This window comes from Glutamicibacter sp. Je.9.36 (assembly GCF_051129975.1).
GTDB lineage: Bacteria > Actinomycetota > Actinomycetes > Actinomycetales > Micrococcaceae > Glutamicibacter.
Map to the genome: position 1 here is coordinate 1 of NZ_JBCPSN010000008.1, position 56,565 is coordinate 56,565.

The following is a 56,565-nucleotide window of genomic DNA, read 5'->3' on the forward strand; positions in this document are numbered from 1 at the left end:
TGGGAGTTTTCGGTCTTCGCTGCAACAGCAGCAACAAGTTCGCTACGGTTCATAGCCAATGTATGGTCCTCCTGGACTAGTGATCCAAAGCCCTCTTCCGGGCCCCGAACGCCGCACGGTCGCACGGACTTATCAAGAGTTGAACTTACCAGCTGAAAGCGACAAAAAGTGCATCATCTTGCGGATTCTGCTGAATTTTCGCCAAATCAAGGGTGTGAAAGTTCACCCGGGACCTACAGCGCGAACGGATCGAGGCCTTCGTTTGCCTCCACGAAAAGTTCCCAGGCTTTGCTTTGCAGCTCCTTGCCGCGGGTCGCTTTCGCCGGGCTGGCCAGTGCCGTTGGACCCTTCGTGAGGTATTTCGGCCCCAAGTAGCTGCCTCGGGGCGCGTCTTCGAGTTCCGGCGCCAAAGCCGCTTCGACCAAGGCCACCGCACCTTCATGTTTGCCCTGCGCGAAACTGGACTGCAATTGGCCGATCAGCCGCTTGGCAAAGTCCGGTTCGTTGATGTTGGGCACCTGCGGAGTCAGCCCGGAGAGCGAATACCCCGGGTGGATGGCCAGCGCGCGAGCCGGCAGTTCCAGCTGGCGCAGCCGGTGGTCCAGGGCCAGGGTGAAGGCCTGCACTGCCGCCTTGGACTGCGCATAGGCACGGTATGGATGGTAGTCGCGGGTCAAGGCCAGGTTTTGCGGATCGGTAGCCAGCATCCGGGTGGACATCGATCCCAGCCCGATGAACCGCAGCGGCTGGGCGAAGCGTTCGGCCAGCTCGCCGACTAGTCGCGCATGCCCGATGAAATTGGTGCTCATGGTCAGCTCATGGCCCAGCAGGCCCTCGACGCGGCTCTGCGGCGCCCGGATGACCCCGGCATTGGCGATCAGCGCATCCAATGGCCGATTGCGCAGTTCAGCTGCCAGTCCCATGGCGGATTCCATGCGCGAAGAGTCGAACTGCATGAATTCCACGCTGGCCGCCGGTACGCGCAACCGGATCTGCTCCATGGCATGCTCCGCACGGCTCTGGTTGCGGCAGGCCAGGATGACTTGCGCACCGGCTCGCGCCAAGCCGAGGCTCGCGAAGAAGCCAAGGCCGCTATTCGCGCCGGTCACCACAACGGTCTTGCCTTGGCCCAGCGGCGCCCACCGCTGCCGGTTCGCGTAGATGTCAGTTGCGGGTCTCGGATAGCGCGTCGCTGGCTTCATGGAATACACGCTACTACAGGGATAATGCCCGATTGCGGGTGGGACATGGCCGCTTATGGCGATCTCCAGCCACCTCGCAGCCGCTTGCGGGGCACTGGATCCTTGGCGAAGCGCCCGAACCCGAAGGGAATGATTTTATCTTCCCAGCTCCCCCAAGAAAAGCTTCGGAAAGTCTCCAGTGCCGTTGCCGGGCTCAGGCACGCGGTGGGATCATTGGAAGATGGAGCACAGCGAGGATGCCGCACTGAATGCGGCCCGGTACAAGATGAAGCAGGACAGCGAGCCGTTGCCGGTGGACGAGTATGCGCAGGCCACCGGGATGGCTCCCGTCGAGAAGCAGAAGACGCCGCTGCAGCTGCATGCCGAGGACGAGGCATGGGAAGTGGCCAACTCCGTGCTCGATGAGGCTTTCGCCCGCGGGGACTTCGACAATCTTGCGCTCTCGGGCCAGAAGATCGACCATATCACCAGCAATGACGATCCCGACTGGTGGCTGAAGTCCATGATGCGCCGCGAGCAGCTTACCGGGCTGGGCCCACCGGCGCTGACCTTGCGGGTGGAAGATGAGCAGATGGAGCAGACCCTGGACCGCTTGCCCTCCGAGCGGGCCGTGCGGGAGCACGTCGAGGATTTCAATGCCCGCATTATCGAGGCGCGGCGGCAACTGCTTGGAGGCCCGCCGGTGATCACCGCTTTGCGCGATTCCACCGCAGAGGTGCTTGCGTGGCAGGAACGCCGGGCGGCAGAACCTGCACCGGTGGCAGAGAAGGCACCGGTGAAACGCCGGTGGTGGCGGCGTTAAAAGGCGAAGCCGCCCTCCCGAAAGGGAAGGCGGCTTGCTAAGTCAAAAGACTTGCAGGTCTTACCAGGAAGACTTGGTGATGCCCGGAAGCTCACCACGGTGTGCCATGTCGCGGAAGCGAACACGGGAGATACCGAACTTCTGGAAGGTGCCGCGTGGGCGACCGTCGATAGCGTCGCGGTTGCGAACGCGGATCGGGGAAGCATCGCGTGGAAGCTTCTGCAGGCCTACGCGTGCAGCTTCGCGAGCTTCGTCGGTTGCGTTTGGATCAACCAGGGTCTTCTTCAATTCGAGACGCTTTGCAGCGTAACGCTCGACAATGACCTTGCGCTGTTCGTTCTTTGCGATCTTGGACTTCTTGGCCATGTCTTAGCGCTCCTCTCGGAATTCAACGTGCTTACGGACGACTGGGTCGTACTTCTTCATGACCATGCGGTCAGGGTTGTTACGACGGTTCTTACGGGTTACGTAAGTGAAACCGGTTCCAGCGGTGGACTTCAGCTTGATGATCGGACGTACGTCCTTATCCTTCTTTGCCATTTTTAGAGCTTCACACCCTTCGCAATCAGGTCAGCAATTACAGCGTCGATACCGCGAGCATCGATGACCTTGATGCCCTTGACCGACAGGGTCAGGGTCACCTTACGGCGCAGGGAAGGCACGTAGTAGGTCTTCTTCTGGATGTTCGGATCGAAACGACGCTTGTTGCGACGGTGCGAGTGGGAGATGCTATGTCCGAAGGCCGGAGTAGTACCGGTTACCTGGCAAACAGCTGCCATGATCACTCCTCAGTTAGTTAGTAGTAAAATTCGGCGGTACTCGCGCACAGTGCCCATACCAAAATATCGACACCGCTTCTGCGTTATGAGTCCCGCCAACCAGTGAAACACCGTTAATACTGCACACTAGGAAGGTAACCAGGCTGGGTGAGAACCAACCGAAGAGCCTTAAAGTATGTAAGTCGGTGAACTTCGCAACCGGTCGAGCAATTTCCCCGTACTCAGTCGGCCACGATATTCGGTATTACGGGCAACGCGCATTTGTTCTGCTGTTAGACGGCATAACAACACACGCGATTAACGCCTGATTAGCTTATCGAGAATTCCTCAGTGTTCCAAATCGGGGTTTTCCGAATTCAGGATCCAATGATCCGCATCAAGCGAAGTTGTAATTTTGCGTGCGATCCGCGTGAGATCGTTAACGTCCTTGTCATCAAGGGTATCGAAGAGAAGTCCGCGCACCGAGGCAACGTGGTGAGGCGCCATCTGCTGCACGGCTTCCCATCCGGCCTGCGTTAATGAGGCGATTTTCACACGGGCATCTTCTGCGGACTGCTCGCGGGTAACCCAGCCGCGCTTCTCCAGCTTCTTGACCACATGCGACAGTCGCGAAAGCGAAGCACTGGTGTGCGAAGCCAGCGTTGTCATGGTCAGCTGATGTACCTTGGCCTCGGAGAGCATGGCGAGCATGTGGTAGTCGAAAAGCGTGATGCCTTCCAGGCCCTGCAGATCGGAATCCAAGGCCGCCGGAAGCAAAGTCATGACAGCATGCAGTCCAAGCCAGGCGTCGCGTTCAGGCCCGGAGAGCCAAACTGGCTTATCGCTCATGAAGTTTCCAATCGTTCATAGACCTGCACCTACAGGCCAGCAAGGTATCAACCTGTAGACCATATATTGTAAAGCTAAGTATTTACTATATGTCAGATGCCCGCATTTCGGCTCTCTGCCAATATTTCGTTCCGCCAGCCACCCTAATGGCCTTTGGGCCCGGCTGCATCCTGCAGGCGATGGTCCTGCAATTCACTGCAAGAGCAGCAAACGGCCGGAGGCCTAGCGCCAGTCCAACAACGTGCAGGTCCCAGAGGGCGCAAGGAGCGAGCTGGGTAACGCTCATGCTAGTGACGATCCCTGCTTTTTGACCAGCTGGCAAGCCAAAGGCCCGCGCTGAAGAGCGCGGGCCTTTGGAACCTAGGAATTCTCCAGCTGTTTCTTCTTCCGGTAGCTGATCACCTGTCCGATGACCACCACGAGCAGGGCAAGGATGAACATCGCCGAACCAATGACATTCGCCTGGGCCGGGATGCCGCGGGTAGCTGCCACATAGATGAATTTCGGGAAGGTCTGGAAGGTGCCGGAGTTGAAGTTCGTGATGATGAAATCATCAAAACTCATCGCGAAGGACAACAGCGCGGCGGCCACAATGCCTGGCAGCAGCAGCGGGAACGTCACCTTCCAGAACGCCGCACGCGGCGAGGCGTAGAGATCGGCGGCCGCTTCTTCCAATCGCGGATCCAGCGAGGAGACACGAGCCCTGACGGTGACGATCACGAAGGACATGCAGAACACGATGTGGGCGATCACGATGGTGGCGTAGCCCAGTTCCCAACCGAGGTTCAGGAACTGTGCCAGCAGCGAAGCACCGAGCACGACCTCCGGAGTAGCCAACGGCAAGATGATCAGCACATCGGTGAGCTTGCGGAACCGGAACTTGTAGCGGACCAGGCCGATGGCGATCAGCGTGCCCAAGGCGGTGGCGGCAATCGTGGCCACCGTGCCGACCTGCAGCGAGTGCACCAGCGATTCGCAGACCGCCGGAGCGCCGCAGGGGTTCTGCCAGTTCTCCAGGGTGAAGCCGCGCCAGTCCAGGTTGGTGCGGCCGGCATCGTTGAAGGAGAACACGAAGATGTACGCGATCGGGACCAGGAGGTAGATGAAAGCCAGCCCGCCGACAGCAGGGATGAACCAGCGTCCGATTTTCTGCTTCATGCTACATCAGCTCCTTGGTCCCGAAGCGGCGGATATAGATCGTGACCAGGACCAGGATCGAGACCATCAGCACGAAGCTCAACGCCGAGGCGCCCGGGTAATCGATGACCTTGAAGAATCTGGAATCGATGATCTGGCCGATCATCGTCGTATTGCGGTTATTGCCCAGCAGGGCCGCGTTCACGTAGTCGCCGGCGGCCGGGATGAACGTCAGCAGGGTGCCGGCGAAGACCCCCGGGGCGCTCATCGGCAGCGTCACCTTGAAGAAGGAGGTCATCGGGCTGGCATACAGATCCCCCGAGGCCTCGAGCAGGCGGGTGTCCAGCCGGCCCAGGTTAGCGTAGATCGGCAGCACCATGAACGGCAGGAAGTTATAGGTCAGGCCCGCGACGACCGCGAACGGCGTGGCGGTCAGGTGCCCGTCGGCTGGCAGGATCGCCAGGAATTTCAGCGTTTGGGCGATGAACCCCTCGTCGGCCAGTATCTGCTTCCAGGCCTGGGTGCGCAGAATGAAGCTGGAGAAGAACGGGGCGATCAGCAGCACCAGCAAGATGCCCTGCAGCAACGTCTTCTCGCGCAAGCGGACTGCCACCAGGTAGGCCATCGGGAAACCGATGAGCAAGGCCAGGACGGTGGCGATCAGCGCGAACCCGAAGGAGCGCAGCAGCTCGGGCCAGTAGGCGGCGAGCACCGTGGCGTAGTTGCCGATTTCGAAACCCGGCACGAATTCGCCGATTTCCCCGCCCTCGGGCTTCACGTACAGGCTCATTGCCAGCAGGACTACCACCGGAAGCGCGAAGAACAGGGCGAGCACCAGCATGCCCGGGGCGATCAGGTAGACGCCGGTGCGGCCCTTGCGCCGCTCCGCCCGGATCTCCTCGGGGCTGCGCAGGTCGACGATGCCCTTCTTGGTCATGACCGTCATGGCTGGTCAACTCCGGCATCCTCGTGCTCGGCACCGGCCAGGCCAAAGGAATGCTGCGCTTCCCAGGACAGGTACACGGTGTCGCCTTCGGCAGCCGGCTGCTGGCCGCGATTCTGCGCGAAGGTCCCGAGCGTGCCGATCCCGTCCACCTCGACCAGGTACTCGGTGGTGGTGCCGGTGAAGGACACGTCGACCACGGTGCCGGACAAGCGGTTCTCCCCCGCATAGCCATCGCGCGAGATCGTGATCTTCTCCGGGCGCACCCCGACGACCACCTCCCCTGAGGCCTGCACGGCGCGGTCGGCCGGCAGCAAGATGGCTTGGCCGTTGACCATGACGCTGAGCATGCCGGCGTCATTGCCGCTGACCGTGCCGCGCATCAGGTTCGACTTGCCCAGGAAGTTCGCGACGAACGCGGTCTTGGGCAGTTCGTAGAGTTCGCGCGGCGGGCCCATCTGCTCGATCCGTCCGCCGTTCATCACCGCGACCACGTCGGCCATGGTCATGGCCTCTTCCTGGTCGTGGGTGACGTGGATGAAGGTCAGGCCGACTTCGGTCTGGATGTTCTTCAGTTCCAGCTGCATTTGGCGGCGCAGCTTCATGTCCAGTGCCCCGAGGGGCTCATCGAGCAGCAGCACCTGCGGGCGGTTGACCAGCGCCCGGGCCAGGGCCACGCGCTGCTGCTGCCCGCCCGAGAGCTGGATCGGCTTGCGATTGGCAAGGTGCCCGAGCTCCACCAGGTCCAGCCCGGCCCTGGCTTTCTCCATCGCCTGCTTGTCCTTCTTGCGCTTGAGCCCGAAGGCCACGTTTTCCAGCACGCTCATGTGCGGGAACAGCGCATAGGACTGGAACACGGTGTTCACCGGACGCTGGTGGCTGGCCAGCGCGGTCACGTCCTGGCCGCCGATCGAGATGCTGCCCTCGCTGGGGGCCTCAAGGCCCGCGATCATGCGCAGGGTGGTCGACTTGCCGCAACCGGAGGGTCCGAGCAGGGCGAAGAAGGTGCCCGAAGGGACCACCAAATCCAGGTCCTTGACCGCCACGAAGCTGGAAAAGCGCTTGGTGATGCCCGAGAGGTGCAGATCCGCGCCGGTGGCAGTGGTTTCGGTACGCGTTGCCAAGGTTGTCATGCCCCTATCACTTCCTGGAACTGGTTGTGGAAATCGGTTTCTGCTGCCGGTACAGCACGTGCGGAGGGTGCCCGGTTGACGACGTCCCTGGCGCGGGCCGGGCCCGGACCGTGGCCCTTGGGCAGGCGCTGGCAGTAGATGGCTCGTTGGCGAGTCATGGTGTTCCCCGCTTTCTAGGCGCCGATTGCACTCTGGAATTCAGAGTTCAAAGCGGTCTCTTCTTCCGCTTCCAGCGAGCGGAAGACATGCGCCTTGGCCAGATCCTCATCGGTCGGGAAGATCAGCGGGTTGCCGACCAGGTCCGGATCGATCTTTTCCATTTCTTCCTGGGCGCCGACCACCGGGCAGATGAAGTTCACGTAGGCTGCGACCTGCGCGGCCACGGCCGGGTCGTAGTAGAAGTCCATGAGCTTCTCGGAGTTGGCCTTGCGTGGCGAGGCCACCGGGACCATCAGGTTGTCGCTCCACAGGGTGCCGCCGGCCTCGGGGATCACGAACTCCCACTGGTCATCGTTCTCGAAGTTCATCTGCACGATATCGCCGGACCAGACGATGCCGGCGATCGCATCGCCCGAGACGAAGTCCTCCTTGTAGGAGTTGCCCTTGACCTGGCGGATCTGGCCATTGCCGATGTTCTCGCGCAGCACGTCGGCAGCGGCGCCGAATTCGCTTTCGCCCCATTGGCCGGCGATGTCCACGCCGTTGTGCAGCATCAGCAGGCCGATGGTGTCGCGCATTTCATCGAGCACGGTGATGCGGCCCTTGAGCTTTGGATCCCAGAGGTCCTCGACGGATTTCAGGCCCTTGGGGAATGCCTTCTTATTCCAGGCGATGCCGGCGTAGCCGGACTGCCAGGTCAGAGAGTGCTTGCGTCCCGGGTCGAAGTCCACGTCCTTGAGGTTGGGCAGCAGGTTGGCCGAGTTGGGGATGTTCGCCAGGTCCAGCTCCTGGGCGTAGCCCTGGCGGATCATGCGGCCGGCCATCCAGTCGGTCATCGTGATGACGTCCTGGCCGATGTCCTGGCCTGCCTTGAGCTGGCCCTGCACCTTGCCGTAGTAGGTGTCGTTGCCGTCGATATCCTCGCGGTAGTTCACCTTGATGCCGGTCTGCTCGGTGAACGCCTCAAGCGTCGGGTAGTTCTTCTTCTCGTCGTCGTAATCCAGGTACAGGGTCCAGTTGGCCCAGTTCACGGTGGGGTCGTTTGCGGAAATGTCCTCGATCGACGGTGCGGCTTTGGTGCTGCTTCCTCCGGTGCCGCAGGCTGCGAGCAGCCCGGTCAGGCCCAATGCGCCGGCCGCGGAAAGCACGCTGCGGCGGGAGTAGCTGCGCTGGCTCATGGCCTGGACCAGTGCGCGGACTTGGGGGTCTTGCGGAAGTCGGCGTTGCGAGTGCGACATGGCTGGAATCCTAACGACGAATGTGATCGGCCACACATGAAAGTGTTGTCGTTCATCCTGCCAGCAATGCACAGGTCCAACAAGACCCGAACGCAAGTTTCCTTGTAAAAATTACGTTACGAAAACTGAAAACTTTCAAAAATACCCCTTTCGCAACTGAATCAGTGACGGTAGGGTCTGTGGAAAGTCCCTTAGACCTAGGAGGTCGATATGACGCTGCCCTCGCATACGGCACAGGCCATTGATGAAATTTCCAAGGAGATCATCGAGCAGCTGCAGGAAGATGGCCGGCGTTCCTATGCCGCCATCGGCAAGGCAGTGGGCCTGAGCGAAGCGGCTGTGCGCCAGCGCGTGCAGAAGCTGGTCGAGAGCCGCGTCGTGCAAATCGTCGCAGTCACCAACCCGCTGGAATTGGGCTTCACCCGCCAGGCCATGATCGGCGTCGTCGCCGCCAGCGACATCAGCGGCACCGCCGACCGGATCGCCGAACTTCCGGAAGTCGACTACTGCGTGGTCACTGCCGGCAGCTCGGACATCCTCGCGGAGGTCATCTGCTCGAACGATGAGGACCTGCTGCGCGTGATCGGAACGATCCGCGGGCTCGAAGGCGTGGTCAGCACCAATACGTACACCTACCTTTCACTCAAAAAACAGGAATACAACTGGGGAACACGATGAACACACCACGTGGTACCGATCGCCAGCAAGCCGCTCGCGATCACCTTTGGATGCACATGGCCCGGCACTCCGGAATTTCCAGCGGCGCGCATGTTCCGATCATCTCGCGCGGCGAGGGGCACAAGATCTACGACGATGCCGGGCGCGAATACATCGACGGCTTGGCCGGGCTGTTCGTGGTCAACGCGGGGCACGGGCGCGCCGAACTGGCCGAAGCCATGGCCAAGCAGGCCGAGAAGCTGGCCTTCATGCCGCTGTGGTCCTACGCCCACGAACCGGCGATCGACCTGGCTGAGCGCCTGGCCAGCTATGCACCGGGCGACTTGAACCGCGTCTTCTTCACCACCGGCGGCGGCGAGGCGGTCGAATCCGCCTTCAAGCTGGCCAAGCAGCATTTCAAGATGAAGGGCAAGCCGGGCAAAACCAAGGTCATTTCACGCGCCCTGGCCTACCACGGCACCCCGCAGGGAGCCCTGGCCATCACCTCGCTGCCGGATATGAAGACCCCGTTCGAGCCCTTGGTCCCCGGCACCTTCCGCGTGCCGAATACCAACTTCTACCGCGCACCGCAGATGTTCGCCGACAACGAGAAGGACTTCGGGCTGTGGGCCGCGGAGCGCATCCGCGAAGCCATCGAATTCGAGGGCGCCGACACCGTGGCGGCGGTCTTCCTGGAACCGGTGCAGAACTCCGGCGGCTGCTTCCCGCCACCACCGGGGTACTTCGACCGGGTCCGCGAGATCTGCGACGAATACGATGTGCTGCTGGTTTCCGACGAAACCATCTGCGCGTTCGGCCGCATCGGCTCGATGTTCGCCTGCAACGACTTCGGCTACGTCCCGGACATCATCACCTCGGCAAAGGCGCTGACCAGTGGCTATGTCCCGCTGGGCGTGATGGTCGTTTCCGACAAGCTGTTCGAGCCTTTCACCAAGGGCGATACCACCTTCTACCACGGCTACACCTTTGGCGGGCATCCGGTGGCAGCCGCGGTGGCGATGGCGAACCTGGACATCTTCGAGCGGGAAGGTTTGAACGAGAACGTCAAGAACAACGCCGACGCGTTCAAGTCCACGCTCTCCAAGCTCACCGATCTGGACATCGTCGGCGATGTGCGGGGCGCCGGCTACTTCTACGGGATCGAGCTGGTCAAGGACAAGGCGACCAAGGAGACCTTCAGCGACGCGGAGTCCGAACGCCTGCTGCGCGGGTACCTCTCCCCGGCCCTGTGGGAGGCGGGACTGTATTGCCGCGCCGACGATCGCGGCGACCCGGTCATCCAGCTGGCTCCGCCCATCACGATCGGGCAGCCGGAGTTCGACCAGATCGAATCCATCCTGCGCACCGTGCTGAAGGAAGCGGCCAGCAAGATCTAGCGCCACGAAGGCTCGCAGGCACCGCCTGCGAGCCTTTTCGCAAGTCAGAGCGTGTTACTTCACGAAGCTGCACGCAATTGGTGCTTTGTGGCATAGGCCACTAGTCTGAGGTCATTAGACGATCAAGATCGCCTTTTGGAAGATTGCAGGAACCTCATGACTTTGGAACCGACCAGAATCAGGTTGGCACGCGAACGTGCAGCGCTGAGCCGGTCCGCCTTGGCCGCCTCGCTGGGTATTTGCGAGCGCGAACTCGCCCATGCTCCCGAGGATCTTTCCCTTGCGCTGGCCGATGCGCTGGGCTGCGCGCCGCAGTTCTTCCGGCTTCCCGCGACCCAGGGCATCGACACCGAACGGATCTTCTTCCGCTCCCCGCGCCGCACCAGCACCGCGCAGAAAGTCGCCGCAGCCGCGCTGGGCCGCAACGGCGTGGAACTCTACAACCTGATCACGCGGAACTTCCGGCTCCCGCACACCGGGATCCCCGAGCTGTGCGGCTTCACCCCGGAAGATGCCGCCGCGCATCTGCGCACCGAATGGGATCTGGGATGCGGCGCGCTGCCCGATCTGCTGCATCTGCTCGAAGCCCGCGGGGTGCGGGTGCTGAGCCTGCCGGCCTCGCTCGAAGCGGTCAAGACCTTCAGCTTCTGGGAAGACGGGCAGGCCTTCATCTTCCTGGCCGCCGGCAGCCGCAATGCACAGCGCCTGGCGATGGCCCACGAGCTGGGGCATCTGCTGATGCACTCCTCGCTGGGCGAGAACCGCGAGCAGGTGGCCGCCGCGGAACGCGAGGCCGACGAATTCGCGGCACGCTTGCTCCTGCCCTCCCTGTCCCTGCAGGTGCGGGTCTCCGATTCCCTGCAGATCCCGCAGCTGCTGGCACTCGAAGAGCAGTTCGGTGCACCGGCCCAGGTAATCCTCGCGCATTCGCGTGCCCGCGGCTTGCTGGGCGAAGGCGCCTACCAGTGGTTGTCCCAGGAGCTGGCGCTGGAACCGGACCAGGAGCACCAGCAGCTGGTCTCCCGGGTCTTCTCCCTGGTCTTCCCCTCCTTGCAGCGCGACCATCGGGCCAGCACCGCACGGATCGCCCGCGAATTAGGGCAAACGGCATCGCAGATCCATGAGCTGACCTTCGGGCAGGCGTTCGTGCTGCTCGAAGGAGAGAACCTGCACGACGCCGGCCAGGGGATCCGCGGCCACCTGCACGCGCTCTAGCAACCCCGGGGTTTGGCAGCTACGCTGGTGCCACCAGGCGATGGCGCCGCGGCCGATCGCCGAGCCAAAGGGGATCGCCATGCAAATCAACGCCGACCAATCCAGGCAAGTCGCCGAGGAGTCCCGCGAGCAGTTCGACCGGCCCAGCTTCGCCAAGGGCCTGTACATGGGGGCCGTGGACTTCTCCCTGATCGAACCATTGCCCAGCGCCCTGCATCCAGAACGCGGACAGGAATTCCTGCCGCAGCTCGAAGAGGTCCTCGATGGCATCGACCCGGAGCGCATCGAAGCCCAGGCGCGCATCCCCGGCGAATATATTGCCCAGCTGCGCCGCATCGGCGCCTTCGGCATGAAGATCCCGGTCGAATACGGCGGACTGGGGCTGAGCCTGCTGGACTACGGCCGGGCGCTGATGCGCGTCGGCGTGGTTTCCCCGGCCATCGGCGCGCTGCTCTCGGCCCACCAGTCCATCGGCGTCCCCGAACCGGTGAAGTCCTTCGGCACCGAGGAGCAAAAACGCGAGTACCTGCCGCGCTGCGCGGCAGGAGCCATCAGCGCCTTCCTGCTCACCGAGAACGATGTCGGTTCCGACCCTGCACGGTTGGGCACCGAAGCCCGGCTCAGTCACGACGGCAGCCACTACGTCCTGGATGGCGCGAAGTTGTGGACCACCAACGGGGTGGTCGCCGAGCTGCTCGTGGTGATGGCCGCGGTGCAGCCGCATGAGGCCCTGGGCCGCGAGCCTGCAGGTCGCGGCGGAATCACCGCCTTCATCGTCGAGGCCGATACCGCGGGCATCACCGTCGAGAACCGCAACCAGTTCATGGGCCTGCGCGGAATCGAGAACGGGGTGACCCGGTTCCGCTCGGTGCGCGTGCCGGCGGCCAACCGCCTGGGCAAGGAAGGTTCGGGGCTGAAGATCGCGCTGAGCACCCTGAACACCGGGCGCTTGTCCATCCCGGCCATGTGCGCCGGGGCCGGCAAATGGTCCACGAAGATCGCCCGTGAATGGTCCGCGGCCCGCGTGCAGTGGGGCCACCCGGTCGGCAAGCACCAAGCCGTCGCCGGCAAGCTCGCCTGCATCGCGGCCAGCAGCTATGCGCTGGAAGCGGTGTTCGAGGTGTCCGCCCGGCTGGCCGATGCCGGCATGAAGGATGTCCGAATCGAGGCGGCACTGGCCAAGCTCTGGGCTTCGGAGGCTGCCTGCACGATCGCCGATGAGCTGCTGCAGATCCGCGGCGGGCGCGGATTCGAGACCGCGCAGTCGCAGGCAGCGCGCGGCGAGCGGGCGGTGCCGGTCGAACAGATGCTGCGCGACCTGCGGATCAACCGCATCTTCGAAGGCTCCACCGAAATCATGCACCTGCTGATTGCCCGCGAGGCCGTGGATGCGCACCTGCAGGCGGCCGGGGACCTGGCGCGTGCCGGGTCGAGCATCCAGGACAAGGCCCGGGCGGCGGTGGATGCCTCGGGGTTCTATGCCCGTTGGCTGCCCAAGCTTGCGATGGGCGCAGGCTCGCTTCCGAATTCCTATTCCGAGCACGGCCCATTGGCCAAGCACCTGCGCTATGTGGAGCGGACCTCGCGGCGGTTGGCACGCCAGACGTTCGCCGGGATGGCGCGCTGGCAGGCCGGCCTGGAAAAGCAGCAGGTCTTCCTGGGCCATATCGTGGATATCGGCGCGGAGCTGTTCGCCATGTCCGCGGTGATCGCCAAGACCACCGCGCTGCCGCAGTCCCCGTCTGGCCAGCGCGACTCGGCGCAGGATCTTGCCCTGGCCTTCTGCGAACAGGCCGCGCAACGCTGCGAGGAGCATTTCGACAGGCTCTGGAAGAACACCACGCGTACCGATGGGCGGCTCGCCGCGGACCTGCTGGACGGGAAGTTCCAGTGGCTGGAGGCAGGGGTCCGCGATGTTTCCGAAGGCACCGGAGAGTGGATCGCCCAGTGGTCCGATGGAGTTCGCAAAGATGTGCGGTGGCCCTACCCGGAGGATGCCTAGGGCTCCACGATCTCGACGTCCAGTTCCCCGGCACGCCACTTCGCGGTCATGCGCTCGGCGAGGGCGTCGGCCGCCAGGGCTTCCTGCGGGGTCATCCAGTAGGTGTTCACGCGGAGTTTCTGCTGCGGGTCGAGTTCCTTGGACAGCAGGGCCATCGGCCGGCATCCAGGGATCTTCACCGCGTGGAACAACCCGCAATGCCTGCCGATATGGTGGATCATGCATCCCAAGGCCGCGGACTCGATGTCCGTGTTGCCGCCCTTTTCCCACGCGTCGAGATGATCCAGTTCGCATCGTTCGGCGGGCATGCTGCATCCCGGATACAGGCACCCTCGATAGGCTGCCCGGATGGCGCGGCCCTGCGCCTTGCTATACAGCCGCTGGGTGCGGCCCAGATCCAGGGGAAGGCTCTGGCCGTTCAGCACCAGCGGATAGATTCCGGCCGTGCACAATGCCGCTCTGGTTTCGCCCGGGGATAGCTGGATCCCGGTGGAAGTGACCGCGAATTCCTTGCCGTCGCGTCTCATCTTCTCGTAATCCAGGATGATGCTCACCTGCGGTACCGCCAACCCGGGTTGCTTCCCTGGCGAACCGCTCTGGTTGCGGTCGGTCATCAGCAAGGCCAGGAATCCTACGAGCCGGCGTCGTTCTGGCTTGAGCTCTTCGAACTGGGTGGCGGCCTGGCCGGCAGGTTCCTCGGGCTCTTCAGGTTCCTCGGGTTCGTCAGGTTCCTCGGGTTCTTCGGGTTCTTCAGGTTCGGCGGATCCCTCGGGTGCTGAACCGGCAGGTTCCCCGTCCTTGGCCCAGTCGGGCATCGACTCCTCGTCATCCCAGCCGCTGTCCTGGGCCCCGGTGAACTGCGCCTCGGCGTGCGCCAGGGCTTCGCGGTTCCCGGACACGGTGGCCGGGTTGTCCAGCGCGTTGAAATACGCTTCGATCATAGCCGCATGGGCGGGCAGGACGCGCAGGACGTATTCGACCAAGCCCTGGCGCATGCCCTTCTTGAAGATCCCGATCCCATCCAGCAGGGCCTGCAACGGGCGCTGGCCGGACTTCACCTGAGCCACCAGTGCGTTGATGTGCCTGCGGGCGGCCTTGGGCTCGCTGCGGATGAAGGCGGCCGATTCGGCTTGCAGCTGGTCCTTCTTGGCCTGCCCGGCCTGGCCTTCACCGAAGTCCTTGCGGGCCGAATGCAGTTTCAGCGCGGCCGAGGACACCAGCCGGGGATCCACGGCGGGGTCGGCGAATTGCCCGGCCAGTTCCGGCAACCAGGCGGGCAGCGGTTGCCCTGCCTCGTCGACACCGCCAAGCAAGCAATCCACCAGGGCCAGCCGGTCGCGGACCGTGCTGCGCGGGATGTCCAGCCAGCCGTGCAGCAGCCCGGCCGTGTTCTTGAAATGCGTGCGGGCAGTGGTGGTGCGCCCGGCGGCCGCCTGGAACGCGGCGAGGCTCGGGTGCTCGCCTGCCTCGGTGACGGCCTGGAAGGATTCCTGGTCGAGCTTGTGGGCACCCGTGCGGCGCAGCGCATGGGCGGCGTGCAGCTGGGTGCGGCTCTGGCGGCGGGCGAGCTTGTCAGCAAGCTGCGCAAAGCAGGCCGCGTGGCCGGGGCTCAATGGCCCGCCGGAAAGGACCGCGGTGGCCGATGCGATGAGTTCTTCCGCGTCGACCAGATCCTTCAGCGCCTGTGCCTGTTCTGTGCTCATGCCCCCATGATGCCTGCGGCGTCCTGCGGGGTTTTCTCACCGGGAGCCAAGTGTGGATAGCTCAGCCGTGCATGCGGTACCAGAGCAGCGCCACCTGCAGCGAGGCGCGGGATTCGGCGGAGTCCAGCTGCACCCCGAGCTTGGCTTCGAGCTTGGCCAGCCGGGAGTAGAGGGTGGGTCGCGAGAGGTAGCCCGCCTTGGCCAGCGCGGTTTTGTTCCCGCCGTGGGCCAAGTAGAGATCGAGCAGGTCAAGGGCGGGAAGGTCGAGCGGGTTGAGCAGGCCGGAGAGCTCGGCCAGCGCGAAGGTGCGCAGCTTCGGGTCGCTGCCCATGGCCGAGAGCACCCCGCGCAGGCGCAGGTCGGCGAAGCGGTAGTAGGGCTGGGCTCGGGTGGGCAGGTGCGGGACGATCTGCGCGACCTGCGCGGCTTCCTCCAGCCCGGCGATGCTGGTGGCCAGGGTGCCTTCGGGCCCCACGCCGATGGCCACCGGCGCGGTGAGCTGCTCGGCCAGCCGGCGGGTGAAGCCCTGCAGGGTGGAGTCCAGCAGTTCGCGGGCGCGCAGCGGCAGGATCAGCCCCAGGTACCCGGGCTTGAGCGAGCCGGCCAGGATGCCCAGGTGCAGGGTGTCGGCCAGCTGGTCGAGCACTTCGAGCAGGGCGCGGTCGGCCAGCTGGGTTTCGGTCGGCGTGCCGGAACCGGCCAGGGAGATGACCACCGGGACATAGTAGGGGGCGGCGGCCAGGCCCAGGGCCTGGGTGCGGATGGCGATGTCCTTGCCGCTGTAGCTGTGCCCGGCCTGCAGTTCGTGCAGCGTGGAGGTGCGCGCCTGGTAGAGCAGCTCGCGCTGGTCGCGCCCGGACAGGCGGGCGATGGTCAGCGCCTGGCCGGCCCGTTCCAGCACCAGGGCCGCGCGGTCGTCGTCCTCCAGCACGGCCGGGACGATCAGCCGTCCCCAGCGGCTGCGGACCGCGCCGACCGGGGTCTGCAGCCAGTTCTCGGTGCCGGTGGCGCGTCCGGTGTGCTCCAGGAATCCGACGAAGCGCGAACGGGTGATCCAGTGTTCCAGTTGCGCGCCGGACTGGGCGAGCACGTGGTGGCGGACATCTTCCAGGACCACGGGGGCCGAGAGCAGCTGCGCGGTGCGGTCCACGATCTGCGCTTCGTCGGCCTCGGTCAGCGAGAGCCCGGTGTAGATTTCGTGCACCGTGCGGGAGAACTGGACGGCCTCGAGCTGCTCGGCGACGAGTTTCTGGTGGATGACCTCGGTGATGGACACGAAGCGGGTGGTGGTGCGCAGGGCGATGACCGGCAGGCCCAGGTCGGCGACGTCCAGCGGTGCGCCGGAAAGGTCCTCGATGATGACCCCGACGGCCCCGGCTTCGCGCAGCGCGGTGATGAAGGCGCGCACGTCGCTCACGTTGCGCAGGGTCGTGAGGATCAGCTCGCGGCCCAGCAGCAGGTCGATGTTCTCGGTGGATTCGGTCACGTGCACCCAGCGAAGCGGCGCGTCCATCCCTGTTCCGCAGAGCACCTGGGGGTCGGCGGCCTGGACCACCGGCAGGTGCAGTACCTCGTCTACCGTCAGCATTTTTTACACTCCGTCAGCACTAGTGCTTAAATCATGACACAGTGATGGTGTTGTCCCTCACATCCATGACCCATGATGAAGGCAGGCACCCAACTTCGAAAGGCCGATACGATGACCGCAACGCTGACCGGCACGCTGCAGCACTGGATCAACAACGCCAATTACTCCGCCGATGACCGCACCGGCAAGATCTACAACCCTGCCACCGGCGAGGTCACCCGCCAGGTTGCGCTGGCCTCCAAGGCCACCACCGAGCATGCGATCGCCGCAGCCGCGCAGGCCTTCCCGAAGTGGCGCGACACCTCGCTGGCCCGCCGCACCGCGATCATGTTCAACTTCCGCCAGCTGCTGGCCGAGCGCAAGGGCGAGCTGGCCGCGATCATCACCGCCGAGCACGGCAAGGTGCTGGACGACGCGTTGGGCGAAGTGGCCCGCGGCCTGGAAGTCGTCGAGCTGTGCTGCAACGCGCCCTACCTGCTCAAGGGCGAGTTCTCGCAGAACGCCTCCACCGGCATCGACGTGCAGTCCATGCGCCAGCCGGTCGGCGTCTCGGCCATCATCTCCCCCTTCAACTTCCCGGCCATGGTGCCGCTGTGGTTCTTCCCGGTAGCGATCGCCGCCGGCAACGCGGTGGTGCTCAAGCCATCGGAGAAGGACCCGTCGGCCGCCAACTGGCTGGCCGAGCTGTTCACCGAGGCCGGCCTGCCCGAGGGCGTGCTGAACGTGGTGCACGGCGACAAGGAGGCGGTGGACACCCTGCTGACCGATCCGCGCGTGAACTCCGTGTCCTTCGTGGGTTCCACCCCGATCGCGCAGTACGTCTACTCCACCGGCACCGCGCACAACAAGCGGGTGCAGGCCTTTGGCGGCGCGAAGAACCACATGCTGGTGCTTCCGGATGCCGACCTGGACCTGGCCGCCGACATGGCGGTCAACGCAGGCTTCGGCGCGGCCGGCGAGCGCTGCATGGCGATCTCCGTGGTCGTCGCGATCGACACCATTGCCGATGAGCTGGTGGCCAAGATCGCCGAACGCGCCAAGACGCTGCGCGTGGGCGATGGCACCCGCGGCTGCGACATGGGCCCGCTGATCACCGGCGAGCACAAGGCGAAGGTGGCCGGGTACATCGAGGCCGGCATCTCCGCCGGCGCGGACCTGGTGCTCGATGGCCGCACCGGCACCGTGGATGCCGATGGCGAGGGCTTCTTCCTGCATCCGACGATGTTCGACCGCGTGGGCACGGACATGTCCATCTACACCGAGGAGATCTTCGGTCCGGTGCTCTCGGTGGTGCGCGTGGAGAGCTTCAACGAGGGCATCGAGCTGATCAACTCCTCGCCGTACGGCAATGGCACCGCGATCTTCACCAACGACGGCGGCGCGGCCCGCCGCTTCGAGGACGAGATCCAGGTGGGCATGGTCGGGGTCAACGTGCCGATCCCGGTACCGGTGGGCTACCACTCCTTCGGCGGCTGGAAGGCCTCGCTGTTCGGCGACCAGCACGCCTACGGCCCGGAGGGCTTCAAGTTCTTCACCCGCAACAAGGTGATCACCAAGCGCTGGCTGGATCCCAGCCACGGCGGCATCAACCTCGGCTTCCCGCAGAATGACTGATACCCATGACTGAACCACTGGCACAGCCACTGACGCAGGGCGTTTCCGCAGCGGATATCGCCGCTGGCCAGCACGCCTACGAGCTGGACCGCAAGCACGTCTTCCACTCCTGGCAGGCCCAGGGGCCGTTCGCCCCGATGACCATCCTGAAGGCCGAAGGCTCCTGGGTATGGGACGGCGAGGGCAACGCGCTGATCGACCTCTCCAGCCAGCTGGTGAACACGAACATCGGGCACCAGCACCCGAAGGTGATTGCCGCGATCCAGGAGCAGGCCGGCAAGCTGGCCACCATCGCCCCGCAGCATGTGAATGATGCGCGCTCTGAGGCGGCCCGGCTGATCGCCAAGCACACCCCCGGGCAGCTGGACAAGATCTTCTTCACCAATGGCGGTGCCGATGCGGTGGAGCATGCGGTGCGCATGGCGCGGCTGCATACCGGCAAGCACAAGGTGCTCTCCGCGTACCGTTCCTACCACGGTGGCACCCACCTGGCGGTGAACCTTACCGGGGATCCGCGGCGCTTCGCTTCGGACCACGGAACCGATGGGGTGGTGCGCTTCTTCCCGGCCTACCCGTACCGCTCCTACTTCAATTCAACGACTCCCGAAGAGGAAACGGCCCGGGCGCTCAAGCATCTGGAGGACACGATCCTGCTCGAAGGCCCCGGCACCATTGCCGCGATCATCCTGGAGAGCATTCCGGGTACCGCCGGCATCTACCTGCCGCCTCCGGGCTACCTGCAGGGCGTGCGCGAGCTGACTAAGAAGCACGGCATCGTGTACATCGCCGATGAAGTGATGGCCGGATTCGGGCGCAGCGGGCAATGGTTCGCAGTGGACCATGCCGGGGTGGTGCCGGACCTGCTGACCTTCGCCAAGGGCGTGAACTCCGGCTACGTGCCGCTGGGCGGGGTGGCGATCAGCCCGGAAATCTTCGAGACCTTCCGCGAGCGGGTCTACCCGGGCGGGTTGACCTATTCGGGCCACCCGCTGGCCTGCGCGGCGGCGGTAGCCACCATCACCGCGATGGAGGACGAGGCCATGGTGGAGAACGCCCAGCGCCTGGGCGAGGAAATCATCGGGCCGCGTCTGGCGCAGTTCGCGGCCGAGCACCCGAGCGTGGGCGAGGTGCGCGGAACCGGCGTGTTCTGGGCGATCGAGCTGGTGAAGAACCGGGAAACCCGCGAGCCGCTGGCCGCCTATGGAGGCAGCAGCCCGGAGATGAACCAGGTGGTTGCCGCCGCGAAGGCCGCAGGGCTGCTGCCCTTCGCGAACTTCAACCGGCTGCATGTGGTGCCGGCGATGAACATCGAGGATGAGGTGCTCATTGAGGCGCTGGATCGCCTCGAGCAGGCCTTGGCCGTCGCCGACACGTTCGTTCAATAGCACCAATCTGGCAGGACAGCGCAGCTGTCCTGCCAGTTCTGCATTTTCGAGGAGATCGAGATGACCGTTACGACCAGTCCTGTGCTTTGCGCCCATCCCCGGGCCTCGCTCGATGAGCAGGACCGCAAGCAGGCCAGCGTGGACCGCTCCGGCTATGTGCCCCCGACCTTTGCCGACGGGGTGATCTTCGCGCAGGACATCGATGATGTGGTGCTGGCGATGCAGCTGGCCCACAAGCATGGCGCCACGATCATCCCGCGCGGGGCCGTCACCGGGCTGGCGGCAGGGGCCAGCGCCCAGGCCGGGCAGATCGTGCTCGATTTGTCCCGGATGGACAAGATCCTGGAAATCGATCCGGTGGAAGCCACCGCGGTAGTGCAGCCCGGCGTGCTCAATGCGGCGGTGAACCGGGCCGCCGGAGAGCACGGGCTGTTCTACGCCCCGGATCCTGCCAGTACCGCGATCTGCTCGATCGGCGGCAATATTGCCACCAACGCCGGGGGCATGTGGTGCGCCAAGTACGGGGTGACCCGCGAGTCGGTGCTCAGCTTGCTGGTGGTGCTGCCCGACGGGCAACTGCTGCGTACCGGGCGGCGGACCATCAAGGGCGTGGCCGGCTATGACATGAATGCGCTGATGATCGGTTCGGAAGGCACCTTGGGCATTGTGGTTGAAGCGCTGCTGCGCCTGCGCCCGAAGCCCAAGCACACCTCCACCTTGGTCGCCTACTTCCCCGATGAGGCGGCTGCTGCAAAGGCTGCCTCGGCGGTGATCGCCGAACGGCTGGCCCCATCGGTGCTGGAGCTGATGTGCGGCAAGACCTTGAAGGCCATCGATGCGGCGCTCGGAACCGGCCATGGATCACGCGGCGGCGCTTTGCTGCTCGCGCAGACCGACGGCTACGGCGCGCAGCTGGAAATGCAGGCCCTGCAGGATGCGATCGCCCCGCTGGCCGCGCACATCGAGATCGCCACGGACCAGGAGCAGGCCGAGGCGCTGATCGAAGCCCGGCGCCAGGCGATCCCGAGCATGGAGCTGCTGGGCACCGCCTCGATCTGCGATATCGGCGTGCCGCGCAATCGCTTGGCCGAAGCCTTCGCCGGCCTGCAGCGCATCGAGGATGAACGCGGAGTATCGATCTTCACTATCGCCCACGCCGCCGATGGCAACTTGCATCCGATCATCGTGGTGCCTGAAGGCCAATCCATCACCAGCGGCGCGCCGAAGGCCGCGCTGGGAGACATGTTCCACCTCGCCAAGTCCCTGGGCGGCACGCTCACCGGCGAGCACGGCATCGGTTTGCTCAAGCAGGATTGGCTGGCCCAGGAGCTGGGCGAAACCTCGCTTGCGCTGCAGCGACGGGTGCGCGCGGTGTTCGATCCACAGGGCATCTTGAACCCGGGCAAGGCGATTTAACCCTAGAAGTTATGCACTGACATGGGTAGGGTAAATACATGGATGAGTATCTACCGGTGGACTTCAGCCTTCCTCTCGTGTCGCTGGCGGCTTCTGTGATCTTCTTGCTGATCGGGTTGCCCTTGATCATCCACGCCCTGATCCGACGCAAGGGCTTCACCCGCCTGCGTGACGGGGAGCAGACTTATGCGCGACGCGCATCCATCCGCACCGAGTTCATTTCTGCCGGTATCTCCGTGGTGGCGACGGCCATCTGCCTGGTCATGGGCATCACCGGCTACAACACCGCGATGAACAACCTCGAGGCGAACGTCCAGAAGGAATATTCGCCGACCGAGTTGGAGATCAAGTACTGGAACGGGTCGTGGGCAACAGCAGATATCGCCTTTGCCGATGGCACCAGCTACGTGGATGCCCAGATCTCGATGCAGTCTGCCTACCGTCCACTAGTTGAACCGAAGATGACGCTGGATTAGCTGGCAGAGAACTGTCGCCATGATCCAACTCCAGTATGAAATACTGGCCACAGCATATTTTCACGCCGATATCCTGTGGAGGGAAAAGACAATGACCGGAAGTGGTGCGCCAGCAGGCGATCCGTTCCAGCCGCATCTTGAGTGGGGTCTGAAAACCTCGTTCGTGAGCTATATTTCTTCCCTCGCCGACGGACGCATTGAAGCTGCCAACGGGGTATGGCAGGCAGGCAACGCGTTGGCGTTCCCCGTCTCCCCCGCTGCAGAGGTACCGGAAAACGAAATCTGGTTCAACGGGCGTGTGTCCTTCTCCGGGCACGGCGGCATGATGAAGCTGGATCTCTTTGAACCGCGCATCGTGAACCATGACGAGAACATCAGCCTCACGATCGACGAAGCCGGCGAACGCGTTGCCATTGCCGAGCTCACCGAAACCAGCGTTTCGAACGCTTTCGGCCTGGTCAAGACCCGCTTCTCGGCGGTGCTCACCGAGGCAGGTTCGAAACTGTTCAACGGCCAGTACCCTGCCGGCCAGCAGATGGAAGAAGTCGAGGTCGTGCTGCGCGGCTAGCAGCTCACCAGCAACAGGGCCCGGCACGAAAGTGCCGGGCCCTTGCTGTATCTATCACCCGTGTTCAGTTGCCGGGGCTGGTTTTCTTCCTTTAACAAGGTAGGTTCGGTTCATATCTAGAACTTTCCTGTCGAAGATCAGAATCCTGACTGCGCTGAGCATTGCGATGATGGCTTTGTCTTTCGTCATGGCTCATTCGTGGTTATTGCAGATCATCACGCTGGGTCTAGGCGCTTCGGCGCTAATATCGGTCTTCGCCCGTATATGCCAAATAAGGCGCACAAGTGCCGACAACCAGTCACTTCTGCTTCCCTCGCTCGCCATCACCGCGGCAGGTGCATTCATCTTCCGGTTCTTCATCTTGTGGGCGACATCCAGGCCTGCAAGGTACGCCGACTACATGCCCGAGAACGGTGTACCGAACACGAATGGAATTGCATTGAACACGCAATTCTTCCAGTTGCTATCCATGGGATTGATCGTGCTCTTGCCGATCGCGTTCTTCGTCCTGCTGATGGTATTTTTTCGTGGAAAGAACATCGTAAGCCAGGTGAATACCGCCAACTAGGGCGCGTAGTGATATTCGGGGCTTCAGGATTCCCGGGAGAATTCTGAGGCACGCAATACCTGCTCTTCACTTAGTGCGTGGCCGGTGTACTTCTGAAACTGCGCCGCGGCTTGCAGGGCGATGACTTCTGCCCCGGTAATCACCTGCTTGCCAGCAGTTCGTGTTGCGCGGATCAATGGTGTTTCACTTGGGAAAGCCACCACGTCGAAGACGGTTCGTGCGGCTTCAATCTGCTGGGTGCTAAACGCGTGCTCCTCAGACTGGGCTCCGTCCATGCCCAGCGGCGTTACGTTCACAAGAATCTCGTGTCCTGGAGCCGGGTCAGCACTGGTAAATCGGTAACCGTATTTGTCAGCTAAGGCTTGGCCGGAAACTTCGTTACGTGCCAGCACCGTCAGGTCGTTGAATCCGGCTTCGCGGAAGGCGGCCACGACGGCCTTGGCCATTCCTCCGGAGCCTCGGACAAGCACGGAACTTTCAGGATCCAGCTGGTGGCGTTCGATGAGCGTCGCGATCGCCTCGAAGTCAGTATTTGAAGCAACCAGTCGCCCGTTGGTATTCACGATGGTGTTCACCGAGTCGATTGCCTTGGCCGAAGGCTCAATCTCATCGACCATGTTCATCACGTCTTCCTTGAACGGCATGGATACCGAACAGCCACGAATGCCCAAGGCCCGGACACCAGCGATGGCACCGGCGAGGTCTTCGGTCGAGAAGGCCTTGTAGATGAAGTTCAGCCCGAGTTCTTCATACAGGTAATTATGGAACCGGGTGCCGATATTAGATGGTCGACCAGATAACGAAATGCATAGGGTCATGTCCTTGTTCAAAATAGGCACGCGTTGCTCTCCAAATACTGTCGTCGGTTCACTTCCCAATATACGTGGCGATACGCGGCGGATCCTTTCATGAACCGGCAATGGCGACTAGCGTCTTGGCCTATGAGCAATGAACTTGATGACGGCCCGTTCTTCCACGGCACGAAAGCCGAACTGCAGCCAGGAGAAGTCTTGACTGCCGGATTCCCGTCGAATTATCGTCCGGAAATCATCATGAACCACATCTACTTCACCGCATTTGCCGATGGCGCGGGGTTGGCCGCCGAAATTGCGGCCCTGGACGGGACCGCCCATGTCTATGAAGTGGAACCGACCGGGGCGTATGAAAATGACCCGAATGTCACCGACAAGAAATTCCCCGGCAATCCCACGCGTTCCTACCGCAGTGCGCATCCTGTACGGGTGATCCGTGAAGTCCACGATTGGACCCGGCTGTCGCCCGAAGCCTTGCAAAGCTGGCGTGAACGCATCGCAAGGATCGCCGATGACCCCACTGCCGAGATCATCAACTAGCCTTCGCACGCAAATAGGCGGTGCCCGATGCCTGGATAGGCACCGGGCACCGCCGGGGAATGCTGGAAGAACGCAGTCTCCGTCAGCCCTTGATGATCTGCGGCTGGGCCAGGGACTTCAAGCCGTCAATGCCGAATTCCAGGCCGTAGCCGGACTGCTTGGCGCCGCCAAATGGAATGCGCGGGTCGATGGTGCCGTGCGAGTTGATCCACACGGTGCCTGCCTGGATCTGCGCCGCGACTTCTAGTGCCTTCTCGCGGTTGCTGCTCCATACCGAGGCTCCGAGCCCGACTTCCAGGGCATTGGCGTGCTTGACCGCTTCGGCCGTGTCCTTGACCTTGATGATCGGCAGGGCCGGGCCGAATTGCTCCTCGACCACCAGCGGGTTGCCCGGGTCGATGTCGGCAATGAGCGTGGTCGGGTAGAAGTAGCCGGCCGCGTTTTCATCGGGGTTGGCACCGAGCAGCACCTTGGCACCGGAATCCACGGCATCCTTGACCAGGGAAGCGACGATGTCGTACTGAGCCTTATTCTGCAGCGGGCCGAGCACGTTGTTCTCGTCGAGGCCGACACCCATGGGCATCTGCGCGGCGACGCCGGCCAGTGCATCGCACACCGCGTCGTAGATCGATTCGGGCACGTACAGGCGCTTGAGCGCGGCACAGGTCTGGCCGGTGTTGATGAAGGCACCCCAGAACAGGTCTTCGGCGATGGCCTGCGGATCGGCGTCTTCGAGCACGATGCCGGCGTCGTTGCCGCCCAGTTCCATGGTCAGGCGCTTCACGGTATCGGCCGAGGAGCGGATGATGGCCTTGCCGGTGCGGGTGGAGCCGGTGAACATGATCTTGGCGATATCCGGATGGCCCGAGAGCCTCTCGCCGACCTCGCGTCCGCCAGCCACGATCTTCAGCACGTCTGCTGGCAGCACTTCGTTGAGCACGTGGACCAGGGCCAGGACCGAGAGCGGGGTGTATTCGCTGGGCTTCATCACCACCGTGTTGCCCATGCGCAAGCTCGGGGCCAGCTGCCAGATGGAGATCATCATCGGCCAGTTCCACGGGCCGATGGCGCCCACTACGCCCAGTGCGCGGAAGTGCTTGGCGGCATAGGTTTCGCCGTCGTCCACGACCACTTCCGGCTCGATTTCATAAGCGGTGGCGGCGCGCAGCCAGGCGGCTGCTCCCCCGACCTCGAAGCGCGCATTCGGCCCGTTCAGCGGCTTGCCCTGCTCACGGGAGAGCAGCTCGGCGAGCGCTTCCGCGTTGGCTTCGATATTGTCCGCGGCCGCATTGAGCACGCGGTTGCGCTCTTCGTGGCCCAAGGCATCCCAGGCCGGCTGGGCGGACTTTGCGGCGGCAACGGCCGCGTCGAGATCGGCGGCAGTCTGCTCGGCAACACGGCCAACCAGTTCACCGGTTGCCGGGTCCAGGATTTCGGTGCCACCGGTTGCTGGCTGGATCGCATCCAGCAGTTCTTGGGCGTTTGCGTAAGCCATCTTTGAGCTCCTTGGTACTGAGTTGTTAGGTGACGGGAAGTTTTTCGGCCATCGGTGCACGCCGTTTGGACGAGCGGATGACCAGTGCCAGCACCCATGCGATGAGGCCAGGCAGGATCACGATGCCTTGCAGCACATAACCGAGCATTCCCGGTTCTGCCATGCCAAGCAAGATTTCGAAGTTGATGACGATTTGGGCGAAGACATAGACCAGGGCGATGCCCGAGACCAGCGGAGCGATCACCCGGGTCATCAGGGATTCTCCGCTGCGGTTCGCCTTGAAGTATCCGATGACGGCAAAGGAGGTCAGTGCCATGAGCAGCACCAGCCCGTAGGCCGCCGAGTTGGTCATCCAGGTGAACATCGTGAACACGACATACATCGGATCCTTGCCCTGCGAGGTCACCGCGAAGACGGCGATAACCGCCAGTCCGAGGGTGGACTGCGCCAGCGAGCCTGCAACGGGGGCGTGGGTGGTGCGCGAAGTCGCGGCAAGGAACTTCGGCAGCGCCCCGCCGCGGCCCATGGAGTAGAAGTAGCGGGCAATGACGTTGTGGAAGGCCAGCAGCGCGGCGAACAGGCTGGTGATGAACAGGATGTTGGCCAGATCGACGAACCAGGCTGGCGCGTTGGCGCCGAAGAACGCGAAAATCAGGTCGGGGCCGAATTCTGCCGAAGCGCCGATGACGTTCGAGGCGCCTTCGCCGACAGCTACGGCGAAGGCCGAAAACGCGTAGAAGCAGGCGATGATCACGACCGCGATCATCGTGGCACGCCGGGCGGTGCGTGCTGGATCCTTGACCTCTTCGTTGTAGATGGTTCCGGATTCGAAGCCCATGAAAGCGGCGATGGTGAAGGCCATGACGGCGCCCATGCCCGGTGCGATGGCGTCAGCCATGTTGAAGGATGCGGCCGGCTGCGGCGCTTCGGGAGCCAGTGCGAAGGCCATGATGTTGTAGATAATGACCACGAGGAATTCTGCGGCCACGACGATGCCCAGGATCTTGACGGAGAAGTCGACCCGGTTCATGCCCAGGAAGCCGACAACTGCCCACGCGGCCAGGGCCATGACCCACCATGGGATGGCGGTGCCGAAGGACGCATTGGCAAAGGATGCCGCGGCGAATCCGAACATGCCGTAGATGCCGATCTGCATGAGGTTGTAGCTGACCAGGGCGACCATTGCCGCTCCCACGCCCAATGCCCGTCCCAGCCCCTGGGCAATGTAGGCGTAGAAGGCGCCGGCATTCGGGATGTAGCGGCTCATCGCGGTGTAGCCGATGCTGAAAACCAGCAGGATGGCACCGACCATGAGGAAGGACAGCGGCACGGATTCCATGCCGGTCACCGCGTAGTTGGTAGTCACGCCGCCAGCCACGGCGGTTAGCGGTGCGCTGGCGGCAATGATCATCACGACCAGAGCCGGCACCGTGAGTGTGCGTTGTTCGAGTCCCATTCGATCCCCCATTTGCCGAGTGCTTGGATATCAGCATCGCCCAAGTGCTCGGGCTTGTCCTTGGCATTGAGTGCAGGACCATTGGCTCCGCGTGCACAAGAGTGTCCTGCGCCTCAGCCGGCGCAGCGGTATTTGCCCGGGGTGGAACCGAATTCCTTGGAGAACATGCGGCTGAATCCGGCCGCATCGGCAATCCCGACCCGGGACCCGATGGCTTGGACGGGCAGTTCGGCCAGCAGCGGGTCGCGCAGCAGGCGCGCGGCCTCGCGCATCCGCAGATGGCGGATCAGTGCGGCCACACTGAGCGGCTGGTTCTCGAAAAGCGCGTGCAGGCTGCGCACGGACATGAAGTGGGCGGCAGCGATGCGTGCAGGTCCCAGGTCGGGATCATCCAGGTGCGAGCCGATGTAGCTGGTGGCCAATTCGCGCTGCCGCTCCTTGGCATCGCCATGGCACTCGGCGCCAAGCGCCCCGCCCAGGGCAGTTGCCAGCAGGTCCACGGTATTGCGCGCCAGCTGGTAGCCGCCGAATTCATCCCATTGGGACAGATTGGCGCCAAGATGGCGCAGCAGCGGGGCGACGGTTCCCGACAGCGGGTGGGTTTGCCTCAGGGCGACGGCGGTGAGCTGGCCGACCTGTTGCTGGGACAGGCGGAACAGACCATGGGGAACCAATGCGACGAGCACCGACGCCGGCTTTTCAAAGGCCAGGGTGTAGGGGCGCTGCGTGTCATAGATCGCCAGGTCCCCTGGGGCCAGCAGGGTCTCGCGGCCGTCTTGGATCAGCAGCCCGTAGCCATCGAGCTGGTAGGAGACCTTGTAGAAATCCCCGTCACCGCTGGAGGTCAGGTTCTCGGTGCGTTGCACTGCGTGGGGTTTGGCATGTATGCGCATCAAACCGATATCGCCGAGCATATTGGCACCCAGCGTGGCGGTGAAGTGGCCGCTGGAAATCTGCTCGCTTTGCAGCCTGACGAAGGCGTCGGAAATGAGCCGCGACCACGCGGTGAACGAATCGACGTGCTGAAGTTGGTACATGCTTGCCTCCCCATTGAAGCCCATCAACTGTGTCAGGCATCACGAATGAGAGTACGCCGAGCGAAGCGAAAAGTCACTATTTTCTTCGCACGGAGAATATCCGCCTAGGTCTGGGGGTGCAGGCGGCGCAACGCATCCAGGCGGTATTGCAGCTGCGCTTCGAGCGACTCGGCGGTGTTGACAGCCTCATCGAGCACGCTACTGGCCTGAGCACCCATCAGGAAATTGATCATCGAGTCGCGGGCAACACGCGCCGCGGGATGCTCCGGACCCAGCAACTGCCCAAGCCACTGGTCGATGAGCTCGCGCCACCGGTCCATGGTTTGCGCATTGACCGCAGCCAGCGCACGGTCCCCGAGGGCCAGATGCCAGAAGTGCACAGCAATGCGGGCTTCATTGCGCCGCAGCTCATCAAGCGGGAGCACTTCGCGCGAGAACGCCTCCAGCGCACCCAGCCCGGCTTGCCCCTGGCACATGCGGGCGATGCGCCGGTCAGTAGCCTCGGCCACGTAGCGAAACGTGGCAACCAGCAGCGAATCGCGCGTCGGGAAGTAGGGCTTGAAGGCGCCATTCGAATAGCCGGCTGCGGCCGCCAAGTCACGCAGATTCAGCTTCTCGATGCCTTCGCGGGCAATGAATCGCCAAGTGACTTCGACAATCTCCCGGCGACGCTGATCATGGTCCACGATTTTCGGCATGGTTCAAGATTAGCGAATAACAATTTATTTCAAGCAAGGGCTTGCGTCACATTGACCCCGCCCGTATTCTCTACAACTAGAGAATAATAAATGCCGCAGATCACACTTCAGTGCCGAAGGAGCCAATCCCATGCCAATCACCACCACCACGGATTTCACCCTGCTCAGCGAAGCAGAGATTGCCACCGCCAAGGAATTGCTGGTCAGCCACCAGCTTTTTACCGAGAACACCCGCATCGCCTACATGGGCCTGGAAGATCCACGCTCTGACCGCCCCGGACGTTTTGTCCGCGTCATGCTCATGGACAAGCTGGCCAACTCACCCAAGGACGTCGTCCTGGACTTGGGCGCGCAGGCTGTGCACTCCCGCATCGACCTGGATCCGGCCAAGGTGGGGCAGATGCCCGTGCTGCTGGAGGAATTCGAAATGGTGGAGGCCATCCTGGTTGCCGATCCGCAGTGGACGGCCGCTCTGGCCAAGCGCAACCTGACGCCAGAACAGGTGCGCGTTGCCCCGCTCTCCGCAGGAGTCTACGAGGACGAGTACCCGCAAGAAGCCGGGCGCCGGATCCTGCGCGGCCTGGCCTTCCGCCAGGATTTCGCCGAAGACTCCGCCTGGGCCCATCCCGTTGATGGACTGGTGGTTTACATTGACACCATCGCCGGAAAGATCGACCAGCTGCTGGACCTGGAAGTCATCCCAGTGCCCGAAACCCACGGCAACTACACGGATCCGGAACTCACTGGCCCGGTGCGCACCACCCAGAAGCCTATCGAGATCACCCAGCCTGAGGGCGCCAGCTTCACGGTCAGCGCAGGCAACCACGTCGAGTGGGAGAAATGGTCGCTGGATATCGGTTTCGACATGCGCGAAGGGCTGGTGCTCTACAACATCGCCTTCAACGATCGGGGCACCGAACGCCGCATCCTGGATCGTGCGTCCATTGCGGAAATGGTAGTCCCCTACGGGGACCCTTCCCCGGTGCGCAGCTGGCAGAACTACTTCGACACCGGCGAGTACCTGATCGGGCGCCTGGCCAACTCGCTGGAGCTGGGCTGCGACTGCCTGGGCGAAATCCACTACATCTCCCCTGTGGTCACCGACGCCGATGGCAATGCGCAGAAGATCACCAACGGCATCTGCATGCATGAGGAAGACGCCTCGATCCTCTCCAAGCACGCCGATGACTGGTCAGGCGTGAAGTACACGCGCCGCAACCGCCGCCTGGTGATCAGCTTCTTCACTACCGTGGGCAACTACGACTACGGCTTCTACTGGTACCTGTACCTCGATGGCACCATCGAATTCGAGGCCAAGGCCACCGGCATCGTGTTCACCTCGGCCATGCTCGACGAGCGCTACTCCTCGGAAATGGCGCCTGGCCTGGGCGCGCCCTTCCACCAGCACATCTTCGGCGCCCGGCTGGACTTCGCCCTGGACGGCGGACCCAGCCGCGTCATCGAAGAAGAAGCCGTGCGCCTGCCCATCAGCAAGGAGAACCCCCGGGGCAACGCCTTCACCCGCAGCCACACGGTGCTGGCTACCGAGAAGCAGGCGGTACGCGATAGCAATCCGACCGCCGGCCGCACTTGGGTGGTGACCAACCCGGATTCGAAGAACTACCTCGGCAAGCCGGTGGGCTACAAGCTGATGTCCCAGGGACTGCCGACCCTGCTGGCCGCCGAAGGATCCTCCATCCATCGTCGCGCAGAATTCGCCTCCAAGGCCCTGTGGGTGACCAAGCGGGAGGACGGCCACCGCTATCCAACCGGTGACTTCGTGAACCAGAACCCGGGCGTTGACGGCATTGGCTCGTGGATCGAGGACGACAAGAACATCGACGGCGAGCAGATCAGCCTGTGGCACACCTTCGCGTTGACCCACTTCCCGCGGACCGAGGACTGGCCGATGATGCCTGTGGACACCGTTGGCTTCACCATCCGCCCCGAGGGCTTCTTCGACCGCTCCCCTGTCCTTGATGTTCCAGCCCCGGTCCAGCACGGCTGCTGCGCCCCCAAGGAATCAGACGGTTGCTGTGGCAGCGGCGACTAGCCACGCGGGCAGGGTGCCGGCCGGACACATTGCCCTGGGAGCCGCTTCGCTGGGCCTGGCCGCAACCCACCTGCTGGTTCTGGCACTGATGCCGCACTCCCTGTGGTGGAACCTGGCATTGCTTGCCATGACCTTGTGGTGCATCAAATGCTCCTGGTGCGTGCTGCGCGGCGGTTCTCCCCTGCGCCTGCTGGTGATGAGCGCGCTCATGGGCACCTCCCATGTGGCGATGGTGATCGGCATGCCGTGGTTTGGCGGCCATCACGCGTCCCACGCTGCGCACGGCGCCCAGCATGCACCGGTGATGCTGGCAGTTGCGGCCGCCGAATTCCTCCTGATGTTCGGCGCGGCTTGGCTCAGCCGCCATTTCCCGGGACGGGCGCATCAATTCACTAGCGGTAAACCGGTCGCGTTTCCCGCATGACCAGGCCCGGTCTTCGAAGCAGTGCTTTGCTGTTTCGAAGGCCGGGTTTCGGCTTGGCATCGGGACCTTGACAACCCCGAGCGGCGCAGGCTTAGATGAGTAATGAATCACATTCAATTTGTATTCATCTTTCCGAGAAGAGGGATAGCCTTGGCCGCCGATTGGCACTCAACTGGCATCCCCGGTGCCCAGCAGACGGCAAAGCCGCACGGACCACTGGTCGTTCCCCTGCTTCGATAGCGCCTGCCGAACCCGCTACCGTCGAGGAAAGAACCAATGAACAGCACCAATGACCTGACTTTTGACAGGCATGAAGCCGAAGTCTCGCCCACCCTGATCTCCCGAGCATTGGCCGGCGCCAAGCGCACCAGCTACTGGCTGGATCATGAGCACCGCCCCGCACCCCACCCGGCGCTGCATGGCTCGCTCACCACCGACTTGCTGATTATCGGCGGCGGCTACACCGGATTGTGGACCGCGCTCCAAGCCAAGGAACAGAACCCGGGCCGAAGGGTCGTACTGATCGAGGGCCAGCGCTTGGGCTGGGCCGCTTCCGGGCGCAATGGCGGCTTCTGCGAAGCCTCCCTGGTCCACGGCGAGGCCAACGGCGAAAACCATCTGCCCAAGGAAAATGCGCTGCTTGCGGAGCTCGGCAGGAAGAACCTCGACGAGTTCGAAGCGACGGTGCGCCGCTATGCGATGGACGTGGACTTCGTCCGCGAGGGCGCGCTCAGCGTGGCCACCGAACAGCATCAGATTGCGTGGGTGGCCGAGGAAGCTGAGGCACCGGGTGTCGACTACCTCGATGCCGGCGCGGTAAGGCAACTGATCAATTCGCCAGACTTCCTGGCCGGCGCCCGTGACCATGATTCAACCGCGCTGGTCCACCCCGCCAAGCTGGTCTGGGAGCTTTCCCGCGTCTGCAGCGAATTAGGCGTCGAGTTCTACGAGCATACCCACGCCGTGGAGATGAACAATGCCGGCACGCAGGTCCAGGTGCTGACCGCCGACGGGCAGATCACCGCCAAGCATGTGGCCCTGGCAACCAATGTTTTCCCGTCTCTGCTCAAGCGCCACCGCTCCCGAATTGTGCCGGTATACGACTACGCGCTGATGACTGAGCCGCTCACTGCGCAGCAGCGCGCGGCCATCGGCTGGGAGAACATGGTGGGCTTGGCCGACCTGAACAACCGGTTCCACTATGCCCGCCCAACCATCGACGCCGAAGGGAACTTCCGCATTCTCTACGGCGGCTACGACGCGGTCTACCACTTCGGGGGCAAGGTCCGCTCCAGCTACGACACCAACCAGCAGACCTTCGAGAAGCTCGCCGCGCATTTCTTCGGCAGCTTCCCGGACCTCTCACAGGTGAAGTTCTCCCATGCGTGGGGTGGCGCCATTGATACCTGCTCCCGCTTCTTCTCCTTCTTCGATCTGGCCTACGGCGGCAAGGTCGCCTACTGTGCAGGCTTCACCGGCCTCGGTGTCGGCGCTACCCGTTTCGGTGCAAGGGTCATGCTGGATCTGCTCTCGGGCCAGAAGACCGAGCTGACCGAATTGGAACTGGTGCGTACCAAGCCGATCCCATTCCCGCCGGAACCTGCCGCATGGGTGGGCGTGAACCTGATGACAAGCCAGCTGGTCAAGGCAGATCGCAATCGAGGCGAGCGCTCGGCCTTCTTGAAGCTGATGGATAAGATTGGAATGGGGTTCGATTCCTGATGCCTGGAAGAATACTTCAAGCCAGCATCGTCCAGGCCGATGCCCTTGAGGTCAAGCATGTTGCCATCGGCGACGAGCAGGTGGTCGCCGGCCAGGCATCCGCAACCGCAGGCTGCCGCGAACTGGGCACCCTCGGGGATGCAGGAATTGGCATCTGGGAGATGTCCCGCGGTGCCATGCAGGATATTGAAGCGGACGAGTACTTCGTGGTGCTTGCCGGGTGCGCTACGGTGCAGATTCTGGAAGCCGATGGTTTCGGCGCCCAAGAACTGGTGCTAGTTCCAGGCAGCGTTGTCCGGCTCCATGCGGGCATGAGAACCCGTTGGATCGTCACCGAAACCCTGCGCAAGATCTATTTCACCCTCTGAATCCCCCTAGGAGAATTCACATGGCCTACTACGATAGTTCCCTCGGACACCAGTTCATCAATGGCCAGCAGGTCCGCGGGCACGGCCCGGTGCTGGAACGCGCGAATCCAGCCACCGGAAAGAAGTTGCTGGACGTGGATACCGCGACCGGCGAGCAGGTTGACCAGGCGGTGCAGGCGGCCGCCGGCGCCTTCAAGACCTGGTCCCGGCTGACCCCGGGCGAACGGGCCGACCACCTGCTGGCATTCGCTCGCGAACTGGAAAAGCATGCCGATGAAATCGCCGCTTTGGAAACCGCGCAGACCGGCAAGAGCATCCGCATGTCGACCCAGTTCGATGTGCCCGGTTCCATCGACAACGTGAATTTCTTTGCTGGCGCTGCACGCAATTTGCAGGGATTGGCCGCCGGGGACTATGCGGGCAACACCACCTCGATGGTTCGCCGTGAAGCTATCGGCGTGATCGGTTCGATCAGCCCGTGGAACTACCCGCTGCAGATGGCTGCGTGGAAGGTCCTGCCAGCGATTGCCGCCGGCAATACGATTGTGCTCAAGCCCAGCGAACTGACCCCGGGCACCTCGGTGCTCTTTGCCCGGGCCGCCAAGGATGCCGGGTTGCCGGACGGCGTGATCAATATTGTCGTTGGCGACGGGCCCAGCGTTGGCTCGCCCCTGGTGCGCCACAAGCTGGTGAATATGACTTCGTTCACCGGCTCTACCGCCGTGGGCCTGAAGATCATGTCCATGGCGGCCGAGACCGGTACCCGGGTTCATCTTGAACTCGGCGGCAAGGCGCCGATGGTGGTCTTCGATGATGCCGATATCGAAGCTGCCGCACATGGTGCGGTGGCCGGCTCGACGATCAATTCCGGACAGGATTGCACCGCCGCCACCCGCGCGTACGTGCATTCCTCGGTCTTCGAGAAGTTCACCAGCAAGGTGGCCGAACTGATGGAGGCCATGGTGGTGGGAGATCCGACCGATCCCGATACCGACATGGGTTCGATGATCAGCGAGGCCCACCTGCAGAAGGTTTCCTCGATGGTTGAGCGTGCCAAGGATGCCGGAGCAACGGTGCTGGCCGGAGGCAAGCAGCTTCCGGGCGATGGCTGGTTCTACCGCCCTACCCTGGTGGTGGGAGCTGCCCAGGATTCAGAGATCGTGCAGCAGGAAGTCTTCGGCCCGGTCCTGGTGGCGTTGGCGTTCGATACCGATGACGAGGCCATCGAATTGGCCAACGACACCCCGTATGGCCTGGCGGCGAGCGCATGGACCAAGAACGTTGACCGTGCGATGCGTGCCAGCGCCGAAATCCAGGCCGGTTGCGTGTGGATCAACGAGCATATCCTGATCGTTTCCGACATGCCGCATGGAGGCTACAAGGCTTCGGGGATGGGCAAGGACATGAGCCAGTATTCCTTCGATGAGTACACCAATGTCAAACATGTGATGATCTCCCATGATCCCGCTGCCCATCGCGAATGGCAGGATACGGTCTTCAAGCAGCGCTAGGCCCAGAAGGCTAGAGGCTCGAAAGCAGCTGGCTCAGCTTCTTCGTAGCCACCCCGGGTTCTGTGGTGGCAAAGAAGTACTGTGCCAGCTGTTTTTGCGCCCCGGCAACCGAGGATGCGGCAAGATCCGCAACCCGCTGCGCCAGTCCGTTGGCGTTGCCCAGCCGCTGGTCCAATGGCAACCCTGAATGGAGCTTGCTTTGGGGGTCTCCCGCCAGCAGCAGCGGGATGTTGAGCGCTACCGCGTCATAGGCCATCGCCGAGGTGTCGCAGATGGCCACATCCGCCCACACCAAGGACTGTGCCGCGTCGCTGAGCGCATCCACGGTGGCAGCGTAGTTGCTTTTCAGGCTTACCACGGCCTTCTTTGCCTCTGCGGACACATCACCGGTCTTCGGATGAGGACGGAAACGTACTTCGAAACGCTCATCGTTGCTCAGCTGGGCCAGAATTCTCTCGCCCAAAGTAGCCACCGAGGAGTACGCCATGGCTTGCGAGTCGCCCTCCCAAGTCGGTGCGTAGAGAACCCGGATCTTCTCCGAAGGGCCGGGCAATTCCAGTTCATCGAGCTGCGGGCGTCCGATCTGCACCAGATGCGATGGGTCGAAACGGGAGATGTTCTCGGTGATGCGTTCTACCGCCGCAGCACCAGCCACGCAGGCGAAATCGTAGGCTTTGAGCTGGTTGGAGACCATGGAGGCCTTTTCGCTCTCACCGTGGTTCAGGTGGATATGCGCCGGTCCGTTGAAGCGCAGCATCGTGAAGTTCCGCTGGGCGTTGTTCACGTAGTTGATCGATTTGGTATTCCACTCGCGCAGCTTATTCTCGATCTGCTCCATGGAACGCGAGAACAATATCGGCAGGTTCGACTCTGCCAGCGCGTGTCGTGCGCTTAGTGCGTCCATGAGCACCACGCCGACGTTGAGCCCCTGGGCAGCCAGGCGCTCGAAGGTACCCAGCCAGACTCCGAGCTGGTAGAACTGCCCGGGCCCTTCGGCAAAGAAAAGCACATGGTCGGCTTGCTCGATTCCCCGGTCCGAGTGAGCGATCTCCGCTCGAACAGACCGCTCCGCAATGAGGGAGCGTGCTTTACCTGTCGCTTGCGTTATCTGGGAAGAGAACAATGCCATGCATTTAGTTTACGTAGGTTTAGCCGTTGATTGCGGAAGCCAAGTCGGAAATGTTGGATTCCATCCATTCGAGGTAGCTGGAATCATCCTGAATGGTTTCTGCGAAGTCGACTACAGGTACCTGTCCCCGCTCAGCGTTCTTCTTCAGCGCCTTGGTTTCGCTGCCTTCGGTCTGCACGTTGTAGGCAAGCATGTCAGCGTCGCCAGCAACGAGCTTGTCCTCAGCCTTCTTCATGGTCATCGGCGCAATGCCCTCGCCCTCTTCGATGGCTTCGCTCAGCCCTTCAGGGGTGGTGTTCTCCATGCCGGCAGCTTCCAGCAAGTGGAATGGAACCGGCTCGGTCATCATGAAGCTCTTGCCATCCAGCTTGGCAGTTTGGAGCTGGGCTTCGAGTTTCCCGATCCCTTCGTTGAAGGCTGCTGCGTTCTGCTTGTACCGATCCGCGTTGGCGGTATCGACCTTGGCGAAGGACTCGGCCAGCGCATCAGCGAGTTCACCCATGGAATCCAGGTCGTACCAGATGTGCTCGTTGTAGCCCGCGTGGTCGTGGCCCTCATGGCCGCCCTCTTCAGCGTGCTGCGCATGCTCCTCGGCGCTTTCGCCCTCATGGCCGCCCTCATCAGCGTGCTGCGCATGCTCCTCAGCGCTTTCGCCCTCATGGCCGCCCTCATCAGCGTGCTGCGCATGCTCCTCAGCGCTTTCGCCCTCATGGCCGCCCTCATCAGCGTGCTGCGCATGCTCCTCAGCGCTTTCGCCCTCATGCCCGGCCTCTTCGGATTCCGCAGCTACCGGCGAGGAGTCCACAGCGTGCATGAGCGTGATCTCTCCAGACTTGCCTTCCGGTAGCGAAGAAACGAGAGAGTCCATGAATTGGTCATATCCGCCACCATTGGCAAGGACCAGGTCCGCGCTGGATATCGCAAGCTTGTCGCGTGCGGTTGGCTCATAGGAGTGCGGATCCTGTGCGGCCGAAGTGATGATCTCGCTGACCTCCACGCTATCTCCACCAATGGCACGGGCGATCTGTCCGTAGACGTTCGTCGTGGCCACTACGCTGATCTCTGCAGATTCCGCGTCCTTCGATTCGCTTCCCGTGGCGCTACCGCATCCGGCAAGGATCAGTCCGGCAGCGGGCAGGGCGACGGCAGCTGCGAGCAGCGAGCGGTAGTTCTTCATGGTGGTCTCCATCTAAATCGGATCGCTATTGAGAACTATTCTACATTACATATGAGAATGGTTCGCACCTAGGAGTCGGAGGTTACACTCTGCAAAGCCCGCTTGCCGTGGGCACCACCGGTGCCGGTAGCTTTCACCACCATCACTGCAATGGCGGTGGTTACCGGGATCGCCAATACCAATCCGATGGAACCAATCAGGATTCGGATGACCTCTTCAGCCATGGCGCCGGAGCCGAGGGTGACCCCGAAACTCTGGTTGCTCAGCGCCGCAATGGCCAGCACCGGCAGGGCCGCACCGGCGTAGGCGAAGGCGATGGTGTATACGGTCGAAGCGATATGGTCCCGGCCGATGCGCATGCCGCGGAAGAACAGTTCCCTGGCCGAGGCCTTGGGCGTGCTCTCTGCCAGTTCCCAGACGGTTGCCGACTGGGTAATTGTCACGTCATTGAGCACACCCATGCCGCCAACCAGCACGCCGCAGATCAGCAAGCCGGGCAGGGAAATTTGCGGGGCCACCGTCGATAGGGTGATTGCCGATTCATCGTTGGCTCCAGTCAAAGCGGCCGCATCGGTCAACCAAAGCACCATCGCCGCGGTCACCGCCAGGCCAAAGAGCGTTCCCAGCAGCGCTGTGGATGTTTTCGCGTTCAGACCATGGGCGAAATACAACGCGACAAACATGATGGCGGTAGAACCGGTGAGTCCCACCAGGACCGGATTGCCGCCTTCAAGCAAGGCCGGAACCATGAAGATGATCATGAAGGCGATGCCACCGACCAAGCCGATCATCGCCCGCGTGCCGCGCCATCCGGCGACCAGCACCACGACCACGCCATAGGCGATGGCCAGCAGTGCCATGGGCAAAGTGCGCACGAAGTCAACGAATACGTACGGGCTGCCGCTGGTGGTGTCCACCGCGGAGAGATCAAGGTATCGAATGCTGTCGCCCGCGCGCGCATCACGTGATTGCAGCATTTCCGGTGGGATTTCCAATTGGATCTCCGCGCCTCCGGATTCGGGCATCACGTAGGTGACTTGGCATTCGAGAACCTTGCCACCAACTTCTTCCAACCCCTGGGAAGACGGGCAGTCCTGGACTGTGCTGCGCGTGACAGTGCCCACTTCCATCGTTGCGCCACCGGTAGTGTCCATGGCTCCGTTCAGGGCAAACTTGTCGTAGTTGCCTTGCGGCCACAACAAGATGACCATGACCAGGGCCAGGGCGCCGATAGGCGCAAGCAGCGCCCATAAGATGATCGAGGCACGCCGCCGGCGCCGGGGATCCTGCAAAATCGGTTCGTCATGGTGATGATGGCCCACGTGGTGCTGCTCCAAATCAAAGAAGGCGAATCGTTCTTTCCCAGTGTAAGAGCTAGCCCATTGGAGTTTGCCTTGGATGCCGACCGCGTTGCGAAGAGCTGGTCCTGGATATTCAAAAGGATGACCCGATAAATCCTCCGTAAGGTTCATACCTTCAAACACTGCGGAACGGGAGAATTGAGCCATGAGCTTGCCAATGAACCAGCCACCCTTGCCGCAAGGCGCCGAGGTTGAGATGAACTATTCGTTCCATCGCCTAATGAGACGCAGTGAGAACTACCGCTGGTGGAGGCCGCTGGCGTTCACCGGCATCGGCATTGGCTTCTACGGCGCGGCATTGCTCATCGCCATACTGGCGATGTTCATTGCACTGATCATGAACCCGCTGACGTGGGCTGCGGAGAATCCAGATGAGGCTCCCGATCAGTTCCTCATGGATCCAACCCTGAACATGGCCACGGCAACGGACTTCTCGATGACCATGGTCTCCCTGATCATCATGATCCCGGCGGTCTACCTCGCCTACTTGCTCATCGGACCCAAGCCTGTCGGCTTGCTGATATCGGTCGCCGGCAAATTGCGCTGGCGCTGGTTCGGCCTGGTGTTGGGTGCCAGCGCCATCTTGTTCGCAGTGTATTTCGGGCTGAGTTTCGGGTTGGGCGCCTTGGGCATTGGCGAGTCCGAACCCGTGCCGGCGAGCAGCCTGCCGGCCGATCCGCTGTTCTATGCCCTGCTGGTGATCCTCTTGACGCCCTTCCAGTGCGCAGCTGAAGAGCTTGTTTTCCGTGGCGCGTTCATGCAGGTCATCGGCAGCTGGCTGAAGCATCCACTGTTCGCCATCCTGCTTCCAGTTCCCTTCTTCACCATCGGCCATCTCTACGATGTCTGGGGGCTTCTCGATGTGGCGGCGTTCGCTATCGCGGCAGGCTATCTGACCTGGCGCACCGGTGGCCTTGAAGCAGCGATGGCGATGCACATCATCAACAACACCTTCTTGTTCCTGCTCGGTGCAATGGGCGTAGTTGATCTGAACGCCACGGAATCCAACCCGGTCTCGCTGGTCTTCTCGGTGTGCTTCATGGCCCTATTGACCTTCGTGCTGGTGAAGCTGGCAGACTGGCAAGGCATTGCGCGTACGGCAGGCCCGATTCCAGCAGCAGAGCGCCGTCCGATGCTGCAGCCTTGGCAGATGAACCAGCCACCGGTTCACCCTAGCCAGGCCTACTGGGCTCCTCCGGCCTACCAGCCTGGACAGCAGCAGAACTCCGATCACGGTTCAGATGTTTCCCCACCGGCTCCCCCGGCAGCCGGCCCGTCAGATCGCTAGGCACCAGATAGCTGGAACGCAAAAAACGATCCGCGCAGGATTTCCTGTGCGGATCGTTTCTTCTAATGAACTGTTCAGGATTTGGCCCAGCGCAGCAAGGCTGCGATTCCTGCACCGCCAGGAATCACCGAATCCGGTACATAGCGAATGCTGGCATCGGTCAGCGCAGTGGCCCGCAGGAGCACTTCTGGCGCCGGCCATTCCCCGACGACCAACTCTGCATGGTCATCTCCGTCCTGATGGGCAATCCATGGTTCGGCGCTCAAGGCGCGAAGGGTATGCTCGCTTTGGTACTGTCCAACCAGCACCATTTCGGCTTGCGCCGATTGGAGCGCAGTGACAACTTCATCGAGTCCGACAGCTAGCTGCGCTTTGCCGTTGCCGGACTGGGCAGCGATCTTCGATTCCAATTCAGCCAGGGACTTGGCTTTCACTTCCTCTACAAGCTTGGTGATTTGGGCATCGACTTGCTTGGTGTCCGCACCCCCAGTGCGCGTATGCGAGTCGATGACTTCTACATAGTCCTTGAGCGCCACGGGTACTGCCCCGAGTACTAGTTCACGGGCCTTGATGTCGCCCGAAAGAATGATCAGGCGGACGTAGTTCTCGTTGGACATTTCACTGATCAGCTCGGCAACTTCGTCAGCGTTTCGACGAGCCATCTCATCGGCGGCGGCCTGGGCCTTGGGCTGGTCGTATTCCCCGGGCACCTTGCGTGCATGGTGGATTTCCTCGGGCAACCCGACGATGCCGCGGTTGCCCAGGCGTTCAGGTGACGCCGTATTGTAGAGGTGCACCTCGCCGCCGTCCTTGCTGACTTCAGCTACGAGGTAGGAGAACGATCCGCCACGGGCGCGGGCCAGCGCCGTGAAATTCGGGAACGGACCCACATCAACCGATGAAGTTTGGACCTTGAGGCCTGGGATGATTTCGTTCAGGACGATTTCGCCGTCATGAACAGCGACGAACCGTGCTACTGGTGCTCGCAGTCCCTGGGCTGGCTCCAGTGCGCCGATCAGTGCTTGGACATCGCTGGGCTGCGCCTGCTGGCTCTTGAGCAGCTTGGCTACCTCGTCCGGAAGCCGGTCTGCTGCTTCTTGGGCGGCAGTGGTTCCCAACGATGCATCCACGAGAGCTGTGCTCCACGAGCCGTTTCTCCGATAGAGCGAAGCGTCGATTCCATTAGAATCCGCGCGTAGTGCCATGCTGACTCCCTTCCGCACGCGACCCTTGGCCGCGGTGCGACTAGATCCGTGGCACTAACCTAACATCACTATTCAGTGGCTGGAAGAGGTAACCAGAAACTATGTCGTTGTTTGGATGAAATCAGCATGGCAACTTGCGTTTACCAGCGGCCGCGCCAGTATTGGGCGGGGAATGCCATCGGTGCACCCAATTCCTGCGCCGAACGGTTAGCCCACTGCGGATCGCCCAGTGCAGCGCGCCCAACGCAGACGCCGTCCGCTTGCCCGGTCACGACGATCTGCTCTGCCTGCATCGGCTCGGTGATGACGCCGACCGCGGTAACGAAGGCATCCTGGGGCAGCGCTTCCTTCACTGCCTGAGCCAACGGCACTTGGTAGCCGGGACCAGACGGTCCGTTGAACTTGCCAATTCCTGCACTGGAGAGGTCGAAGTGGCGCACACCGTAGCCGTAGAGTTCCTTGGCGATCCGAACGGTGTCAGCAATGCTCCATCCATCGTCCACCCAGTCCTCTCCGGAGAAGCGAATGCCCAGGGCCTTGTTTTCCGGCCACACGGCAGCCACTGCCTCGATGACTTCACGCAGGTATCGAGTGCGGTTCTCGAAACTGCCGCCGTATTCGTCGGTGCGCTTATTGGTCAGCGGCGACAGGAATTGGTGCACCAGGTAGCCGTGCGCCGCATGGATCTGGATCAGGTCGAATCCGGCCGCGTCGGCACGCTTGGCCGCATCAGCCCAGTCCTGCACCGATGCCTGGATCTGTTCGACGCTCATCGCGGTAGCTGGCTTCAGCCCGTAGAGCTCGCTGGGCGAGGAAGTGAAGGTTTCCCAGCCGCCATCGTCCGCGCTGATGCTGCCGGATTTTCCAGCGTCTTCAAGATCCTTGAGCCAGCCATAGGTCGATGCCTTGGCTCCGGCGTGCGCCAGCTGCACGCCGGCGGCTGCCCCATGGGAGCGGATGTATTGGGCAATCGGTTTCCAGGCTTCGGCCTGCTCGTCATTCCACAGGCCGGTATCGCGATCCGAGATCCTGCCTTCAGCTGCCACCGCAGTTGCTTCGGCGATCACCAAGGAGTATCCGCCATGGGCCATGGAACCCAGATGAGCCAAGTGCCAGGTCGTTGGAACGCCGTCGCGTTTTTCCACGGAATACTGGCACATCGGCGGAAGCACGACGCGGTTGCGAAGCTTCAGGCCTTCTCCGCTTCTGGCCGGGACGGTAAATTCAGTAAAGAGCTTGCTATGAGGCATACCTGTTACGACGCTGGGGTGCGCGAATTTATTCCGCGCACCCCAGTGCAGCTGCAGGCTATCCAAGAATCAGCACGGCCACCGACAGGTAGACGATCAGCCCGGCGGCATCCACGAAGGTTGAAATGAAGGGGTTGGAAAATACCGCAGGATCAACCTTGAAGAATTTACCGATGATCGGCATCACCCCGCCGACAGCGGCAGCAATGCTGCACAGCGCCACCAAGCTGATGCCTATCACCAATCCGATGCGCAGTTCGAAAATGCTCCCGGCCACCACCAGCGCTATGGCGCCCAGGCACAGTCCCAGGACCGCTCCGATTCGCACCTCGCGAATCAGCACCCGCCAGAAGTCGCTTCCCCGCACATCCCCCATGGCCAGCGCACGGGTGACAGTGGTCGCCGCCTGGTTGCCGGTGTTCCCGCCAATGCCCACGATCAAGGGGATGAACAAGCTGAGCACCACCATCGACTCCAGTGTCTGCTCGAAACTGGACAGCACCTTGACCGTCAAGGTGGCGCCGATAGCCAGGACCAGCAGCCAGATGACGCGCGCCTTGACCAGGTGGCGCAATGGCGTCCCCAGGTAAGGGCGGAAGAGCGGATCCGTTCCGGAGCCGTACGCGGAGCGGCGCTCTTCGGCATCCTCGAGGATCCCGATCGCCATGGGCAAGGTCAGCACTCCCAGCAGGCGATCTTCCCGATCAAGCACCGGGAGCATCCCTGCCTTCCGATCCACCACCACCCGTGCCGCGCTCGTCTCCGGCTCGCAGGCTTGGACGACCGGGCTCTGGGTGCACAGTTCTCCGATCGTTGTCCCGTCCGGCTCGGTGAGCAGCTCGCTGAGCTTGATGGTGCCAAGCAGCCGGCGTTCATCATCGATCACCAGGATATGCTGCGCGTTCTCGCAGTTCCCGAGGCGTGCGCTGATGCGTTCCAGGGTTTCGGCCACAGACAGCTGCGGGTGGGTGGCGATGAAATCCGGGGACATCGCCCTGCCGGCGCTTGATTCCGGATAGCCCAGCAGGATTCCGGTTTCCTGGCGCTTGGCCTTCGGCAGCCCTGACAGCAGTTTCGTGGCCACCATCGCTGGCAGTTCATCGAGCAGCGCTACCCGTCCCGCGGCGGGGAGCTGGGCGAAGGCATCGATGACGGTCTGCGACTGCAGCGCCCGCACCAGGTCGGCTTGCACCGGGGCGTCGAGTTCCTGGAAGACCAGTACGGCGGCCTGCTTGTCCAGCAGCCGGTAGGCCAGGGCAGCCTCGGTGGCATCCAGTGCTTCGAGGTGCTCAATGGTCTCGTCGATGTGCAGACCGCCCAGCAGCCCTGCCGCGAGCTGGAATTCTGCGTGATTGAGATGGGAGCGCAAGGCTCGCGAAATAGTAGAGAAGTCTACCTTTTCTGGAGAAAACATGATTTTGGTCCAAATGGTTCATTTGGCGCGTGAATACAAGCCTGCCAGCAACTTCTCACCGCTCGATCACCCCATGAATACAGGGAGATAAATCAGTCAGTATTTGCGTGCAGGACCAGGCGCCGGTGACATGTACAAGAGTCACGAACTCGTTGGGATCCCATGGCAGGATGCTGCCAGATTCGGCTGATTCGGCTACGAGCGTCCGGGTGAGTTCGTGTGCATAGATCGACTAGAACTGTCTTCCACGACACTCACCTCCTCGAAACTGGTTTGCGCTAGCGCGCATCAGGCCTAGTTCCAGTTCTATCAGCTATGGCTGGGAATTGCCGGACTTGGGGGCCAAGATCACATTTAAAAAGTTCGGGAGGCCTGCAGTGCAGGCCTCCCGAACTGGGTCATGCGTTACTGGGAAATCAGCATTCCACCACGTTGACGGCCAGGCCGCCCATCGCAGTTTCCTTGTACTTGTCGCTCATGTCCTTGCCGGTTTCGCGCATGGTGATAATGACTTCATCCAAGGTGACGTGGTGTTCGCCGTCGCCCATCAGCGCCATCTTCGCCGCGTTCACTGCCTTGGAAGCAGCGATGGCGTTGCGTTCGATGCAAGGGATCTGGACCAGTCCGCCGATCGGGTCGCAGGTCAGGCCAAGGTTGTGTTCCATGGCGATTTCCGCTGCGTTCTCTACCTGCGCTGGGGTGCCGCCAAGAATTTCGGCCAGGCCGCCAGCAGCCATCGATGATGCCGAACCGACTTCGCCCTGGCAGCCGACCTCGGCGCCGGAGATCGATGCCTGTTCCTTGTAAAGCACGCCCACGGCACCAGCGGTGAGCAGGAAGCGTACGACAGCGTCGTGCTTTTCCTCCTCATTCCAGTACTTTGCCCCCGGCGCGTAGTGGGTGGCGTAGAACAGCACGGCCGGGATGATGCCCGCTGCGCCGTTGGTTGGAGCGGTGACCACGCGTCCGCCGGAGGCGTTCTCCTCATTGACGGCCAGCGCAACGAGGTTGATCCATTCCTGCCAGTAGACCGGATCCCGGTCCTTGTCTTCCTTGCGCAGGCGTTCATGCCATTCCGGCGCACGGCGGCGAACTTTCAGGCCGCCTGGCAGCACGCCTGTGCGTTCCAGCGCGGAATCCTTGCAGTCTTCCATCACTTCGTAGATGTGGACCAGGTCGTTGCGGATCTCGTCGCGGGACCGGTAGGCCATTTCGTTGGCCATCATGATGTCGGCAATGGACAGGCCGGTTTCCTTCACATGTTCCAGCAGCTTGGCTGCCGTGGTGAAGGGATAAGGCTGCTTGTTCAGCTTCTCTTCGAGGTTCTTCTCGATGCGGTCTTCGGCGCCTTCGCGCACGATGAAGCCGCCGCCTACGGAGAAGAAGGTCTCGTTGGCGATTTCGTTGCCGTCAGCGTCGAGGGCAATGAACTTCACGCCGTTGGTGTGGCGCGGCAGTACGGTTAGCGGATGCTGGATCATGTCTTCGACCTTGTAGTTCAGGTCCTTGCGCTGATCCAGCTGTTCGGCCAGGTGGAGGATTCCAGTGGCTTCCATGTCCGCCAGGCGGTCATCGACCTGTGATGGCAGCACGGTTTCAGGTTCGAAGCCTTCAAGCCCCAGCATGATGGCAGTGAAGGTGCCGTGGCCGCGTCCGGTAGCGGCCAGGGATCCGTAGACATCAACACGGATATTTTCCAGTGCGTCCAGTTGGCCTTCTCGGATTACTTGGGCAATGAATGCGTGTGCTGCACGCATTGGTCCCACGGTATGGCTGGAAGAAGGTCCGATGCCAACCGAGAAAAGATCGAATACGCTAACCGCCATAGCGGGTCACATCCTTAGAACTTGGGTAATCCGAGAGCTTCTGCCCCGGATCTGTGGAGTGTGGTTCCAGAGGCTTGCGGCCACCGCACGTACCGTGCAGCGCCTGGGCCTCTGGATATTGAAAGACCGCGGGCCCGAAAAGCGAGTATTTCCACCTTCCGGGCCCACATCCTAATCAGATGATGCTACTCGGAAACCTTAGCCAGTTCCGGGTACAGCGGGTGGGCCGCGGCAAGCTGCAGAACACGATCCTTCAGCTCCGGCAACACCGCCGTATTACCCTCAGCACCAGCAATCAACGCCTGCGCAATGATCTCAGCAACCTCAGCGAACGCAGCCTCCGAGAAACCACGGGTAGCCAACGCCGGGGTACCAATACGCAACCCCGAAGTCACCATCGGCGGACGAGGATCAAACGGCACCGAATTGCGGTTCACCGTGATCTCCACCTGCGCCAAAAGATCCTCACCCTGCTGCCCATCCAACTCGCTATTACGCAAGTCAACGAGCACCATGTGAACATCAGTGCCACCAGTCAAAACGCTGATGCCCTTGGCAACAACATCTTCCTGGGTCAAACGCTCAGCCAAAATACGCGCACCAGCCAAGGTCCGCTCCTGGCGCTCCCTGAACTCCGGCGACGCAGCAATCTTGAAAGCGACCGCCTTGCCAGCGATCACGTGCTCCAACGGACCACCCTGCTGGCCAGGGAACACCGCCGAGTTCAGCTTCTTCGCGATCTCCGCATCATTCGAGAGAATAATGCCGCCACGAGGACCAGCAAGGGTCTTATGCGTCGTGGAAGTCACCACGTGAGCGTGCGGGACCGGCGAAGGATGCAGGCCGGTTGCCACCAGGCCAGCGAAGTGCGCCATATCCACGAACAGGTACGCGCCGACCTTGTCCGCGATCTCGCGGAAGCGCTGGAAGTCCAGCTGGCGCGGGTACGCCGACCAGCCAGCAACAATCATCTTCGGCTGGTTCTCAATGGCAAGGCGCTCCACCTCGTCCATGTCCACTTCATAGGTTTCCTCGTCCACACCGTAAGGAACGATGTTGAACAAGCGGCCCGAGAAGTTCAGCTTCATGCCGTGGGTCAGGTGGCCGCCGTGGTTCAGGTTCAGGCCCAGCACGGTATCGCCCGGGCGCACCAGCGCGTGGTACACCGACGCGTTGGCCTGCGCGCCGGAATGCGGCTGCACGTTGGCGAACTTCGCGCCGAACAGGTCCTTGAGGCGCTCGATCGCCAGCGTCTCGATGACATCAACTTCCTCGCAACCGCCGTAGTAGCGGCGGCCCGGGTAGCCCTCGGCATACTTGTTGGTCAGTACCGACCCCTGCGCCTGCATGATTGCCTGCGCGGTGTGGTTCTCCGACGCGATCATTTCCAGGCCGCGCTGCTGGCGAGCCAGCTCAGCGTCAATACGCTGCGCGACCTCCGGATCCAGCGAAGCCAGCGACTGGGTCAACGTTGCAGCGGCAACGGATTCAAAAGTCTGGTTGCTCATTACTCGACGTTTCCACCGTTCGCGCTTGCGTAGTCAGCTGCCGAAAGCAGCGGACCCTCTTCGGCGACCTCAACGGTGAACAGCCAGCCGGCACCGTATGGGTCTTCGTTCAGGATGCCTGGGTTGTCCACTGCCTCGTCGTTGATGGCAACGATGGTGCCGGTCACTGGCGAGTACAGGTCGGAAACCGACTTGGTGGACTCGACTTCGCCACAGGTCTCGCCTGCGGTAACGGAGTCGCCGACCTCTGGCAGGTCAACGTAGACCACGTCGCCCAGGGCGTCGGCGGCAACCTGGGTGATGCCGATCTTTGCTGGGGACGATGCATCGATCCACTCGTGTTCGGCCGAGTAGCGCAATGTCGAAAGAACTTTACTCACGGTATTTCCTCTCCCAAGGGAATTAGCGGGCGATTTGCTTAGCCCTACTGATGTTTAACGTTACTTGGCTCGGGTGTAGAACGGCAGTTCGACTACGACAAAAGGCAAAGTCTTACCACGCAGGTCTACCTCCAGCTCGGTTCCCACTGCACCGAATTCGGCGTCGACATAACCAAGTGCAACCGGGTAGCCCAGGGTTGGCGAAGGCTGGCCGGAGGTGATTTCACCGATGGTTGCGCCGTCCTTGACGATGGCGTAGCCGCCGCGGCCGGCACGCTTGCCCAGGCCCTTGAGGCCGACGAGCTTGCGTGGCGGGGTCGCACCGCGCAGCGCTTCCAGGGCTTCGCGGCCCACGAAGTCCTCTTCCTTCTTGAAGGAGACCACCGGGCCGAATCCGGCATCGAACGGGGTGCGTTCCAGGGACAGCTCGTTGCCGTACAGCGGCATGCCGGCTTCAAGGCGCAGCGAGTCGCGGGCGGCCAGGCCGCAAGGAACCAGCTCGTGGTCCTTGCCGGCTTCAACGCTCTTTTCCCAGAGGGCTGCCGCATCCTCGTTTTCGATGATCAGCTCGAAGCCGTCTTCGCCGGTGTAGCCGGTGCGGGCCAGCAGCACGTCGATGCCGCCAAGCACCACCTTCACCGCAGCGTAGTACTTCAGCTCGGTGACAGCCTGGGCGGTTGCCTCGTCGGCGGCCAGCTTGCGCACAATTGCCTCGGCGTTCGGTCCCTGGACGGCGATCAGCGACTGGCGGCCCGAAGCGTCGTCCACGACGACGTCGAAGCCGGCGGCGCGGGCAGCCAGTTCGGCGGCAACCACCGGGGCGTTGCCGGCGTTGGGCACGACGAGGAACTTCTCCTCTTCCAGGCGGTAGACGATCAGGTCGTCGATGATCTTGCCCTCGGCGTCAAGGATCAGCGAGTACTTCGCCTTGCCGACCTTCATGATGCCCAGGTTCCCTGCCAGGGCGGTGTTCAGCGCCTTGCCGGCTTCCGGGCCGGAGAGGTAGACCTCGCCCATGTGGGACAGGTCGAACAGGCCAGCGGTGGAGCGCACGGCCTTGTGCTCTGCCAGTTCCGATCCGTACTTCAACGGCATGTCCCAGCCACCGAAGTCGGTGAAGTTGGCGCCGAGAGCTTCGTGCTGCGCGTGCAGCGCGGTGTGCTTGAGTGCTTGGGTAGTCTCAGTCATCTCTAACTCTTCCTTAGTCTTCGAAGGCTTCGGGAGCCGGGCAGGAGCAGATCAGGTTGCGGTCGCCACCGGCGCCGTCGATGCGGCCCACGGTTGGGAAGTACTTGTCGAACTTCAGCGCCGGGACCGGGAAGGCCGCCTGCTCGACCGAGTACTTGCGGTCCCACTTGCTGTTGACCACGGCGGAGACCGTGTGCGGAGCGTTGCGCAATGGGGATTCCTCGATGCTGTAGGCACCGGAGAGGACCTCGTCCATTTCCTGGCGGATGGTGATCATCGCTTCAATGAAGCGCTCGATCTCGGCCAGGTCCTCGGATTCGGTGGGCTCCACCATCAGGGTGCCTGCCACAGGGAAGGACAGGGTCGGAGCGTGGAAACCGAAGTCGATCAGGCGCTTGGCCACGTCCTCGGCGGTGACCCCGGTCTTGGCGGTCAGTTCGCGCAGGTCCAGGATGCACTCGTGGGCAACCAGGTCCTTGTTGCCGGTGAACAGTACCGGGAAGTGCTCGTTCAGGCGCTTGGCAATGTAGTTCGCGTTCAGGATCGCGTGCTTGGTGGCTTCGGTCAAGCCGTCCCCGCCCATCATCGCGATGTAGGCCCAGGAGATCGGCAGCACGCCGGCCGAGCCGAAAGCGGTCGCCACCACCGGCACGCCATCACGCTCGGAGTAGGTGCCCGAAGCATCGCTTGGCAGGAATGGCAGCAGGTGCTCGCCAACGCCGATTGGGCCTACGCCCGGGCCGCCACCGCCGTGCGGGATGCAGAAGGTCTTGTGCAGGTTCAGGTGCGACACGTCGCCGCCGAACTTGCCTGGCTGGGCCAAGCCAACCATGGCGTTCATGTTCGCGCCATCGATGTACACCTGGCCGCCGGCGGCGTGGACCTTGTCGCAGACCTCGCGCACGTCCGCGTCGTAGACGCCGTGGGTGGATGGGTAGGTGATCATGATGGCTGCAAGGACGTCCTTGTTGGCCTCGATCTTGGCATCCAGGTCATTCGCGTCGATGGTGCCATCGGCTGCGGTCTTCACGACCACCACGCGCATCCCGGCCAGCACTGCCGACGCGGCATTGGTGCCGTGGGCCGAGGCCGGAATCAGGCACAGATCGCGCTGGCCTTCGCCGCGCGAACGGTGGTAGTCCGAGATCGCCAGCAGGCCCGCGTACTCGCCCTGCGAGCCGGCGTTGGGCTGGATCGAAACGCCAGCGTAGCCGGTGATTGCGGTCAGGCGCCCTTCCAGGTCGGTGATCAGCTCGCGCCAGCCCTCGGTCTGCGCTGCAGGCGCGTAGGGGTGGATCGAGGCGAATTCCGGCCAGGTGATGGATTCCATCTCGGCGGCCGAGTTCAGCTTCATGGTGCACGAACCCAGCGGGATCATGGTGCGGTCCAGGGCCAGGTCGCGGTCCGAGAGCCGGCGCAGGTAGCGCATCATCTGGGTTTCGGAGGAGATGGTGTTGAAGATCGGGTGGGTCATGAAGTCGCTGGTGCGCACCTGCCCGGCCGGGATCTCGAAGCCTTCCGGAGCCGAGAGCTCTGCGCCGAAGACCTCAAGCAGGGTCTTGACGACGCCCGAGGTGGTGGCCTCGTCGGTGGAGATGCCCACCTGGGTCTCGCCCACCTTGCGCAGGTTGATGCCTGCTTCGATGGCCTTGGCAATGATGGCATCGGCGTTCTCGACGTTCACCACAACGGTGTCGAAGAAGGAGTCCGAAGCCAGGGTGTAGCCGCCGGAAACCAGCGAGCTGGCGATGACCCGGGCGTGGTTGTTGGCGCGCGAGGCGATCTGCTTCAGGCCGGCTGGGCCGTGGTAGACCGCGTACATCGAAGCGCAGATGGCCAGCAGGGCCTGTGCGGTGCAGATGTTGGAGGTGGCCTTTTCGCGGCGGATGTGCTGCTCGCGGGTCTGCAGGGCCAAGCGGTAGGCAGGGACTCCGGCGTCATCGGCCGAAACGCCCACCAGGCGTCCTGGCATGGAACGGGTCAGGCCATCGGCCACGGCCATGTAGGCAGCGTGCGGTCCGCCGAAGAACAGCGGCACGCCGAATCGCTGGGTGTTGCCCACGGCGATATCGGCACCCTGCTCGCCCGGAGGGGTGATCATGGTCAGGGCCAGCAGGTCGGCAATCACGGTAACCATGGCGCCGGCTTCCTTGGCGGCGGCGATGATCGAAGCGTGGTCCGCGATCGAGCCGTCGTTGCCTGGCTGCTGCAGGACAATGCCGGAGATCTCGCCCTCTGGCAAGCCTGCGGAAAGGTAGGCAATCTCGACTTCGAAGCCCAGTGCGTCAGCGCGGCCCTGCACGACCTTGAGGGTCTGCGGGAAGATGTTGGAGTCCAGCACGGTCTTGCCCTTGGACTTCTTCTTGTTGGCGCGGCGCATCATCAGCACGGCTTCGGCTGCAGCGGAGGATTCGTCCAGCAGCGACGCGTTGGCGATGGGCAGGCCGGTCAGGTCCATGACCATGGTCTGGAAGTTCAGCAGGGCTTCGAGGCGGCCCTGGGAGATTTCCGGCTGGTACGGGGTGTAAGCGGTGTACCAGGCTGGGTTTTCCACGATGTTGCGGCGGATCACAGCTGGGGTGATGGTGTCGTAGAAGCCCTGGCCGATCATCTGGGTCTTCATGACGTTCTTCGAGGCAAGCGCACGCAGGTGGGCTAGGGCTTCGGTTTCGCTCAGGGCATCAGGGATATCCAGTGCGGAGTCCTGGCGGATGTCTGCCGGAACGGCGGTGTCGATCAGTTCTTCCAGGCTGTCGTAGCCCAGGGTCTGAAGCATGGTGGTGACGTCGGAAGGACGTGGGCCGATATGGCGTGAAACGAATTCAGTATTCGCTCGTGCCGAAGTCTGCGTGATGGTCATGGTGCTGGTATCTCCATGGGATCTGTCTTGGCGCATGCCAAAGGAAGGTCTTTTTACCTCCCCATCCCTGTTGCATAACCTGAGAGTTTTACGCATCCAGCAAACCAAGCCGGGCACTTGCACCTTCGGTGAACCGGAACGGGCCGGTTTCTTTCCAGAGTTGCCTCATGATGGCGGTACGGGTGCCTGAGAGTTTCCTGGGGAGGAATTGCTCCTACGGCGCCCGTCCATGGTGTGAACGGGACTCTCCCGCCATCCGTCTATGGCGCGCGCTGCCGGCCGGAGACCTGCAGCACACCACCATGTTACCTGCCCCGCCCCCAAGGTCAAACAGGAGCGGGGTCCGGAAAAGTCATAAATGCGTTCAGTTGGCGTCGGCAGTTAAACGGATGTAATCAGGATATTTCGCTGACAAGGAATCACCCGACGAGGTGCCGGTGATCCGGCGCTTGACCCACGGAGCCAAATGCTCTCTGGCCCAGCCCAATTCCAGCTTCAGCTTTTCGCCGCGCGAGTTCACGGCCACTTCCGGCAGGGACGGCTGCTGGATCCTGGAGGACCAGTTTCCCTCGGTGATCCGATGGGTGCCGAGCACGTCAAGGACCTTCGAGGCCATCAGCGTGTGGCCCAGCTCGTTCATGTGCAGCCGATCCACCGCCCAGTAGCGCAGATCGGAGAATTCTCGCCACCGCCAGTAATCGGCGATCACCGCACCGTACTCGTCCGCGATTTCGCGAACCTTCTCGTTGTAAATGGCCGTGCGCGGACGGGTCTTGGAGAACAACGGTGATTCCACGGTGTCGAAACCGGTGAACAGCACGACCGCGCTTCCGGCTTCGGCAAAGCGGCGCACCATGCCTTCATAGCCGCGCATCAGCGCATCCAGGTCGGCCTTCGGACGCAGAATGTCATTGCCGCCGGCATAGATGGTGACCAGGTCCGGGGCCAGTGCGAGCGCCTGGTCCAGCTGCTGGTTGATCACCTGACCGATCTTCTTGCCGCGCACCGCCAGGTTGGCGTATTCCCATTCGCCTTCGGCGCAGAGCACTTCCGAAACCCGGTCCGCCCAGCCGCGGACCTGGTTGGGCCGGGTCGGATCCACATCGCCAACGCCTTCGGTGAACGAGTCACCTAGTGCCACAAACTTCTTCACTTCGCTCCTGCTTCGTTCCATTCCCGATGGGTTTACTACGCGTTGCTGCCGGCAGCCTGGGCCGACATGTTCTTCTGCATGATCAGCTGGCGGGCCAGCTGGCTGAGCTTGACCCCGGTGGAGATCTCCTTGACGCCTTCATTGCGCGAGGGGATGAAACCGAAGCCCAGCTGGTGGGCTGGATCGGCGAAGGCCAGCGAGGAATTCGCACCGTCATGGCCGTAGGCGAAAATCGATCCATAGTTGTTGCGCGCGGTGGCCTTCATGAACCCCAGGGCGAAGGCCTGCAGCAGCCCGTTGGTCCGGTCATGGCCGTAGACCAGCTCGGTGGAAACCTGGGACCAGGTGTCGGCGGTGAGGAATCCGCGGGTGGCGCCCAGTGCCGGCACTGCACCGAATGAGGCGGCATAGATTGCGGCGAGGCCTTGGGCATTGGCGACCGCGCCCATGGATGCGGGGCCCAGTTCGCGCACCTGCGGCGCGTTGGCCAGTTCGTGCCAGTTGTAGACCGGGCCGTTTTCCAGCGCGAAACCGGAGGCCGAGTTCACCGAAAGCCCGGCCGGGGAGAACGGATCGAAGAATTCCGGTGCGGCGTCAGCGCCCGGCAATACATCGCGGTAGCGCGATTCCAGCGCGGGGTCCTGGCCGATGTATGCTTCGGCTCCCAGCGGCTTGCGGATGCGCTCCTCGAAGACTTCTTTCAGTTCCTTGCCGGTGACCCGGCGTACCAGTTCTTCCATGAGCACGCCCATGGTGATCGCGTGGTAGCCGACAATGTTCTGGCCCAGCGGCCAGACGCTTGGCATGGAAGCGAGCACCTTGGCGTATTCGGCGGAGTTCAGGAGGATCTCGCTGGGCACGCCCCCGGGCACGCCGAGCACTCCCGCTTGGTGGCTGAGCACCTCGCCGACGGTGAGCTGGGTTTTCCCGTTGTCCCCGAATTCCGGCCAGTAGGTGGCCATTGGCGCGTTCGGATCAATCAGCCCATCTTGCACGAGCAGTGCCACGACCAGCGCACCCAGGCCCTTGGTGCAGGAGAAGACGCAGGTCAGCGCGTCACCAGAGAGGTGCTCGCCAACGCTGTGGCTGAGCACCAATTCGCCGCGGTGGTACACGGCCAGCTGCGCCGAATAGCCTTCTTCCTCAGCGGCTCGCGCCTCTAGTGCTTCCGCCAGGGGCGCGAACTCTTCAGTGATCACCGATTGCATCTAAATCCTTCAAAGTGCTTGTCTCTCATCAACTAACCCTAACCGCTTCGATCCCATGGCCCGGTAGTTCCACACGCTGACCCGACACCTAGCATATAGGTACGTCAGCTCACAGCATTGGCTTGTTTAAGCCACTAATCGACATTTCACTACCGCTGGACCCCAAGTTCTGTGAGCCAGCCTTGAAGCCGGTTTGCCCACTTCATGCGCTGACCCTAAAGTTGTAATGTTTGCCTACAAAATTGAAGGAGATGATCTCGATCGCATGACTGTGAACAGTGACACGGCCGTTACCGACGGCAAAGAAACAGAACTCCGCAGGGTGATTGGCCCGAAGCTGCTGCTATTCCTCATCATGGGCGATATCATCGGCGCCGGAATTTTCGCCATCACCGGCAAAGTTGCCGGCCAGGTGGGCGGAGCCGCCTGGCTGCCGTTCCTGATCGCTTTCACGATCGCGACCCTCACCGCCTTCAGCTACCTCGAACTGGTGACCAAATACCCGCACGCGGCCGGTGCCGCCTTGTACATCCACAAGGCATTCGGCATCCACTTCGTCACCTTCCTGGTGGCGTTCACCGTGGCTTGCTCGGGCATCACCAGTGCCGCCACCTCGGCCACCTTGGTGGGGCGCAACCTGCTCATTGGCATTGGCCAGTTTGTCGAGGGTGTTCCCAACACCCCGGAAGCGGGCATGTGGGCAGCTATTGCGATCATCGTGATCCTCGCAGTGATCAACTTCCGCGGCGTGGGCGAGAGCGTGAAGTTCAACCTCGTGCTGACCATAGTTTCGCTGGCCATCATGGCCGCGATCATCGGCATCGGCTTCGCGGTGATCGCCTCGGGCCAGGGTGACATTTCCCGCCTGGTGGTCTTCGAGACCCCCACCGACCGCAGCGTCTTCGCCGCCGTGACCATGGGTACTGCCATTGCGTTCTTCGCGATGGTGGGCTTCGAGGATTCGGTGAACCTGGTTGAGGAAACCAAGAATCCCAAGAAGACCTTCCCGAAGATCATGCTCATCGGCCTGGGCATCTGCGCCTTGATCTACATGCTGGTGGCCGTCACGGTCATCATGGTGATCCCGACCGGCGATCTGCTGAACCCGAAGAACCCGGATGCCGGCATCCTGCTGGATGTTGTGCGCATTGGCCTGCCGAACCTGCCAGTTGACGCGATCTTCCCGTTCTTGACCGTCTTCGCGGTGGTCAACACCGCGCTGATGAACATGCTGATGGCTAGCCGCCTGCTCTATGGCATGGCCCGCCAAGGCGTGCTGCCGCAGTTCCTGGGCAAGGTGCATTCGACCCGACGCTCGCCATGGGCCGCGATCCTGTTCAGCACCGTGCTGGCCATCGCCTTGGTGGTCTACGTGAACTTGAGCAACGGAAGCAGCATTGTCGGCTCGCTGGGCGGCACGACCGCGCTGCTGTTGTTGTGCGTGTTCGCCGTAGTCAACGTAGCCCTGCTGGTGCTGCGCCGCGACAAGCCGGAACCCGATGCGTTCCGCGCTCCAACGATCATCCCGATCCTCGGCGTGTTCTTCTGCCTGTTCCTTGCCGGCCCTTGGGCTCGTTCGCGTGAAGACTGGGTCCAGTACGAGATTGCCGGCCTGCTGCTGGTCATCGGCGTGCTGCTGTGGGCCGTGACCTGGTTGGTCAACCGGATCAACTACAAGAAGGGCGTCATCGAAACCCGCCCGGGACAGTACTGATCCCAAACCGTTAAAGCAGTGATGCCCGCCATTTGGCGGGCATCACTGCTTTAAGCGTGTTTTCTATGCGGTCTGCTCGACCGTTTCCTGGCGGAACCGAAGCTTCAGGCCGCCTTCGGTGCTCTGCCACCAGGAAGATACGACAAGCACCGGGCCCTCTGCAGGCTTCATGCGGTACGCGAGCAGCACCATCTGGGCATCCACTTCCCGGGCCGCAAGGACCTGCACCGCACCGGTACTGGGCAGGCTCGCCCCGGATTCCAGCATGGCCCGGACCGTGGCCACATCCAGCAGGCCGCCATGGCGAGTCACTTCCTGGTAGCCCGGATGCAGGAAGTCGTTGAGTTCCGCGAAACTGGTGCGGATCTGCGGGTCGAGGAAACCTTGTTCCAGTTCGAAGACGGTGGCCGCGATGTCCACGCCGGGTTCCGGTGCGGCGGCGGGTTGCCCGCCGGGTGCCAGCACGGCATCTTCAGCCGCTGGAGCTTTGGAAGCCGCTGGGCCGCCGACTGCGGTGTAGCCCGGTCCGGCCTCTACTACAGAGCCCTGCTGGTGCGCGGTCGCAGCCGCACGCGCATGGCCGTCAGCAGCTTCATTCAGCTCATGTCCGGCATGGCCCTTGACCCACTCGAAGGTGTACTTGCGCCCGGCAATGGCCCGGTCAAGTTCCTTGAGGATGTCCTGGTTCAAGACCGGTTTGCCGTCGGCCTTTTTCCAGCCCTTCTTCTTCCAACCCGGCATCCACTTGCTGATGCAGTTGATCGCATACTGCGAATCGCACAGGATCCTGAGTTCTTCTTCTGGCAGGTGCTCGGTGGCCCGGAAGAGTTCGAGCACCGCTTGGAGCTCCCCCATGTTGTTGGTTCCGTGGTCCCAACCGCCAGCGGCCCAGTTGTCCTGGTCCACGTACCAGGCCCAACCTGCCGGTCCGGGGTTTCCTAGGGCTGATCCATCCGCAGCTGCAATGATCGTCATGCT

The 56,565-nt window shown here is 62.6% G+C and carries 50 protein-coding genes and 1 riboswitch; of the genes, 19 read left to right on the forward strand and 31 right to left on the reverse strand.

Annotated features, from left to right (window positions below; genetic code table 11):
* Positions 1-233 precede the first annotated feature (233 nt).
* A complete protein-coding gene (locus AAZQ98_RS16200) occupies positions 234-1,202 on the reverse strand; it encodes an SDR family NAD(P)-dependent oxidoreductase (protein ID WP_105657037.1) in 969 nt (322 codons plus the stop codon).
* Between the two features lie 220 nt (positions 1,203-1,422).
* Here AAZQ98_RS16200 and AAZQ98_RS16205 point away from each other — a divergent pair, with 220 nt between their 5' ends.
* The gene (locus AAZQ98_RS16205; RefSeq protein ID WP_434693698.1) at positions 1,423-2,004 is read left to right on the forward strand and encodes a DUF1992 domain-containing protein; all 582 of its coding nucleotides are present in this window, start codon (positions 1,423-1,425) and stop codon (positions 2,002-2,004) included.
* A 60-nt stretch (positions 2,005-2,064) separates the two neighbouring features.
* Here AAZQ98_RS16205 and rpsN read toward each other — a convergent pair whose 3' ends face one another.
* The 9 genes from rpsN to AAZQ98_RS16250 form a co-directional block, all read right to left on the reverse strand.
* Entirely contained in the window at positions 2,065-2,370 is a 306-nt protein-coding gene (rpsN, locus tag AAZQ98_RS16210) for a 30S ribosomal protein S14 (RefSeq protein WP_013349909.1), read from the reverse strand.
* A gap of 3 nt (positions 2,371-2,373) precedes the next feature.
* On the reverse strand, positions 2,374-2,544 hold the full coding sequence (rpmG, locus tag AAZQ98_RS16215; protein WP_013349910.1) for a 50S ribosomal protein L33: 171 nt from the start codon (positions 2,542-2,544) through the stop codon (positions 2,374-2,376).
* 2 nt (positions 2,545-2,546) lie between these two features.
* Entirely contained in the window at positions 2,547-2,783 is a 237-nt protein-coding gene (rpmB, locus tag AAZQ98_RS16220; protein WP_013349911.1) for a 50S ribosomal protein L28, read from the reverse strand.
* A gap of 327 nt (positions 2,784-3,110) precedes the next feature.
* On the reverse strand, positions 3,111-3,611 hold the full coding sequence (locus AAZQ98_RS16225) for a MarR family winged helix-turn-helix transcriptional regulator (protein WP_434693701.1): 501 nt from the start codon (positions 3,609-3,611) through the stop codon (positions 3,111-3,113).
* A 360-nt stretch (positions 3,612-3,971) separates the two neighbouring features.
* Positions 3,972-4,769, reverse strand: a complete 798-nt coding sequence (locus tag AAZQ98_RS16230) for an ABC transporter permease (RefSeq protein WP_133833539.1) — start codon at positions 4,767-4,769, stop codon at positions 3,972-3,974.
* A 1-nt stretch (position 4,770) separates the two neighbouring features.
* Complete coding sequence (locus tag AAZQ98_RS16235; protein ID WP_105657041.1) at positions 4,771-5,694, reverse strand: ABC transporter permease; 924 nt, start codon at positions 5,692-5,694, stop codon at positions 4,771-4,773.
* Positions 5,691-6,824, reverse strand: a complete 1,134-nt coding sequence (locus AAZQ98_RS16240) for an ABC transporter ATP-binding protein (RefSeq protein ID WP_332485886.1) — start codon at positions 6,822-6,824, stop codon at positions 5,691-5,693. The genes AAZQ98_RS16235 and AAZQ98_RS16240 overlap by 4 nt, the downstream gene beginning before the upstream one ends.
* Positions 6,821-6,982: a hypothetical protein gene (locus AAZQ98_RS16245; RefSeq protein ID WP_434693706.1), complete on the reverse strand. Its 162-nt coding sequence runs from the start codon at positions 6,980-6,982 to the stop codon at positions 6,821-6,823. The genes AAZQ98_RS16240 and AAZQ98_RS16245 overlap by 4 nt, the downstream gene beginning before the upstream one ends.
* 15 nt (positions 6,983-6,997) lie before the next feature.
* On the reverse strand, positions 6,998-8,221 hold the full coding sequence (locus tag AAZQ98_RS16250; protein WP_434693709.1) for an ABC transporter substrate-binding protein: 1,224 nt from the start codon (positions 8,219-8,221) through the stop codon (positions 6,998-7,000).
* A 210-nt stretch (positions 8,222-8,431) separates the two neighbouring features.
* Between AAZQ98_RS16250 and AAZQ98_RS16255 the strand changes: the two genes are divergently transcribed.
* The 4 genes from AAZQ98_RS16255 (at position 8,432) to AAZQ98_RS16270 (ending at position 13,492) form a co-directional block, all read left to right on the forward strand.
* Positions 8,432-8,899 (forward strand): Lrp/AsnC family transcriptional regulator, encoded by a 468-nt coding sequence (locus AAZQ98_RS16255; protein ID WP_105657044.1) that lies wholly within the window; start codon positions 8,432-8,434, stop codon positions 8,897-8,899.
* The gene (locus AAZQ98_RS16260; RefSeq protein ID WP_434693713.1) at positions 8,896-10,275 is read left to right on the forward strand and encodes an aspartate aminotransferase family protein; all 1,380 of its coding nucleotides are present in this window, start codon (positions 8,896-8,898) and stop codon (positions 10,273-10,275) included. The genes AAZQ98_RS16255 and AAZQ98_RS16260 overlap by 4 nt, the downstream gene beginning before the upstream one ends.
* Positions 10,276-10,431: 156 nt before the next feature.
* Positions 10,432-11,490, forward strand: a complete 1,059-nt coding sequence (locus tag AAZQ98_RS16265) for an ImmA/IrrE family metallo-endopeptidase (protein ID WP_434693716.1) — start codon at positions 10,432-10,434, stop codon at positions 11,488-11,490.
* Positions 11,491-11,569: 79 nt separating this feature from the next.
* Entirely contained in the window at positions 11,570-13,492 is a 1,923-nt protein-coding gene (locus AAZQ98_RS16270) for an acyl-CoA dehydrogenase family protein (protein WP_434693719.1), read from the forward strand.
* Here AAZQ98_RS16270 and AAZQ98_RS16275 read toward each other — a convergent pair.
* Positions 13,489-15,195: an HNH endonuclease signature motif containing protein gene (locus AAZQ98_RS16275; protein WP_434693722.1), complete on the reverse strand. Its 1,707-nt coding sequence runs from the start codon at positions 15,193-15,195 to the stop codon at positions 13,489-13,491. The two genes, AAZQ98_RS16270 and AAZQ98_RS16275, sit on opposite strands and share 4 nt — an antisense overlap.
* Positions 15,196-15,256: 61 nt before the next feature.
* Positions 15,257-16,783 carry a PucR family transcriptional regulator gene (locus AAZQ98_RS16280; protein ID WP_434693724.1) on the reverse strand — a complete coding sequence of 509 codons (1,527 nt, stop codon included), beginning with the start codon at positions 16,781-16,783 and terminating at the stop codon, positions 15,257-15,259.
* Positions 16,784-16,894: 111 nt separating this feature from the next.
* Between AAZQ98_RS16280 and AAZQ98_RS16285 the strand changes: the two genes are divergently transcribed.
* The 6 genes from AAZQ98_RS16285 to AAZQ98_RS16310 all read left to right on the forward strand — a co-directional run bounded on the left by AAZQ98_RS16285 (position 16,895) and on the right by AAZQ98_RS16310 (position 22,810).
* Entirely contained in the window at positions 16,895-18,397 is a 1,503-nt protein-coding gene (locus tag AAZQ98_RS16285) for a CoA-acylating methylmalonate-semialdehyde dehydrogenase (RefSeq protein ID WP_434693726.1), read from the forward strand.
* 5 nt (positions 18,398-18,402) lie between these two features.
* A complete protein-coding gene (locus tag AAZQ98_RS16290) occupies positions 18,403-19,782 on the forward strand; it encodes an aspartate aminotransferase family protein (protein WP_434693728.1) in 1,380 nt (459 codons plus the stop codon).
* A gap of 60 nt (positions 19,783-19,842) precedes the next feature.
* Positions 19,843-21,198, forward strand: coding sequence for an FAD-binding oxidoreductase (locus AAZQ98_RS16295; protein WP_434693731.1), 1,356 nt, complete (start codon positions 19,843-19,845; stop codon positions 21,196-21,198).
* Between the two features lie 38 nt (positions 21,199-21,236).
* Positions 21,237-21,674 carry a hypothetical protein gene (locus AAZQ98_RS16300; protein ID WP_434693733.1) on the forward strand — a complete coding sequence of 146 codons (438 nt, stop codon included), beginning with the start codon at positions 21,237-21,239 and terminating at the stop codon, positions 21,672-21,674.
* A gap of 91 nt (positions 21,675-21,765) precedes the next feature.
* The gene (locus AAZQ98_RS16305) at positions 21,766-22,242 is read left to right on the forward strand and encodes an HtaA domain-containing protein (RefSeq protein ID WP_286134134.1); all 477 of its coding nucleotides are present in this window, start codon (positions 21,766-21,768) and stop codon (positions 22,240-22,242) included.
* Positions 22,243-22,411: 169 nt separating this feature from the next.
* On the forward strand, positions 22,412-22,810 hold the full coding sequence (locus tag AAZQ98_RS16310; RefSeq protein ID WP_434693736.1) for a hypothetical protein: 399 nt from the start codon (positions 22,412-22,414) through the stop codon (positions 22,808-22,810).
* 23 nt (positions 22,811-22,833) lie between these two features.
* Here AAZQ98_RS16310 and AAZQ98_RS16315 read toward each other — a convergent pair whose 3' ends face one another.
* On the reverse strand, positions 22,834-23,649 hold the full coding sequence (locus tag AAZQ98_RS16315) for a shikimate 5-dehydrogenase (RefSeq protein ID WP_359195629.1): 816 nt from the start codon (positions 23,647-23,649) through the stop codon (positions 22,834-22,836).
* A gap of 102 nt (positions 23,650-23,751) precedes the next feature.
* Here AAZQ98_RS16315 and arr point away from each other — a divergent pair, with 102 nt between their 5' ends.
* Positions 23,752-24,162 carry an NAD(+)--rifampin ADP-ribosyltransferase gene (gene arr, locus AAZQ98_RS16320; protein ID WP_434693740.1) on the forward strand — a complete coding sequence of 137 codons (411 nt, stop codon included), beginning with the start codon at positions 23,752-23,754 and terminating at the stop codon, positions 24,160-24,162.
* A gap of 82 nt (positions 24,163-24,244) precedes the next feature.
* On the opposite strand, the gene AAZQ98_RS16325 is transcribed toward arr, so the two are convergent.
* The 4 genes from AAZQ98_RS16325 to AAZQ98_RS16340 all read right to left on the reverse strand — a co-directional run bounded on the left by AAZQ98_RS16325 (position 24,245) and on the right by AAZQ98_RS16340 (position 28,848).
* The gene (locus tag AAZQ98_RS16325; RefSeq protein WP_434693743.1) at positions 24,245-25,657 is read right to left on the reverse strand and encodes an aldehyde dehydrogenase family protein; all 1,413 of its coding nucleotides are present in this window, start codon (positions 25,655-25,657) and stop codon (positions 24,245-24,247) included.
* 25 nt (positions 25,658-25,682) lie between these two features.
* Entirely contained in the window at positions 25,683-27,113 is a 1,431-nt protein-coding gene (locus tag AAZQ98_RS16330) for an APC family permease (RefSeq protein WP_434693746.1), read from the reverse strand.
* A gap of 113 nt (positions 27,114-27,226) precedes the next feature.
* Complete coding sequence (locus AAZQ98_RS16335) at positions 27,227-28,150, reverse strand: helix-turn-helix domain-containing protein (RefSeq protein WP_434693749.1); 924 nt, start codon at positions 28,148-28,150, stop codon at positions 27,227-27,229.
* Between the two features lie 104 nt (positions 28,151-28,254).
* Entirely contained in the window at positions 28,255-28,848 is a 594-nt protein-coding gene (locus AAZQ98_RS16340) for a TetR/AcrR family transcriptional regulator (protein ID WP_434693751.1), read from the reverse strand.
* A gap of 130 nt (positions 28,849-28,978) precedes the next feature.
* On the opposite strand from AAZQ98_RS16340, the gene AAZQ98_RS16345 reads away from it, so the two are divergent.
* The 5 genes from AAZQ98_RS16345 to AAZQ98_RS16365 all read left to right on the forward strand — a co-directional run bounded on the left by AAZQ98_RS16345 (position 28,979) and on the right by AAZQ98_RS16365 (position 34,926).
* Positions 28,979-30,901: a primary-amine oxidase gene (locus tag AAZQ98_RS16345; protein ID WP_434693754.1), complete on the forward strand. Its 1,923-nt coding sequence runs from the start codon at positions 28,979-28,981 to the stop codon at positions 30,899-30,901.
* Positions 30,885-31,325, forward strand: coding sequence for a hypothetical protein (locus tag AAZQ98_RS16350; RefSeq protein ID WP_434693755.1), 441 nt, complete (start codon positions 30,885-30,887; stop codon positions 31,323-31,325). The genes AAZQ98_RS16345 and AAZQ98_RS16350 overlap by 17 nt, the downstream gene beginning before the upstream one ends.
* A 276-nt stretch (positions 31,326-31,601) precedes the next feature.
* Positions 31,602-33,047, forward strand: a complete 1,446-nt coding sequence (locus AAZQ98_RS16355) for an NAD(P)/FAD-dependent oxidoreductase (protein WP_434693757.1) — start codon at positions 31,602-31,604, stop codon at positions 33,045-33,047.
* A complete protein-coding gene (locus AAZQ98_RS16360; RefSeq protein WP_388025201.1) occupies positions 33,047-33,415 on the forward strand; it encodes a cupin domain-containing protein in 369 nt (122 codons plus the stop codon). Before AAZQ98_RS16355 ends, AAZQ98_RS16360 begins: the two co-directional genes overlap by 1 nt.
* Positions 33,416-33,435: 20 nt before the next feature.
* Positions 33,436-34,926, forward strand: a complete 1,491-nt coding sequence (locus tag AAZQ98_RS16365; protein WP_434693760.1) for a gamma-aminobutyraldehyde dehydrogenase — start codon at positions 33,436-33,438, stop codon at positions 34,924-34,926.
* A 10-nt stretch (positions 34,927-34,936) separates the two neighbouring features.
* Here the strand turns inward: AAZQ98_RS16365 and AAZQ98_RS16370 are convergent, their stop codons facing one another.
* The 3 genes from AAZQ98_RS16370 to AAZQ98_RS16380 all read right to left on the reverse strand — a co-directional run bounded on the left by AAZQ98_RS16370 (position 34,937) and on the right by AAZQ98_RS16380 (position 38,554).
* Positions 34,937-36,055 (reverse strand): CDP-glycerol glycerophosphotransferase family protein, encoded by a 1,119-nt coding sequence (locus tag AAZQ98_RS16370; RefSeq protein WP_402695788.1) that lies wholly within the window; start codon positions 36,053-36,055, stop codon positions 34,937-34,939.
* Between the two features lie 19 nt (positions 36,056-36,074).
* Positions 36,075-37,232, reverse strand: coding sequence for a metal ABC transporter solute-binding protein, Zn/Mn family (locus AAZQ98_RS16375; RefSeq protein ID WP_434693763.1), 1,158 nt, complete (start codon positions 37,230-37,232; stop codon positions 36,075-36,077).
* Between the two features lie 68 nt (positions 37,233-37,300).
* The gene (locus AAZQ98_RS16380) at positions 37,301-38,554 is read right to left on the reverse strand and encodes a YibE/F family protein (RefSeq protein WP_105657068.1); all 1,254 of its coding nucleotides are present in this window, start codon (positions 38,552-38,554) and stop codon (positions 37,301-37,303) included.
* A 259-nt stretch (positions 38,555-38,813) separates the two neighbouring features.
* On the opposite strand from AAZQ98_RS16380, the gene AAZQ98_RS16385 reads away from it, so the two are divergent.
* On the forward strand, positions 38,814-39,881 hold the full coding sequence (locus AAZQ98_RS16385) for a lysostaphin resistance A-like protein (RefSeq protein ID WP_434693766.1): 1,068 nt from the start codon (positions 38,814-38,816) through the stop codon (positions 39,879-39,881).
* Between the two features lie 74 nt (positions 39,882-39,955).
* On the opposite strand, the gene AAZQ98_RS16390 is transcribed toward AAZQ98_RS16385, so the two are convergent.
* From AAZQ98_RS16390 to AAZQ98_RS16435, 10 genes are all read right to left on the reverse strand, one after another.
* Positions 39,956-41,086: a hypothetical protein gene (locus AAZQ98_RS16390; protein ID WP_434693769.1), complete on the reverse strand. Its 1,131-nt coding sequence runs from the start codon at positions 41,084-41,086 to the stop codon at positions 39,956-39,958.
* Positions 41,087-41,226: 140 nt separating this feature from the next.
* Positions 41,227-42,336 carry an NADH:flavin oxidoreductase/NADH oxidase gene (locus AAZQ98_RS16395; RefSeq protein ID WP_332485866.1) on the reverse strand — a complete coding sequence of 370 codons (1,110 nt, stop codon included), beginning with the start codon at positions 42,334-42,336 and terminating at the stop codon, positions 41,227-41,229.
* A 58-nt stretch (positions 42,337-42,394) separates the two neighbouring features.
* Positions 42,395-43,750: a magnesium transporter gene (gene mgtE, locus AAZQ98_RS16400; RefSeq protein WP_434693771.1), complete on the reverse strand. Its 1,356-nt coding sequence runs from the start codon at positions 43,748-43,750 to the stop codon at positions 42,395-42,397.
* 416 nt (positions 43,751-44,166) lie between these two features.
* Positions 44,167-45,576 carry an L-serine ammonia-lyase gene (locus AAZQ98_RS16405; protein WP_434693774.1) on the reverse strand — a complete coding sequence of 470 codons (1,410 nt, stop codon included), beginning with the start codon at positions 45,574-45,576 and terminating at the stop codon, positions 44,167-44,169.
* A gap of 185 nt (positions 45,577-45,761) precedes the next feature.
* The gene (gene glyA, locus AAZQ98_RS16410; RefSeq protein ID WP_434693777.1) at positions 45,762-47,084 is read right to left on the reverse strand and encodes a serine hydroxymethyltransferase; all 1,323 of its coding nucleotides are present in this window, start codon (positions 47,082-47,084) and stop codon (positions 45,762-45,764) included.
* Positions 47,084-47,464 (reverse strand): glycine cleavage system protein GcvH, encoded by a 381-nt coding sequence (gene gcvH / locus AAZQ98_RS16415; RefSeq protein WP_434693780.1) that lies wholly within the window; start codon positions 47,462-47,464, stop codon positions 47,084-47,086. The genes glyA and gcvH overlap by 1 nt, the downstream gene beginning before the upstream one ends.
* A gap of 60 nt (positions 47,465-47,524) precedes the next feature.
* On the reverse strand, positions 47,525-48,652 hold the full coding sequence (gene gcvT / locus AAZQ98_RS16420; protein ID WP_365943140.1) for a glycine cleavage system aminomethyltransferase GcvT: 1,128 nt from the start codon (positions 48,650-48,652) through the stop codon (positions 47,525-47,527).
* A gap of 13 nt (positions 48,653-48,665) precedes the next feature.
* On the reverse strand, positions 48,666-51,512 hold the full coding sequence (gene gcvP, locus AAZQ98_RS16425; protein WP_434693782.1) for an aminomethyl-transferring glycine dehydrogenase: 2,847 nt from the start codon (positions 51,510-51,512) through the stop codon (positions 48,666-48,668).
* A gap of 164 nt (positions 51,513-51,676) precedes the next feature.
* Positions 51,677-51,774, reverse strand: a riboswitch (glycine riboswitch).
* Positions 51,775-51,876: 102 nt separating this feature from the next.
* A complete protein-coding gene (locus AAZQ98_RS16430) occupies positions 51,877-52,665 on the reverse strand; it encodes an SGNH/GDSL hydrolase family protein (RefSeq protein WP_434693784.1) in 789 nt (262 codons plus the stop codon).
* A gap of 35 nt (positions 52,666-52,700) precedes the next feature.
* Complete coding sequence (locus tag AAZQ98_RS16435; RefSeq protein ID WP_434693786.1) at positions 52,701-53,873, reverse strand: serine hydrolase domain-containing protein; 1,173 nt, start codon at positions 53,871-53,873, stop codon at positions 52,701-52,703.
* 265 nt (positions 53,874-54,138) lie between these two features.
* On the opposite strand from AAZQ98_RS16435, the gene AAZQ98_RS16440 reads away from it, so the two are divergent.
* The gene (locus AAZQ98_RS16440) at positions 54,139-55,587 is read left to right on the forward strand and encodes an APC family permease (RefSeq protein ID WP_402695774.1); all 1,449 of its coding nucleotides are present in this window, start codon (positions 54,139-54,141) and stop codon (positions 55,585-55,587) included.
* A gap of 63 nt (positions 55,588-55,650) precedes the next feature.
* Here the strand turns inward: AAZQ98_RS16440 and AAZQ98_RS16445 are convergent, their stop codons facing one another.
* Positions 55,651-56,562: an RNase H family protein gene (locus AAZQ98_RS16445; RefSeq protein ID WP_426733661.1), complete on the reverse strand. Its 912-nt coding sequence runs from the start codon at positions 56,560-56,562 to the stop codon at positions 55,651-55,653.
* Between the last annotated feature and the right edge of the window lie 3 nt (positions 56,563-56,565).

Excerpts from the sequence above, each read along its gene's own strand:
- AAZQ98_RS16200 (WP_105657037.1), bottom strand. The coding sequence starts at position 1,202 with ATGAAGCCAGCGACGCGCTATCCGAGACCCGCAACTGACATCTACGCG.
- AAZQ98_RS16205 (WP_434693698.1), top strand. The coding sequence starts at position 1,423 with ATGGAGCACAGCGAGGATGCCGCACTGAATGCGGCCCGGTACAAGATG.
- rpsN (WP_013349909.1), bottom strand. The coding sequence starts at position 2,370 with ATGGCCAAGAAGTCCAAGATCGCAAAGAACGAACAGCGCAAGGTCATT.
- rpmG (WP_013349910.1), bottom strand. The coding sequence starts at position 2,544 with ATGGCAAAGAAGGATAAGGACGTACGTCCGATCATCAAGCTGAAGTCC.
- rpmB (WP_013349911.1), bottom strand. The coding sequence starts at position 2,783 with ATGGCAGCTGTTTGCCAGGTAACCGGTACTACTCCGGCCTTCGGACAT.
- AAZQ98_RS16225 (WP_434693701.1), bottom strand. The coding sequence starts at position 3,611 with ATGAGCGATAAGCCAGTTTGGCTCTCCGGGCCTGAACGCGACGCCTGG.
- AAZQ98_RS16230 (WP_133833539.1), bottom strand. The coding sequence starts at position 4,769 with ATGAAGCAGAAAATCGGACGCTGGTTCATCCCTGCTGTCGGCGGGCTG.
- AAZQ98_RS16235 (WP_105657041.1), bottom strand. The coding sequence starts at position 5,694 with ATGACGGTCATGACCAAGAAGGGCATCGTCGACCTGCGCAGCCCCGAG.
- AAZQ98_RS16240 (WP_332485886.1), bottom strand. The coding sequence starts at position 6,824 with ATGACAACCTTGGCAACGCGTACCGAAACCACTGCCACCGGCGCGGAT.
- AAZQ98_RS16245 (WP_434693706.1), bottom strand. The coding sequence starts at position 6,982 with ATGACTCGCCAACGAGCCATCTACTGCCAGCGCCTGCCCAAGGGCCAC.
- AAZQ98_RS16250 (WP_434693709.1), bottom strand. The coding sequence starts at position 8,221 with ATGTCGCACTCGCAACGCCGACTTCCGCAAGACCCCCAAGTCCGCGCA.
- AAZQ98_RS16255 (WP_105657044.1), top strand. The coding sequence starts at position 8,432 with ATGACGCTGCCCTCGCATACGGCACAGGCCATTGATGAAATTTCCAAG.
- AAZQ98_RS16260 (WP_434693713.1), top strand. The coding sequence starts at position 8,896 with ATGAACACACCACGTGGTACCGATCGCCAGCAAGCCGCTCGCGATCAC.
- AAZQ98_RS16265 (WP_434693716.1), top strand. The coding sequence starts at position 10,432 with ATGACTTTGGAACCGACCAGAATCAGGTTGGCACGCGAACGTGCAGCG.
- AAZQ98_RS16270 (WP_434693719.1), top strand. The coding sequence starts at position 11,570 with ATGCAAATCAACGCCGACCAATCCAGGCAAGTCGCCGAGGAGTCCCGC.
- AAZQ98_RS16275 (WP_434693722.1), bottom strand. The coding sequence starts at position 15,195 with ATGAGCACAGAACAGGCACAGGCGCTGAAGGATCTGGTCGACGCGGAA.
- AAZQ98_RS16280 (WP_434693724.1), bottom strand. The coding sequence starts at position 16,783 with ATGCTGACGGTAGACGAGGTACTGCACCTGCCGGTGGTCCAGGCCGCC.
- AAZQ98_RS16285 (WP_434693726.1), top strand. The coding sequence starts at position 16,895 with ATGACCGCAACGCTGACCGGCACGCTGCAGCACTGGATCAACAACGCC.
- AAZQ98_RS16290 (WP_434693728.1), top strand. The coding sequence starts at position 18,403 with ATGACTGAACCACTGGCACAGCCACTGACGCAGGGCGTTTCCGCAGCG.
- AAZQ98_RS16295 (WP_434693731.1), top strand. The coding sequence starts at position 19,843 with ATGACCGTTACGACCAGTCCTGTGCTTTGCGCCCATCCCCGGGCCTCG.
- AAZQ98_RS16300 (WP_434693733.1), top strand. The coding sequence starts at position 21,237 with ATGGATGAGTATCTACCGGTGGACTTCAGCCTTCCTCTCGTGTCGCTG.
- AAZQ98_RS16305 (WP_286134134.1), top strand. The coding sequence starts at position 21,766 with ATGACCGGAAGTGGTGCGCCAGCAGGCGATCCGTTCCAGCCGCATCTT.
- AAZQ98_RS16310 (WP_434693736.1), top strand. The coding sequence starts at position 22,412 with ATGGCTTTGTCTTTCGTCATGGCTCATTCGTGGTTATTGCAGATCATC.
- arr (WP_434693740.1), top strand. The coding sequence starts at position 23,752 with ATGAGCAATGAACTTGATGACGGCCCGTTCTTCCACGGCACGAAAGCC.
- AAZQ98_RS16325 (WP_434693743.1), bottom strand. The coding sequence starts at position 25,657 with ATGGCTTACGCAAACGCCCAAGAACTGCTGGATGCGATCCAGCCAGCA.
- AAZQ98_RS16330 (WP_434693746.1), bottom strand. The coding sequence starts at position 27,113 with ATGGGACTCGAACAACGCACACTCACGGTGCCGGCTCTGGTCGTGATG.
- AAZQ98_RS16335 (WP_434693749.1), bottom strand. The coding sequence starts at position 28,150 with ATGTACCAACTTCAGCACGTCGATTCGTTCACCGCGTGGTCGCGGCTC.
- AAZQ98_RS16340 (WP_434693751.1), bottom strand. The coding sequence starts at position 28,848 with ATGCCGAAAATCGTGGACCATGATCAGCGTCGCCGGGAGATTGTCGAA.
- AAZQ98_RS16345 (WP_434693754.1), top strand. The coding sequence starts at position 28,979 with ATGCCAATCACCACCACCACGGATTTCACCCTGCTCAGCGAAGCAGAG.
- AAZQ98_RS16355 (WP_434693757.1), top strand. The coding sequence starts at position 31,602 with ATGAACAGCACCAATGACCTGACTTTTGACAGGCATGAAGCCGAAGTC.
- AAZQ98_RS16360 (WP_388025201.1), top strand. The coding sequence starts at position 33,047 with ATGCCTGGAAGAATACTTCAAGCCAGCATCGTCCAGGCCGATGCCCTT.
- AAZQ98_RS16365 (WP_434693760.1), top strand. The coding sequence starts at position 33,436 with ATGGCCTACTACGATAGTTCCCTCGGACACCAGTTCATCAATGGCCAG.
- AAZQ98_RS16370 (WP_402695788.1), bottom strand. The coding sequence starts at position 36,055 with ATGGCATTGTTCTCTTCCCAGATAACGCAAGCGACAGGTAAAGCACGC.
- AAZQ98_RS16375 (WP_434693763.1), bottom strand. The coding sequence starts at position 37,232 with ATGAAGAACTACCGCTCGCTGCTCGCAGCTGCCGTCGCCCTGCCCGCT.
- AAZQ98_RS16385 (WP_434693766.1), top strand. The coding sequence starts at position 38,814 with ATGAGACGCAGTGAGAACTACCGCTGGTGGAGGCCGCTGGCGTTCACC.
- AAZQ98_RS16390 (WP_434693769.1), bottom strand. The coding sequence starts at position 41,086 with ATGGCACTACGCGCGGATTCTAATGGAATCGACGCTTCGCTCTATCGG.
- AAZQ98_RS16395 (WP_332485866.1), bottom strand. The coding sequence starts at position 42,336 with ATGCCTCATAGCAAGCTCTTTACTGAATTTACCGTCCCGGCCAGAAGC.
- mgtE (WP_434693771.1), bottom strand. The coding sequence starts at position 43,750 with ATGTTTTCTCCAGAAAAGGTAGACTTCTCTACTATTTCGCGAGCCTTG.
- AAZQ98_RS16405 (WP_434693774.1), bottom strand. The coding sequence starts at position 45,576 with ATGGCGGTTAGCGTATTCGATCTTTTCTCGGTTGGCATCGGACCTTCT.
- glyA (WP_434693777.1), bottom strand. The coding sequence starts at position 47,084 with ATGAGCAACCAGACTTTTGAATCCGTTGCCGCTGCAACGTTGACCCAG.
- gcvT (WP_365943140.1), bottom strand. The coding sequence starts at position 48,652 with ATGACTGAGACTACCCAAGCACTCAAGCACACCGCGCTGCACGCGCAG.
- gcvP (WP_434693782.1), bottom strand. The coding sequence starts at position 51,512 with ATGACCATCACGCAGACTTCGGCACGAGCGAATACTGAATTCGTTTCA.
- AAZQ98_RS16435 (WP_434693786.1), bottom strand. The coding sequence starts at position 53,873 with ATGCAATCGGTGATCACTGAAGAGTTCGCGCCCCTGGCGGAAGCACTA.
- AAZQ98_RS16440 (WP_402695774.1), top strand. The coding sequence starts at position 54,139 with ATGACTGTGAACAGTGACACGGCCGTTACCGACGGCAAAGAAACAGAA.
- AAZQ98_RS16445 (WP_426733661.1), bottom strand. The coding sequence starts at position 56,562 with ATGACGATCATTGCAGCTGCGGATGGATCAGCCCTAGGAAACCCCGGA.